Origin of the sequence: Streptococcus sp. HMSC078H03 (assembly GCF_001808655.1) — a bacterium.
GTDB lineage: Bacteria > Bacillota > Bacilli > Lactobacillales > Streptococcaceae > Streptococcus > Streptococcus salivarius_G.
Genome location: NZ_KV794116.1, coordinates 1 through 57,671 on the forward strand (window position 1 = coordinate 1; position 57,671 = coordinate 57,671).

The 57,671-nt window shown below is 40.8% G+C and carries 52 protein-coding genes, 1 pseudogene and 1 riboswitch; of the genes and pseudogenes, 42 read left to right on the forward strand and 11 right to left on the reverse strand.

Translation table 11 applies throughout. From position 1 onward, the window contains the following. The 20 genes and pseudogenes from HMPREF2607_RS08240 to HMPREF2607_RS08335 form a co-directional block, all read left to right on the forward strand. A pseudogene (locus HMPREF2607_RS08240) lies at positions 1–317 on the forward strand (hypothetical protein); the annotation flags it as partial. A gap of 163 nt (positions 318–480) precedes the next feature. Next, positions 481–2,829, forward strand: coding sequence for a cation-translocating P-type ATPase (locus HMPREF2607_RS08245; RefSeq protein WP_070476674.1), 2,349 nt, complete (start codon positions 481–483; stop codon positions 2,827–2,829). A gap of 93 nt (positions 2,830–2,922) precedes the next feature. Beyond that, positions 2,923–3,273 carry a PBECR3 domain-containing polyvalent protein gene (locus HMPREF2607_RS08250; RefSeq protein WP_014634923.1) on the forward strand — a complete coding sequence of 117 codons (351 nt, stop codon included), beginning with the start codon at positions 2,923–2,925 and terminating at the stop codon, positions 3,271–3,273. A gap of 577 nt (positions 3,274–3,850) precedes the next feature. Then, positions 3,851–4,129, forward strand: a complete 279-nt coding sequence (locus tag HMPREF2607_RS08255; protein WP_070476789.1) for a chorismate mutase — start codon at positions 3,851–3,853, stop codon at positions 4,127–4,129. Positions 4,130–4,206: 77 nt separating this feature from the next. After that, a complete protein-coding gene (gene trpE, locus HMPREF2607_RS08260; protein ID WP_045769080.1) occupies positions 4,207–5,562 on the forward strand; it encodes an anthranilate synthase component I in 1,356 nt (451 codons plus the stop codon). Then, a complete protein-coding gene (locus HMPREF2607_RS08265) occupies positions 5,559–6,125 on the forward strand; it encodes an aminodeoxychorismate/anthranilate synthase component II (protein WP_013991050.1) in 567 nt (188 codons plus the stop codon). Before trpE ends, HMPREF2607_RS08265 begins: the two co-directional genes overlap by 4 nt. Before the next feature lie 90 nt (positions 6,126–6,215). After that, entirely contained in the window at positions 6,216–7,220 is a 1,005-nt protein-coding gene (gene trpD / locus HMPREF2607_RS08270) for an anthranilate phosphoribosyltransferase (RefSeq protein ID WP_070476675.1), read from the forward strand. Next, positions 7,217–7,984, forward strand: coding sequence for an indole-3-glycerol phosphate synthase TrpC (trpC, locus tag HMPREF2607_RS08275; protein WP_070476678.1), 768 nt, complete (start codon positions 7,217–7,219; stop codon positions 7,982–7,984). The genes trpD and trpC overlap by 4 nt, the downstream gene beginning before the upstream one ends. Next, complete coding sequence (locus HMPREF2607_RS08280; RefSeq protein ID WP_064524243.1) at positions 7,971–8,552, forward strand: phosphoribosylanthranilate isomerase; 582 nt, start codon at positions 7,971–7,973, stop codon at positions 8,550–8,552. Before trpC ends, HMPREF2607_RS08280 begins: the two co-directional genes overlap by 14 nt. Next, a complete protein-coding gene (trpB, locus tag HMPREF2607_RS08285; protein ID WP_002891598.1) occupies positions 8,549–9,757 on the forward strand; it encodes a tryptophan synthase subunit beta in 1,209 nt (402 codons plus the stop codon). The genes HMPREF2607_RS08280 and trpB overlap by 4 nt, the downstream gene beginning before the upstream one ends. Before the next feature lie 3 nt (positions 9,758–9,760). Further along, entirely contained in the window at positions 9,761–10,543 is a 783-nt protein-coding gene (gene trpA / locus HMPREF2607_RS08290; RefSeq protein WP_004183217.1) for a tryptophan synthase subunit alpha, read from the forward strand. Positions 10,544–11,291: 748 nt separating this feature from the next. Further along, on the forward strand, positions 11,292–12,464 hold the full coding sequence (locus tag HMPREF2607_RS08295; protein WP_059749236.1) for an MFS transporter: 1,173 nt from the start codon (positions 11,292–11,294) through the stop codon (positions 12,462–12,464). Between the two features lie 167 nt (positions 12,465–12,631). Continuing rightward, a complete protein-coding gene (locus HMPREF2607_RS08300; RefSeq protein ID WP_004183215.1) occupies positions 12,632–13,063 on the forward strand; it encodes a CopY/TcrY family copper transport repressor in 432 nt (143 codons plus the stop codon). Between the two features lie 2 nt (positions 13,064–13,065). Beyond that, positions 13,066–15,294, forward strand: coding sequence for a heavy metal translocating P-type ATPase (locus tag HMPREF2607_RS08305; RefSeq protein ID WP_045769086.1), 2,229 nt, complete (start codon positions 13,066–13,068; stop codon positions 15,292–15,294). 73 nt (positions 15,295–15,367) lie between these two features. After that, complete coding sequence (gene copZ, locus HMPREF2607_RS08310; protein ID WP_002891592.1) at positions 15,368–15,571, forward strand: copper chaperone CopZ; 204 nt, start codon at positions 15,368–15,370, stop codon at positions 15,569–15,571. A 138-nt stretch (positions 15,572–15,709) separates the two neighbouring features. Further along, positions 15,710–16,756: a D-alanine--D-alanine ligase gene (locus HMPREF2607_RS08315; protein WP_045769087.1), complete on the forward strand. Its 1,047-nt coding sequence runs from the start codon at positions 15,710–15,712 to the stop codon at positions 16,754–16,756. 437 nt (positions 16,757–17,193) lie between these two features. Further along, complete coding sequence (locus HMPREF2607_RS08320; protein WP_003094028.1) at positions 17,194–17,874, forward strand: amino acid ABC transporter permease; 681 nt, start codon at positions 17,194–17,196, stop codon at positions 17,872–17,874. Continuing rightward, on the forward strand, positions 17,834–18,511 hold the full coding sequence (locus tag HMPREF2607_RS08325) for an amino acid ABC transporter permease (RefSeq protein ID WP_002891585.1): 678 nt from the start codon (positions 17,834–17,836) through the stop codon (positions 18,509–18,511). Before HMPREF2607_RS08320 ends, HMPREF2607_RS08325 begins: the two co-directional genes overlap by 41 nt. Before the next feature lies 1 nt (position 18,512). Continuing rightward, a complete protein-coding gene (locus HMPREF2607_RS08330; RefSeq protein ID WP_060971738.1) occupies positions 18,513–19,271 on the forward strand; it encodes an amino acid ABC transporter ATP-binding protein in 759 nt (252 codons plus the stop codon). A 43-nt stretch (positions 19,272–19,314) separates the two neighbouring features. Beyond that, positions 19,315–20,169: a cysteine ABC transporter substrate-binding protein gene (locus HMPREF2607_RS08335; RefSeq protein ID WP_002891583.1), complete on the forward strand. Its 855-nt coding sequence runs from the start codon at positions 19,315–19,317 to the stop codon at positions 20,167–20,169. 105 nt (positions 20,170–20,274) lie between these two features. Here HMPREF2607_RS08335 and HMPREF2607_RS08340 read toward each other — a convergent pair whose 3' ends face one another. From HMPREF2607_RS08340 to HMPREF2607_RS08350, 3 genes are read right to left on the reverse strand one after another with little or no spacing between them, the layout of a single operon-like run. Next, entirely contained in the window at positions 20,275–20,976 is a 702-nt protein-coding gene (locus HMPREF2607_RS08340; protein WP_037602765.1) for a hypothetical protein, read from the reverse strand. Further along, complete coding sequence (locus tag HMPREF2607_RS08345) at positions 20,945–21,673, reverse strand: hypothetical protein (protein WP_048790315.1); 729 nt, start codon at positions 21,671–21,673, stop codon at positions 20,945–20,947. The genes HMPREF2607_RS08340 and HMPREF2607_RS08345 overlap by 32 nt, the downstream gene beginning before the upstream one ends. Next, positions 21,642–22,337 carry a hypothetical protein gene (locus HMPREF2607_RS08350; RefSeq protein ID WP_225791462.1) on the reverse strand — a complete coding sequence of 232 codons (696 nt, stop codon included), beginning with the start codon at positions 22,335–22,337 and terminating at the stop codon, positions 21,642–21,644. The genes HMPREF2607_RS08345 and HMPREF2607_RS08350 overlap by 32 nt, the downstream gene beginning before the upstream one ends. 142 nt (positions 22,338–22,479) lie before the next feature. On the opposite strand from HMPREF2607_RS08350, the gene murF reads away from it, so the two are divergent. The 3 genes from murF to HMPREF2607_RS08365 all read left to right on the forward strand — a co-directional run bounded on the left by murF (position 22,480) and on the right by HMPREF2607_RS08365 (position 26,512). Beyond that, the gene (gene murF / locus HMPREF2607_RS08355; protein ID WP_021143734.1) at positions 22,480–23,853 is read left to right on the forward strand and encodes a UDP-N-acetylmuramoyl-tripeptide--D-alanyl-D-alanine ligase; all 1,374 of its coding nucleotides are present in this window, start codon (positions 22,480–22,482) and stop codon (positions 23,851–23,853) included. A gap of 88 nt (positions 23,854–23,941) precedes the next feature. Then, entirely contained in the window at positions 23,942–24,601 is a 660-nt protein-coding gene (locus tag HMPREF2607_RS08360; protein WP_021143735.1) for a YwaF family protein, read from the forward strand. A 366-nt stretch (positions 24,602–24,967) separates the two neighbouring features. Further along, positions 24,968–26,512 carry a peptide chain release factor 3 gene (locus HMPREF2607_RS08365; protein ID WP_002884210.1) on the forward strand — a complete coding sequence of 515 codons (1,545 nt, stop codon included), beginning with the start codon at positions 24,968–24,970 and terminating at the stop codon, positions 26,510–26,512. 529 nt (positions 26,513–27,041) lie between these two features. Here HMPREF2607_RS08365 and HMPREF2607_RS08370 read toward each other — a convergent pair. The 3 genes from HMPREF2607_RS08370 to thiT form a co-directional block, all read right to left on the reverse strand. Beyond that, complete coding sequence (locus tag HMPREF2607_RS08370) at positions 27,042–28,220, reverse strand: ryptide export MFS transporter (protein ID WP_048790316.1); 1,179 nt, start codon at positions 28,218–28,220, stop codon at positions 27,042–27,044. 112 nt (positions 28,221–28,332) lie between these two features. Beyond that, on the reverse strand, positions 28,333–29,196 hold the full coding sequence (locus tag HMPREF2607_RS08375) for a helix-turn-helix domain-containing protein (protein WP_070476680.1): 864 nt from the start codon (positions 29,194–29,196) through the stop codon (positions 28,333–28,335). Between the two features lie 167 nt (positions 29,197–29,363). After that, the gene (thiT, locus tag HMPREF2607_RS08380) at positions 29,364–29,939 is read right to left on the reverse strand and encodes an energy-coupled thiamine transporter ThiT (protein ID WP_002884661.1); all 576 of its coding nucleotides are present in this window, start codon (positions 29,937–29,939) and stop codon (positions 29,364–29,366) included. 81 nt (positions 29,940–30,020) lie between these two features. After that, positions 30,021–30,140, reverse strand: a riboswitch (TPP riboswitch). Between the two features lie 103 nt (positions 30,141–30,243). Between thiT and HMPREF2607_RS08385 the strand changes: the two genes are divergently transcribed. The 5 genes from HMPREF2607_RS08385 to HMPREF2607_RS08405 all read left to right on the forward strand — a co-directional run bounded on the left by HMPREF2607_RS08385 (position 30,244) and on the right by HMPREF2607_RS08405 (position 37,225). Then, a complete protein-coding gene (locus tag HMPREF2607_RS08385; protein WP_013991039.1) occupies positions 30,244–30,624 on the forward strand; it encodes a PH domain-containing protein in 381 nt (126 codons plus the stop codon). A 12-nt stretch (positions 30,625–30,636) separates the two neighbouring features. Beyond that, the gene (locus HMPREF2607_RS08390) at positions 30,637–31,542 is read left to right on the forward strand and encodes a magnesium transporter CorA family protein (RefSeq protein ID WP_070476682.1); all 906 of its coding nucleotides are present in this window, start codon (positions 30,637–30,639) and stop codon (positions 31,540–31,542) included. Between the two features lie 194 nt (positions 31,543–31,736). Then, a complete protein-coding gene (locus HMPREF2607_RS08395; RefSeq protein WP_037602793.1) occupies positions 31,737–33,326 on the forward strand; it encodes a degradosome RNA helicase CshA in 1,590 nt (529 codons plus the stop codon). Positions 33,327–33,662: 336 nt separating this feature from the next. Beyond that, positions 33,663–36,713 carry a MucBP domain-containing protein gene (locus HMPREF2607_RS08400; protein WP_070476684.1) on the forward strand — a complete coding sequence of 1,017 codons (3,051 nt, stop codon included), beginning with the start codon at positions 33,663–33,665 and terminating at the stop codon, positions 36,711–36,713. Positions 36,714–36,715: 2 nt separating this feature from the next. Continuing rightward, entirely contained in the window at positions 36,716–37,225 is a 510-nt protein-coding gene (locus HMPREF2607_RS08405) for a hypothetical protein (protein ID WP_070476686.1), read from the forward strand. A 377-nt stretch (positions 37,226–37,602) separates the two neighbouring features. Here HMPREF2607_RS08405 and HMPREF2607_RS08410 read toward each other — a convergent pair whose 3' ends face one another. From HMPREF2607_RS08410 to HMPREF2607_RS08420, 3 genes are read right to left on the reverse strand one after another with little or no spacing between them, the layout of a single operon-like run. Beyond that, positions 37,603–37,872, reverse strand: a complete 270-nt coding sequence (locus tag HMPREF2607_RS08410; protein WP_002891570.1) for a GIY-YIG nuclease family protein — start codon at positions 37,870–37,872, stop codon at positions 37,603–37,605. Between the two features lie 3 nt (positions 37,873–37,875). After that, positions 37,876–38,640 carry a tRNA1(Val) (adenine(37)-N6)-methyltransferase gene (locus HMPREF2607_RS08415; RefSeq protein ID WP_070476688.1) on the reverse strand — a complete coding sequence of 255 codons (765 nt, stop codon included), beginning with the start codon at positions 38,638–38,640 and terminating at the stop codon, positions 37,876–37,878. 49 nt (positions 38,641–38,689) lie between these two features. Beyond that, on the reverse strand, positions 38,690–39,637 hold the full coding sequence (locus tag HMPREF2607_RS08420) for a polysaccharide deacetylase family protein (RefSeq protein WP_070476791.1): 948 nt from the start codon (positions 39,635–39,637) through the stop codon (positions 38,690–38,692). Positions 39,638–39,765: 128 nt separating this feature from the next. On the opposite strand from HMPREF2607_RS08420, the gene HMPREF2607_RS08425 reads away from it, so the two are divergent. The 14 genes from HMPREF2607_RS08425 to HMPREF2607_RS08490 all read left to right on the forward strand — a co-directional run bounded on the left by HMPREF2607_RS08425 (position 39,766) and on the right by HMPREF2607_RS08490 (position 56,229). Beyond that, entirely contained in the window at positions 39,766–40,521 is a 756-nt protein-coding gene (locus HMPREF2607_RS08425; protein ID WP_070476690.1) for a lysophospholipid acyltransferase family protein, read from the forward strand. 107 nt (positions 40,522–40,628) lie between these two features. Beyond that, positions 40,629–41,324 (forward strand): helix-hairpin-helix domain-containing protein, encoded by a 696-nt coding sequence (locus HMPREF2607_RS08430; protein ID WP_070476691.1) that lies wholly within the window; start codon positions 40,629–40,631, stop codon positions 41,322–41,324. Next, on the forward strand, positions 41,314–43,554 hold the full coding sequence (locus HMPREF2607_RS08435) for a DNA internalization-related competence protein ComEC/Rec2 (protein ID WP_070476693.1): 2,241 nt from the start codon (positions 41,314–41,316) through the stop codon (positions 43,552–43,554). Before HMPREF2607_RS08430 ends, HMPREF2607_RS08435 begins: the two co-directional genes overlap by 11 nt. A gap of 85 nt (positions 43,555–43,639) precedes the next feature. Continuing rightward, positions 43,640–44,902, forward strand: coding sequence for a UDP-N-acetylglucosamine 1-carboxyvinyltransferase (locus tag HMPREF2607_RS08440; protein ID WP_014634896.1), 1,263 nt, complete (start codon positions 43,640–43,642; stop codon positions 44,900–44,902). A 65-nt stretch (positions 44,903–44,967) separates the two neighbouring features. After that, positions 44,968–45,513 carry a GNAT family N-acetyltransferase gene (locus HMPREF2607_RS08445; protein WP_048673823.1) on the forward strand — a complete coding sequence of 182 codons (546 nt, stop codon included), beginning with the start codon at positions 44,968–44,970 and terminating at the stop codon, positions 45,511–45,513. After that, positions 45,506–46,786 (forward strand): CBS-HotDog domain-containing transcription factor SpxR, encoded by a 1,281-nt coding sequence (gene spxR / locus HMPREF2607_RS08450; RefSeq protein WP_037598368.1) that lies wholly within the window; start codon positions 45,506–45,508, stop codon positions 46,784–46,786. The genes HMPREF2607_RS08445 and spxR overlap by 8 nt, the downstream gene beginning before the upstream one ends. A gap of 39 nt (positions 46,787–46,825) precedes the next feature. Next, positions 46,826–47,686 (forward strand): methionyl aminopeptidase, encoded by an 861-nt coding sequence (locus tag HMPREF2607_RS08455; RefSeq protein WP_004183173.1) that lies wholly within the window; start codon positions 46,826–46,828, stop codon positions 47,684–47,686. Position 47,687: 1 nt separating this feature from the next. Then, positions 47,688–48,647 carry a YihY/virulence factor BrkB family protein gene (locus tag HMPREF2607_RS08460; protein ID WP_048790326.1) on the forward strand — a complete coding sequence of 320 codons (960 nt, stop codon included), beginning with the start codon at positions 47,688–47,690 and terminating at the stop codon, positions 48,645–48,647. A 90-nt stretch (positions 48,648–48,737) separates the two neighbouring features. Beyond that, on the forward strand, positions 48,738–49,247 hold the full coding sequence (locus HMPREF2607_RS08465; RefSeq protein ID WP_048790327.1) for a QueT transporter family protein: 510 nt from the start codon (positions 48,738–48,740) through the stop codon (positions 49,245–49,247). Between the two features lie 50 nt (positions 49,248–49,297). Next, on the forward strand, positions 49,298–51,256 hold the full coding sequence (ligA, locus tag HMPREF2607_RS08470) for an NAD-dependent DNA ligase LigA (RefSeq protein ID WP_070476695.1): 1,959 nt from the start codon (positions 49,298–49,300) through the stop codon (positions 51,254–51,256). Positions 51,257–51,265: 9 nt separating this feature from the next. After that, positions 51,266–52,279 (forward strand): diacylglycerol kinase family lipid kinase, encoded by a 1,014-nt coding sequence (locus HMPREF2607_RS08475; protein WP_070476696.1) that lies wholly within the window; start codon positions 51,266–51,268, stop codon positions 52,277–52,279. 401 nt (positions 52,280–52,680) lie between these two features. Further along, entirely contained in the window at positions 52,681–53,424 is a 744-nt protein-coding gene (locus HMPREF2607_RS08480) for a hypothetical protein (protein WP_227862308.1), read from the forward strand. An 80-nt stretch (positions 53,425–53,504) separates the two neighbouring features. Next, positions 53,505–54,491, forward strand: coding sequence for a helix-turn-helix transcriptional regulator (locus tag HMPREF2607_RS08485; protein WP_021143752.1), 987 nt, complete (start codon positions 53,505–53,507; stop codon positions 54,489–54,491). Between the two features lie 109 nt (positions 54,492–54,600). Further along, a complete protein-coding gene (locus HMPREF2607_RS08490) occupies positions 54,601–56,229 on the forward strand; it encodes a hypothetical protein (protein ID WP_021143753.1) in 1,629 nt (542 codons plus the stop codon). A 40-nt stretch (positions 56,230–56,269) separates the two neighbouring features. Here the strand turns inward: HMPREF2607_RS08490 and HMPREF2607_RS08495 are convergent, their stop codons facing one another. After that, complete coding sequence (locus HMPREF2607_RS08495; protein ID WP_064520968.1) at positions 56,270–56,749, reverse strand: QueT transporter family protein; 480 nt, start codon at positions 56,747–56,749, stop codon at positions 56,270–56,272. 72 nt (positions 56,750–56,821) lie between these two features. Continuing rightward, complete coding sequence (locus tag HMPREF2607_RS08500) at positions 56,822–57,649, reverse strand: exodeoxyribonuclease III (protein WP_014634889.1); 828 nt, start codon at positions 57,647–57,649, stop codon at positions 56,822–56,824. Positions 57,650–57,671: the final 22 nt, after the last annotated feature.

The following is a 57,671-nucleotide window of genomic DNA, read 5'->3' on the forward strand; positions in this document are numbered from 1 at the left end:
CGGAAATAGAAGGTATTAGCTACGATGATGATGGGTCGTATTCTATAACTAGAGAAAAAGGAACTAAAACGTCTGTATTAGATCTTACAGGTGATACTCTATTTTTTCATTCCGAATCAAATGATAGGTATCTTCTTAATCGTAATTTTTCTGTCCAACATGCTTTTGACAAACATTATCACAAGATTAAATATAATCAACGAAAAGTCCAAAAAGAAATTAGAGAAACTGTTCAACCTGTGATTGATGCTCAATCAAAACCATTAATCAATCTTCAGTGGTTGTTTAATTTAATTTATCAAAGTAGGTTTAATTAGAGAATAAGATAGCATAGAAGTGTTTTGTAGGAACTCTTGCCTTTGCTATTTGAAAGTAGTTTAGGTTGAGTGAAATAGTTGGGAGAGTAGTTCGATATAATAGGTCTATTTCCTGGCTATCCATGACGGCTAACCTTTGAAAACACCTCATTTTTATGCTACTATGAAAGTTATGAAAAAACAGTTACAAGGCTTGACGCAGGTGGAGGTCAAGCGGCGGATAGATGCCGGTAAAACAAATCATTTTAAAGCAAAAACTGGCTCCAGCAACTGGGAGATTTTTAGGCGTAATGTCTTTAACTCCTTTAATATGCTCAATTTTGCTATTTTTGTGGCCTTGATTGCTGTTCAGGCTTGGTCGAATCTCTTTTTCTTCGGAATCATTGTGCTTAATGCCTTTACGGGGATGATGACAGAGTTGCGTGCCCGTCGCATGATTGATAAGCTCAATCTCATGAATAAGGATCAGATCCGTGTGGTGCGTGATGGCGAGGTTACTTCTATTAATCCTCAGGACATTGTCTTGGATGATATCATGCTCTTGTCTGCGGGTGAGCAGGTGCCTAGTGATGCCGTGGTTGTTGATGGGATGGCTGAGCTCAATGAGGCTATGCTGACGGGTGAGAGTGACCTTATTCTCAAGAAGGATGGGAAGGAGTTGCTCTCGGGTTCTTACCTTGTGAGTGGTCAGGTTTATGCTAAGGTTATTAACGTAGCCGAGGACAATTATGCCAATAAGCTCATGCTAGAGGCCAAGACGCATAAGCCAATCGTGTCACGTATCCTCTATAACATGGACAAGATTGCCAAGTTTACGGGCAAGATTGTGATACCGTTTGGGCTCGCTCTCTTTTTCGAGGCTTACTTGATTAAACAACTCTCTCTTCAAGAGTCGGTAGTTACCAGTTCGACAGCCCTTTTGGGAATGTTGCCTAAGGGGATTGCCCTTTTGACAATTACCTCTCTTTTAACGGCCGTTATTAAGCTTGGAATGAAACATATCCTGGTGCAAGAGATGTACTCTGTCGAAACCTTGGCGCGTGTCGATGTGCTTTGTTTAGATAAGACAGGGACAATTACGCAAGGAAAGATGACCGTTAAGGGTCTGAAACTACTGTCAGAGCGTTTCACTAAAGAGGAGTTGGAGCGCTTGCTTGCGGCTTACATGCAGCATAGCAAGGATAACAATGCAACGGCTCAGGCGATTCGGAATGCCTATGAAGGTCTGGAGCATCACTATCAGGTAGGGGATATTATTCCATTTTCAAGTGATCGTAAATGGGGTGCTATGAGCATTGATGGAATCGGAACTCTCTTTTTGGGAGCACCTGAGATGCTTCTTAAGGAAAATCCAAAAGCAGTCGATCAGGCTCAGGCTCGTGGTTCTCGTGTTTTGATTTTGGCATGGAGTCAGTCAGCGGTTGATACAGAGACTATGAGTTTGCCGAATGACGTTGAAGGCTTGACCTTGCTTGAAATTGCCGATCCTATTCGTGAGGATGCTGCAGAAACTTTGGAATACCTACGTTCAGAAGATGTGACGCTTAAGATTATTTCTGGTGACAATCCTGTGACGGTTTCTCATATTGCCCACCAGGCTGGTTTTGCGAATTATCAAAGCTATATTGACTGTTCTAAGGTCAGTGATGAGGAGTTGGAGGCTTTGGCTGAAGATACGGCAATCTTTGGCCGCGTATCTCCACATCAGAAGAAGTTGTTAATCCAAACGCTTAATGCTAATGGGCATACCACAGCTATGACTGGTGACGGTGTCAACGATATCTTGGCACTACGTGAAGCGGACTGTTCGATTGTTATGGCTGAAGGGGATCCCGCTACACGTCAGATTGCCAACTTGGTGCTTATGGATTCCGAGTTTAAGGATATTCCTGAAATTCTATTTGAGGGACGTCGTGTGGTTAATAATATTGCCCACATTGCACCTATTTTCCTCATCAAAACGGTTTATTCCTTCCTTTTGGGACTTATCTGTATTGCCAGTATTGTTTTTGGAAAGGCAGAGTACCTCTTGGTCTTCCCATTCATTCAGGTTCAGATGACTTTAGCGGGGCAATTTATTGAGGGTCTTCCACCATTTATTTTGACCTTCGAACGTAATATTCGACCTGTTGAGAAACATTTCCTCAGACGTTCGCTTCAGTTGTCTATTCCTAATGCCTTGATGCTGGTTATCAGTGTTCTTATTTTCCATCTATCTCAGGTCTATCTTGGCATGAGCAATACGGACATGCTGACGCTGTCTTACTATATGATGGGATCAACGGGTGTTCTTGCCGTTATTCGTGCTTGTATCCCGTTGAATAAGGGACGTGTGGCCTTGATTATTTACTCAGTCTTTGGTTTCTTAATCAGCTCTTATTATCTTCGAGATATGATTGAAATTTCGACACTTAATAGCTACACCTTACCAATCTATCTGGTAGCAATGGCTATCTGTACACCGCTTTTCTTCTGGATTAGCTACAAACAAGGAGCTTTCCAAAAAGCATAAGTCAAAACTCGAGCTTGGTAACAGGCTTGAGTTTTTTGATACCTCAACAGTAGGAAAGGCCTTAATGTGTATGAGGTATGGTACAATAGAGGCATGAAAACAGTAGGGCACTTGACGCCAAAAGTCATTAAAGCTTTTGATTTGGACTACAAGCCTGGTGAAGAAATCACGCTGTCTGCACAACGTAAGAAGCATATGGAAAAACATCGCCAGGAATTCAGTGATTTTGATGCCACCTATGAACGTATTCCAGAGATTATTGCTCATCCGGACTATATCGGTCGCCATCCTAATGGCCAGTCCTTGGAATATATAAAACGTATTGATGGTAATGTTCTGGTAGCGGTCAGATTATGTGATAAACTTAATGTCCGTACCATGTTTGTGATTAAAGATTCTAAGCTGAAAAATTATCTAAATGCTGGTAGAGCTAAGAAAATGTGATATAATATAGATAAGAAATAACAACGAGGGCGGAAGAGGCAGCCGCCGCACCTTCGGGTCTGAAAGAGATGCAGGACTGTCACCCTGCCGTTGTTTATCAAACCAAGAAGTCCCTTTTGGGGCTTTTTTATTTTGTAAAGTGTGGTGATAAGACTACCTCACTCTCTGAATTAGGTATAGACGAATCTTATAAGGGAGGAATTGTCAAAATTAACAGAAAATTCTTGACATCCCTCTAAAAAGGAGTACAATAGTTAGTAAATCAGAAAGTAACTGGTCTTAGATTTTCAGGGAGCCTGCGGTGATTGTGAGTAGGTAATCGAGATGAGCGAACATTGGGCTGATTGGATGATAATGAGAAGGTAATACATATTCTTCTCGGTTGGCACCCCTTACCGTGCAACTCCTTGTTAGAGGAGATAGAGATGATGGTCGTTTTTTTGGAGACCATTAACTGAGGTGGTACCGTGTTAAACTAGATTTAATGCCCTCACAGAGTTTTTCTCTGTGAGGTTTTTTGTTTACTTTTATCTTTAAAAAAGTGTTATTTCATTATTCAATGAAAGGTTGGGTATTTATGGATGCATTAAGCGATATTCGAATTGATATTGATAATATTGATAGACAGTTGCTTCGCCTACTGGCCCAACGTCAAATACTTGTGGAAAAGGCAGGACGGCTTAAGCCCAAGGGAGACAAGGTTGCTGTCCAGGATAGTGATCGTGTTGCTCAAGTGATAGCAAACCGTCGTAAGGAGGCACTAGAGCTTGGCTTATCACCAGATGTGGCTGAAAGTGTTTGGAGAAGCGTGATTACAGCATTTATTGCTTTGGAAGATAAAGTGAACAAAGAATAATATGGTGCCGATACATCCTATAGAGGATCTTGCATCAGTCTTCTTACTCTCGATAAACCAGTTTGAAAGGAAATATTATGAGAAAAATTTTACCAGCCGATACCTTAACACCAATCTTGGCTTATATGCGTGTTCAGGGGGAACACAAGGTTATCCTTGAATCTATTCCTCGTGAGAAGGAAAATGCGCGTTTTTCTATTGTTGCCTACAATCCGGTCTTTGAAGTAACCTTCAAGGATGGTGTTCTTTATGAAAATGGTAAGGCAATTGATCAGGATCCTTTCGAATACTTGGACCAAGTAACAGTCAAGGGCATCAAGTCTGACCTACCTTTCGCAGGTGGTGCCATCGGGTTTGCAGGCTATGACATGATCGGTCTCTATGAAAATATCGGTGAGATTCCAGAAGATACGATTGGAACACCTGATATGCATTTCTTCATTTATGAGTCTTATTTGATTTTTGACCACAAAAAAGAAAAGGTTTATGTGGTTGAGGACAATATCTACTCTGGTCGTGACAACGATGCGGTGCGTCAAGCTCTTGGTCAGGTGGTAACCAATCTCCAGACTCAGGCGCCAAACGAGTTTACACCTCAGGCCTTGCAAGCCTTGCAATTTTCAAATCATATCGAAAAAGAAGTCTTCATGGATATGGTGGCTAAGGCCAAGAAACTTATTCGTGAGGGAGATATGTTCCAATGTGTGCTTAGCCAACGCTTTTCAGCGGACTTTGAGGGAGATCCTTTGGATTACTACCGTAACTTGCGTGTGACCAACCCATCAAACTATCTTTATTTCTACGATTTTGGAGATTATCAGGTGATTGGTGCTAGCCCAGAGAGCTTGGTTTCAGTGAAAAATGGAGAGGTGGTAACCAATCCGATTGCTGGAACTCGCCCTCGTGGTGCCAATGAGGCTGAAGATGCTGCTTTGGCAGATGAACTCTCACATGATGTCAAAGAAACTGCGGAACACCGTATGTTGGTTGACTTGGGACGTAATGATATTGGTAAGATTGCTAAAAATGGTACGGTCAAGGTGACCAAGTATATGGAGGTTGAGTATTTCCGCTATGTGATGCACCTTACCAGTGTGGTTAAGGGGCAACTCTTGCCGGAATTGACAGCACTGGATGCGCTAAAATCAACCCTACCAGCTGGAACCGTATCAGGAGCACCTAAGATTCGTGCCATGCGCCGTATCTATGAGCTTGAGCAGGAAAAACGTGGTATTTATGCGGGAGCTATTGGTTATCTGTCTGCGACAGGAGATATGGACTTTGCCATTGCCATCCGTACTATGATTCTCAAAAATCAAAAAGCCTATGTTCAAGCAGGTGCAGGTGTTGTTTACGATAGTGTTCCTGAAAATGAATTTTACGAAACGATTAACAAGGCGAAAGCTATGACAAGAATAGGAGATGCCCAATGATTTTATTAGTTGATAACTATGACTCTTTTACCTATAATTTGGCACAATACCTAGGGACATTTACAGAGGTAAAGGTCTTGCGTAACGATGACGAGACCCTCTATGAAGAGGCGGAAAAAGCTGACGGTCTAGTTTTTTCACCAGGTCCAGGTTGGCCAGCTGATGCGGGTAAAATGGAAGCCTTGATTAAGGATTTCGCTGGTAAAAAACCGATGATGGGAATTTGCTTGGGGCATCAGGCTATTGCGGAAACTTTTGGTGGTAAACTTGGCTTGGCTAAAAATGTCATGCATGGAAAACAAAGTAACATCACTTTTGAAACGCCATCGCCTATTTTCAAGGATATCGACAATGATGTCCCAATCATGCGTTACCATTCCATCGTTGTTGACCAAATGCCAGAGGGCTTTGATGTGACAGCTATCACAACTGATGATCAAGAAATCATGGCTATTCAACATAAGGAGCTACCTATTTACGGTTTGCAATATCACCCAGAAAGCATCGGAAGTCCAGATGGGCTTAAGATGGTTGAAAATTTCGTAAAAATCGTTGCAGGCTAGGTGGACAGTCTTTGAACTAGATTTGTCTACGCTCAAAACCTCTCCTCGTGCATCAGATAACATTGAACAGTTTTTAAAAGGAAAACAGATATGAAAGAAATATTCCTACAAATCTCAAACCGCCAAGACTTGTCTCAAGATCAAGTCCAAGCAGTCTTTGACCGTATTCTCAAAAATGAAGTCTCAGAAAGCCAAATCGCTGCCTTCCTTATGGGGCTTAAGACTAAGGGGGAAACAGCAGATGAAATCACAGGTATCGTGCGTGCCCTCAAATCACATGCGACTGCCTTGCCTGAGACTTTCACGGATGCTATGTGTAACTGTGGAACTGGTGGGGACCAGTCTTATAGCTTTAACATTTCGACTACTGTTTGTTTTGTTCTAGCAGCAGGTGGTATTCGTATGGCCAAGGCTGGTAACCGTTCGATTTCCTCTAAATCTGGTTCAGCTGACGTGCTTGAAGCCCTTGGAATTAACGTTGCAGCATCACCAGAAACCCTATCTAAAGCACTTGACGAGGTTGGTTTGGCCTTTATCTTTGCCCAAACCATGCACCCAGCTATGCGTTTTATCGGTCCAGCTCGCCAAGCTCTTGGGATTCCAACGATTATGAACTTGGTTGGGCCACTGGCTAATCCGCTTGACCTTGAGACACAACTCATGGGGCTCTATCGTGTGGAATTACAAGAAATTGTTGCTAATGCTATTCAACAGTTGGGACGTAAACGTGCGGTTGTTATCACAGGTCCTGACAATATGGACGAAGCTGCCCTCTATGGCACCAACACCTACACCCTTTTGGAAGATGGTCACATCAGCCAGCACACTTTCACTTATGAAGATTTGGGTATGGAAAAGGTTGAGTTGTCTGATATCACAGGTGGCGATGCTAAGGAAAATGCAGAGATTCTCCTTAGTGTCTTGAAAAATGAAGCAAGTCCTTATCTTGAAACAACAGTGCTTAATGCAGGTCTTGGCTTCTTTGCCAATGGTAAGGTTGCGACCATTAAAGAGGGTGTTGAGCTTGCTCGTCAATTGATTGCGGATGGCTCAGCCCTAGAGAAACTTCGCCAACTCCAAGAGGTACAAGTATGAGTAAAGCCTTTCTCCCAACAATTTTAGAACAAAAAGAAAAAGAAGTGGCCCAGTTGGTCATGGAAGACTTGCAGCCCTTACGTAAGACCTATCGTCTTTATGATTTTCTCAAGTCAAATCAAAACAAGCTGCAAATTATTTCTGAAGTGAAAAAAGCTAGTCCAAGTATGGGTGATATTAACCTAGATGTGGATATTGTGGCTCAGGCCAAGACCTATGAGGAAAATGGCGCAGCCATGATTTCTGTTTTGACTGACGAAGTCTTCTTCAAGGGTGATATTTCCTATTTGAAAGAAATTTCGTCACAGGTGGCTATTCCAACCTTGGCTAAGGACTTCATTATTGATGAGAAACAGATTGTGCGTAGTCGTAATGCGGGTGCGACAGTCATTCTCTTGATTGTAGCCGCCTTGCCAGAGGCTCGCCTCAAGGAGCTCTACGATTTTGCGACAAGCCTTGGCTTGGAAGTCTTGGTTGAAACGCATAATCTGCCAGAATTGGAAGTTGCTCATCGTATTGGTGCTGAGATTATCGGCGTTAACAACCGTAATTTGGTCACTTTTGAGACAGATATTAACACCAGTCTTGAGTTATCAACGCATTTCAAGGACAAGCCTGTTTATATTTCTGAGTCGGCCATTTTTACAGGTCAGGATGCTGCCTTAGTTGCCCCATATTTTAATGGGATTCTGGTAGGAACTGCCCTTATGACGGCTGACAATGTGGCTGAAAAGGTCAAGGAGTTGCAAATTGACAAAGGTTAAAATTTGTGGACTATCGACACCAGAAGCGGTAGCAACTGCAGTTGAAGCAGGGGCTGACTACATTGGTTTTGTGTTCGCCAAGAGCAAGCGTCAAGTGAGTCTTGAACAAGCTCACGAGCTGGCTAAAGGGGTGACAGGCCAGACAAAAATCGTCGGTGTCTTTGTTTCACCCAGTCTTGAAGAACTGGAAGAAGCAATCGGTAAGGTTCCCTTAGATATCGTTCAGATTCATGGAACTTTTGATGAAGACCTTATTCCAAAGATTTCAGTACCAGTTATTCGAGCTATTCAGATTTCGGATAGCGATTCTCAAGTCAAGAGCCAGGCGGATTATCTCCTCTTTGATGCTCCCATTGCTGGTAGTGGCCAGACCTTTGACTGGCAACTCTTGGCTGATAAGCAGATTGAGCAGGACTATTTCATCGCTGGTGGCTTAACTGTGGACAATGTGGCAGAGGCCAAGGAAACTTTCCAGCCCTATGCCTTAGATGTGTCCTCAGGTGTCGAGACAGATGGTCACAAAGATTTAGATAAGATTAAAGCATTTATAGAAAGAGTGAAAGCATGACATATCAACAACCTGATGCAAAAGGATTTTACGGAAAATTCGGTGGTCAGTTCGTTCCAGAAACGCTGATGACGGCCGTTATTGAATTGGACAAGGCCTATCGTGAAGCCAAGGAAGACCCAAGTTTCCAAGCGGAATTGGATGATCTTCTCAAAAACTATGTGGGCCGTGAGACACCTCTTTACCACGCCAAACGTTTGACTGACCATATCGGTGGAGCGCAAATTTATCTTAAACGTGAGGACCTTAACCACACAGGTGCCCACAAGATTAACAATGCCCTTGGTCAAGTCTTGCTTGCCAAACGTATGGGCAAGAAGAAAATCATCGCTGAAACGGGTGCCGGTCAACACGGTGTTGCAACAGCGACAGCCGCAGCCCTTTTTGACATGGATTGTACAATCTATATGGGTGAGGAAGATGTTAAACGTCAGGCGCTTAACGTTTTCCGTATGGAATTGCTTGGTGCCAAGGTATTTAGCGTAACAGATGGTTCGCGCGTGCTTAAGGATGCTGTAAATGCAGCTCTTCGTGCTTGGGTTGCAGGTATCGAGGATACGCACTATATCATGGGATCTGCCCTTGGTCCTGCACCGTTCCCAGAAATTGTTCGTGACTTCCAATCTGTCATCGGTCGTGAAGCCAAACGCCAATATGCAGAGATTTCTGGCGGTAAATTGCCTGATGCTGTAATGGCTTGTATCGGTGGTGGTTCAAATGCTATCGGTATGTTTTACCCATTTGTTAATGATAAATCAGTAGCTATGTATGGTGCTGAGGCTTCTGGTTTGGGGCTTGATACTGAAAAACATGCCGCAACCTTTGCCAAAGGCCGTCCAGGTATCCTTCATGGAGCGCTTATGGATGTCCTCCAAGATGCTCACGGTCAAATCATGGAAGCCTTCTCTATCTCAGCTGGTCTGGACTACCCAGGGGTTGGTCCTGAGCACTGTTATTTCAACGAAATTGGACGTGCGACTTACGACTCTATCACAGATGAAGAAGCTCTTGAAGGTTTCAAACTTCTGTCACGTTTAGAAGGTATTATCCCAGCTCTTGAGTCTAGCCATGCCATTGCTCTTGCGCAAAAAGTGGCAGCTAAGATGTCGCCAGACCAAAGCCTCATCGTCTGCCTCTCAGGTCGTGGGGACAAGGACGTTATGCAGGTTAAAGAACGTTTCGAAGCTGAAGCAGAAGGGAAATAAACCATGACAAAAACATTAACAAAACACCTACAAGCTATCAAAGACAGTAAACGCGGTATTTTCGTACCTTACATCATGGCGGGTGACCACGCTAAAGGTCTAGACGGACTCTTTGAGACCATTGCTCTCTTGGAAAATAGTGGTGTCTCAGCTATTGAGGTGGGTATTCCATGGTCAGACCCTGTGGCCGATGGTCCCGTTATTGAACTAGCAGGACAACGTAGTTTGGCTAAAGATGTGACTTTGACAGCTATCATCAAGAAGCTTCAAGAACAAAAAACACAGGTACCTTTGGTTATCATGACCTACATCAACCCAGTTTATCAATATGGTATTGAAGCCTTTGTTAAGGATCTTGCAGATACATCTGTCAAGGGGCTCATTATTCCTGATTTGCCAGACGAACACGCTGACTTTATTACCCCATATTTGAAAGACAGTGATATTGCTCTCGTGCCTTTGGTAAGTTTGACTACAGGTATTGACCGTCAGAAACAGTTGATTGATGGTGCAGAAGGCTTTATCTACGCCGTTGCCATTAATGGCGTTACTGGTAAGACTGGTAATTACCGTGATGACCTTGATAAACACTTGGCTAACTTGACTGCTCATGCTGACATTCCAGTTCTCACAGGTTTCGGTGTGTCAACAGAGGAAGACATCAAACGTTTTAACGCTGTGTCAGACGGTGTTATCGTGGGATCAAAAATTGTCCGTGACCTCCACGACGGTAAGGAAAAAGAAGTTGCTGAATTTGTTACATTCGGTTCACACTTTGAAAAATAGAAGATGCTACTCTCCAGAAATGGGGAGTATTTTTTCATCAAAATCATTCTTTAGGGACATTTGATTTTCTTAGTTATCAAGCTTATAATATGGGTGGATTGTAGCGAATTAAATGTATCTCTTGTTTTTATTTTCGTCTTACTTATAGAAAGAAGGTAGACAAATGAAAGTATCATTGAGGGTAATACTAGGAATCTGTTTCTTAATAGGAGCCTTACTATTTTTCTATCGGGGAGAGAATCACTATGCACTGATTTTCCTTTTGGTTGGTGTCTTGTATCTCTACAAGGGCTTGAGTTGAGAGTTAAATCTCGTAATCAGCTTTTGTATATCTCGTATCGAATGAATAAGCCTTTTTAGTGACATAAATGTCACTATTTTTTTCTTTTCGAAAACTATAGACTGATTTTATAGCTTGTTTATAGCTAAAAAAAGAAAGGAAGAGAAGGCATCTCTGAACATGATTGATCATATTTTGTCATTCTTTGTATCAAATAAAAAAGCTCTAGCAATACTCTTTATGATAATTTGCTTGGCTATTATTTTCCCTAGCATGTTTACATTTTTGTATGGTGAAGGCAGAGGTTTTGGACGTAGCCTTGTTAACTCAATCTTATCTTAGTAAAGTGTGACACCTCTTAGGAGGTGTTTTTCTAATGAGGTGATCAAGTTGTCAGTGCCTATTGAAGGCTAGTATGTTCAGTGTTACAATAATGGCAATGAAAAAGAAAAGGTTTAGAAATCGTTAATGTTTACCAACAATTCCAGAATTATTTTCCTTAATAGGTTTTTATCGCTGATTATCGAGTACGGCTATGCGATAGCTCTGAGTATTATCTTCTCTAAAGTCTCGGTGGACTATGTCTTAGGGCTATGGATTGCCAAATTCTTAGGAGGGATTCTTGCCAATGTGGGACACCAATTTGTAGGAAAAATCACAAATAAAAAATATGTTTTGATTGGTATTGAATTGCTTAAGGCAGTCTGTCTGGCTTTGATCTATCTTGCCATGGGCAGTGTTTTTGTGTTTGCTTTGGTGGTTTTGACTGAAGTGCTGACGACTTACTTTAACAGTTTGTTGTCCTCAGCGGTGCCTGTGCTTGTTAAAAAAGCCAACTTGCAAAAATTTAACAGTACCTATACTATGATTGGTTCAGCCTCCTATTTCTTAGCACCTATGATAGTTGGTTTCTGGGGTAGCCTTGATTTAGGGAGCTTATTTTTGGTCTACAGTGTGCTAACGCTACTAGCAACCCTCTTATTGTTTAAGCTGGGGCCGATTATTTTTGACCGTGAAAATGAATCAGAAGAGGAGGTTTCTTCCAGTCAAGGTAGTCCTATTTTTGGAAGGCAGAGTGTCGTCCTTAAGATGGTTATGATGACTATACTCTTACAGTCAGTGGGTGTCTTATATGATGCTTATGAGGTTATCTTCTTGACCAAAGATGTCGGTATTTCTAGTCAGGCCTATTCTTTCTCTCTGTCCTTCTTGGCCATTGCCTTTCTAGCAACGAGTTCGATTCTATCTTTCAAAAGTCTCACTAAATACTCCCCTATGACCGTTTACTTGTTAGGCTCTCTTGTCTATTTGGGTTACGTTGTCGTCTTTCCATTCGTACCTAACCTATCGACTGTTTTGCTTAGCTATATCTTTTTAGCAGTTGGCCAAACGATATCTGGAATCTCGCAAAATGTTTACCTGCAGGAGAAGTTGAATCCCCTACAACTCAACAATCTTTATTTGAAAATCGAAGTCTTGAATCAGGTTTTGACAGGGATTGTTGTATTTGTCAGTGGTATGCTTATCAAGAGAGGTCTGCAGGTCACTACGATTTATTTGGGATACAGTCTTCCAGTCATTATACTTGTCTTGGGAATAATGCTTATGACTAAACTGTATCAGAAAAATCTAAAGGCATAATTTTTTGCCTAAGATAATGAAAGTTTTCCAAGGTCCTTGAAGTGATCTTGGAAATTTTTCAAAAAATAAATCTACAAATGTAGACAAAACTCTTGACACGTTTCTAGGATAGCGTTAAAATAAATCTACAAACGTAAACGAACAACGAAATTCAGAAAGGAGCTATCATGCTGACAATTTCATCTGCGGAATGGGAAGTCATGCGAGTGCTCTGGGCTAAGGGGCAAGCGACTTCTTCAGAGATTATAGCGATTCTAGCTAAGAAGCTAGACTGGTCGGCTTCGACAGTTAAGACCTTGCTTGGACGTTTGGCGGACAAGGGTTACCTAACCAGTCAGCGTCAAGGACGAGGGTTTATCTATCAAGCTAGCTTGGGTGAAGATGAAGCGAATTTTCAAGCTTTAGAGGCTGTTTTTGACAAGATTTGCTTGACCAAACACAGCGATTTGTTGGGGCAACTTATCGAGAAGACACCCATGACGCAAGCTGATGTGGATAAGTTACAGGCCTTGCTTCTAGCAAAAGAACCTGTGGATCAGGTGGTGTGTGACTGTGTGCCTGGCCAATGCGCCTGTGGGCATCATATGGAGGTGATATAGGAATGGCAAAAGAAACCTTTGTGGTTAATGGGATGACCTGTGCATCCTGTGTAGCCAATGTTGAAAATGCTGTTAATAAGTTGGATGGTGTGGACAAGGCTGTGGTCAACCTAACCACCGAAAAAATGTCTGTGGATTATGCTGGGGATAAGGTTAGTCCAGAAGCTATTGAAAAAGCTGTGGCTGACGCTGGTTATGAGGCTGAAGTCTACAATCCAGAGACAGCTAAAAGTCAGGAAGAACGTGAAGAAGACAAGATTCACAAGGTGCGTGAGCGTCTCATTTGGTCATCAGTCTTCACCATTCCTCTCTTTTATCTAGCTATGGGGCCAATGGTCGGTCTACCTGTGCCAAACTTCTTGTCTCCTCATCATGCAGCCTTGACTTATGCCTTGGTGCTGCTAGTTTTGACAGTTCCAGTCATGTGGTTGGGTCGTTCCTTCTATAGTAATGGTTTTCGTACCTTGGCTAAGGGTCATCCTAACATGGATGCCTTGGTAGCCTTGGCAACGTCGGCAGCCTTTCTTTATAGTCTCTATGGTACTTACCACATTTCATTGGGGCATGCCCATCACGCCCACCAACTTTATTTTGAGTCAGTGGCTGTTATCTTGACCCTGATTACTCTAGGTAAGTACTTTGAAACCCTCTCTAAGGGTCGAACTTCAGAAGCTATCAAGAAACTCATGCACTTGTCAGCCAAGGAAGCAACTGTCCTTCGTGATGGTAAGGAAGTCAAGCTTCCTGTGGATAAGGTTGTTCTTGGTGACCATATTGTGGTCAAACCTGGGGAAAAGATAGCCGTGGATGGTCGAGTGATTTCTGGTAGCTCTGCTATTGATGAGAGTATGCTTACAGGTGAGTCACTTCCTATTGAAAAATCAGCTGGTAAACCAGTATTTGCAGGTTCTATTAATGGTCAGGGTAGTCTGATTTATGAGGCGGAAAAGATTGGTAAGGACACCTTGCTTTCCCAAATCATCAAATTGGTTGAGGATGCTCAACAAACTAAGGCACCGATTGCCAAGATTGCCGATCAGGTGTCAGCGGTCTTTGTTCCCGTTGTCATGGCTATCGCCCTTGTTTCAGGCCTCTTCTGGTACTTTGTCATGGGACAAACCTTTACATTTGCCATGACCGTAGCAGTCAGCGTCTTGGTTATTGCTTGTCCATGTGCATTGGGACTTGCGACACCGACAGCAATCATGGTTGGTACAGGCCTTGGTGCCGAGCATGGTATTCTCTACAAGCGTGGAGATGTGCTCGAGTTAGCCCATAAGGCTGACGTCCTCGTTTTTGACAAGACAGGAACCATTACTCAGGGGAAACCTCAGCTCGTTTCTAGCTATACTTATGGAGATAGCGGAGTAGCCTTGCAGCTTTTGGCATCCTTGGAAGCCAAGTCTGAACACCCTTTGGGTCAAGCCATCCTTGTGGCAGCAGAAAATGCTAACTTGGACTTGTTGGAGATGGACAATTTCTCAAGTTTGACTGGACGAGGACTAACTGCCAGCTATGCAGGAAAAACTTATCTAGCTGGGAATCAAACCCTAATGACAGAGGAAAAAGTCGACTTGACTTCAGCACAAGCTGATTTCCAAAGCTTGACAGCCGATGGTCAGACTCCTATTTTTCTGGCTGAAGATGGTAAGTTAATCGGACTCTTTGGTGTAGCTGATCAGGTTAAAGCAGATAGTGCTGATATGGTGGCAGCCCTTCATCAAATGGGCAAGGAAGTCATCATGTTGACTGGTGATAATGACCAAACTGCTCAAGCCATCGCTCAAAAGGTTGGTATCAAGCGTGTTATCAGTCAAGTGCTTCCTCAAGAGAAATCTAGGGTGATTAGCGACCTTCAGGCAGAAGGAAAATCAGTCATCATGGTTGGTGATGGTATCAATGATGCCCCAGCCCTTGCGACTGCAGATATCGGTATTGCCATGGGTTCTGGGACAGATATTGCCATGGAAAGTGCCGATATGGTCCTTATGAAACCAAATCTCATGGATGTGGTTAAGGCTCTTAAAATTAGTCAGGCAACTATCACGACGATTAAAGAGAACCTCTTTTGGGCCTTTATCTACAATATCTTGTCTATCCCAGTGGCCATGGGTGTCCTCCACCTCTTTGGTGGCCCACTCCTTGACCCAATGATAGCAGGACTGGCCATGAGCTTTAGCTCTGTCTCAGTTGTTCTCAATGCTCTACGCCTCAAACGTCGCAAAGTCTAAGCGTCAGTTTCATATAACTCCCGCCACTTAAGCTGTGTATCAAAAAACAATAAAAGAAAAGGAAGAAAGAAAAATGACAAAAACATATAACATCACAGGAATGAAATGCCAAGGCTGTGTCAACACCGTTACCGAAAAACTCTCTGCTGTCAAAGGCGTAGACAAGGTTCAAGTTGACCTCGAAAACAAACAAGTCACTATCGAAGGTAAACCATGGAAGTGGTCTCTCAAACGTGCCCTCAAAGGCACTAAGTTTGAACTTGGTGACGAAATTTAAGACAGGAATGAAACAGCTCTTAGGCTGTTTTTTTCTACCCATAATCTTTTTGAAAATCCCTCTCTTTTGTGATATGATTAAGGTAATTATGTTCTCAAAATTGAGACTAGAAAATCAAGAAAAGAAAACGGTATACCTATGTCTAAACAAACCCTTATCCTTCTCTACGGTGGACGTTCAGCAGAACGTGAAGTGTCTGTGCTCTCAGCTGAGAGTGTTATGCGTGCGGTGGATTACAGCGCATTTGAGGTTAAAACCTACTTTATCACTCAGTCTGGTGATTTTATCAAAACACAAGAATTTACAGAAACACCAGGTGATGACGAGAAGCTCATGACTAATGACACAGTAGTGGCTAGTCAGGCTATCAAACCAAGCGATATTTATGAAGCAGGCGCTGTGGTATTCCCTGTACTTCACGGTCCTATGGGTGAGGATGGTTCTATCCAAGGTTTCCTCGAAACCCTCAAGTTACCATACGTTGGTACTAATGTATTGTCATCAAGTGTGGCTATGGACAAGATTATGACCAAGCATATTCTTGAAGTTGCTGGTGTGCCTCAGGTTGCCTACACAGTCTTCATCGAGGGTGAAGATTTGGAAGCAGCAGTAGCAGAGACGCTTGAAAAATTGACCTTCCCAGTTTTCGTCAAACCTGCTAACATGGGGTCATCTGTTGGGATTTCTAAAGCTGAAAATGAAGCAGAGCTTCGTTCAGCGATTGATTTGGCTCTCAAATATGATAGTCGTATCTTGATTGAGCAAGGTGTGGTTGCCCGAGAAATCGAGGTTGGTATCCTTGGCAATACAAATGTCAAAACGACTGATCCAGGTGAAGTAGTCAAAGATGTGGCTTTTTATGACTATCAAGCCAAGTACATCGACAATAAGATTACCATGGACATCCCAGCTCACGTGCCTGCAGAAGTCATGACGCAAATGCGTGCCTATGCGGCCAAGGCCTTCCGTGCCCTCGGTGGTTGTGGTCTTGCCCGCTGTGATTTCTTCCTGACAGAGGATGGAGCCATCTACCTTAACGAGCTCAACACTATGCCAGGTTTCACTCAATGGTCTATGTACCCACTTCTTTGGGAAAATATGGGACTTTCTTACTCAGACCTTATCAAGGAATTGGTAACCTTGGGACAAGAAATGTTTGATAAACGTGAAAGCCATTTGATTTAAGAAATATGATTTAGAACACAGACATCTTAGTCTCGGAGAAATCTCTGAGACTGAGGTGTTTTTTTCTTTACAGAAATCTAGATTTTATTTATATCTTTTCTTTATCACCTCGATAAAAAATACATATTATCCAAATAATCTAACAGGTGGTAGAATAAATCTAACGTTTCAAATGAAATAAAGCAATTCGTTCGTGTTTGATGAAGATTTGCGTGTCGCGATGATTATCAGAGGCGAGTGAAGGTCAAAGGGCTAGAAGTAGATGGCAGTGAGTGCTCACGAAATTTTACACGCCTTTTGTATCTTGTAGAATTGAACACAGGCTAAATTCCTAGAGCAAAAGATAGACTTCCTAGTGTGCCAGCACACGTCGTCAGTTTCCTATTTGTCTTACGGAATTTTCTACGCCCTTTGTATCTTAAATGAGGAGGTAAGTTTTGGACTGGTCCATTGTTCAACAGTATTTGCCCTTTTATCAGAAGGCATTCTTTTTAACCTTACATATTGCCGTTCTGGGGATTTTTGGTTCCTTCCTTTTGGGCTTGGTGGTGAGTGTTATTCGTCATTATCGAGTGCCGGTTTTGAGTCAGCTTTCGACGGCTTATATTGAGCTATCTCGTAATACGCCGCTCTTAATTCAGCTCTTCTTTCTCTACTTTGGCTTGCCTCGTATAGGTTTGGTTCTATCCTCAGAGGCTTGTGCTGTGGTAGGTTTGATTTTCTTGGGTGGTTCCTATATGGCGGAGTCCTTCCGAAGTGGTCTAGAGGCTGTTAGTCAGACCCAACATGAAGTGGGCTTGTCTATTGGTTTGACGCCGTTCCAAGTCTTTCGCTATGTGGTCCTTCCTCAGGCAGTAGCTGTGGCGTTGCCGTCATTTAGTGCTAACGTTATTTTCCTTATCAAGGAAACGTCAGTATTCTCAGCGGTAGCCTTGGCGGATTTGATGTATGTGGCTAAGGATTTGATTGGTCTTTACTACGAAACCGATGTGGCTCTAGGCATGTTGGTGGTGGCTTATCTCTTGATGTTGCTGCCGATTTCTCTAGTCTTTAGTTGGATTGAAAGGAGGTTACGCTATGCAGGATTCGGGCTTTCAGGTTCTTCTTCAGGGGAATAATTTCCTACGTATCTTACAAGGTTTAGGCGTAACTATTGGGATTTCCATCGTTTCGGTGCTTCTGTCCCTTTTATTAGGAACCCTTTTTGGAATTGTCATGACTTCTAAATCTAAGATTGTACGTTTTTTGTCACGTATTTATCTGGAATTTATTCGTATCATGCCCCAGTTAGTCTTGCTCTTCATTGTTTATTTTGGTCTGGCTAGGAATTTTAACATCAATATCTCAGGCGAGCTATCGGCTATTATCGTCTTTACCCTATGGGGAACGGCTGAGATGGGTGATTTGGTGCGTGGGTCAATCACGTCACTACCTAGACACCAGTTTGAGAGCGGAAGGGCCCTTGGCTTGACCAATGGCCAACTCTATACCTATGTGATTATCCCACAAGTCTTGCGTCGCTTGTTGCCTCAGGCTATTAACCTGGTGACACGTATGATTAAGACCACATCCTTGGTGGTTTTGATTGGCGTAGTAGAGGTGACCAAGGTTGGTCAGCAGATTATTGATAGTAACCGCCTGACTATTCCAACAGCTTCTTTCTGGATTTATGGCACGATTTTGATTCTTTATTTTGCCATTTGTTACCCAGTATCTAAGCTGTCTACTTATCTTGAAAATCGTTGGAGGAATTAAGATGACAGAAAGCATTTTACAAATCAAGGATTTGAAAAAGTCCTTTGGGGACAATCAGATTCTCAAAGGCATCTCCTTGGATGTTAAACAAGGTGAAGTCGTTGTTATCCTGGGTTCCTCAGGTTGTGGGAAATCGACCTTGCTACGTTGTATCAATGGCTTGGAGACTATTCAAGGAGGGGATATTCTCCTGGATGGCAAGTCTATCACTAGTAGCAAGAAGGATTTTCACTTGATTCGTCAGAAAATCGGAATGGTCTTTCAAAGTTATGACCTCTTCCCGCATTTGGACATCCTGCAAAATCTGATTTTGGGACCGGTCAAAGCTCAAGGGCGTAACAAGGAAGAGGTTATTGCGGAGGCTGAGAAACTTTTGGACCGTGTGGGACTTTTGGACAAGAAGCATAGCTTTGCGCGACAACTGTCGGGTGGTCAAAAGCAACGTGTAGCCATTGTCCGTTCACTGCTCATGCATCCTGAAGTTATTCTCTTCGACGAAGTGACGGCGTCGCTTGACCCTGAGATGGTTCGTGAAGTTTTGGAATTGATCAATGACCTCGCTCAAGAAGGGCGTACCATGTTGATTGTAACCCATGAGCTTCAGTTTGCGCGTGCCATCGCTGACCGTATTATCTTTATGGATAAGGGTGTCATCGCTGAGGAAGGTACTGCTGAAGAATTCTTCAATCATCCAAAGACACAGCGAGCTCAAGAGTTTCTCAATGTCTTTGACTTCAGCCAGTTTGGTGCCTATTTGTAACCCATTGTTTTTAATAAAAAATATAATATTTTAGGAGATATTTATGAAATTAACAAAGAAAATTTTTGCCCTATTAGCCCTCGTCTTTGCCTTGGTGGCAGTGACTGCTTGCTCAAGTAACAGTAGCTCTGGTAAATCAACAGCCAAAGCACGTACTATTGAAGAAATTAAGAAGAGTGGTGAACTCCGTATCGCCGTTTTTGCGGACAAGAAACCTTTCGGTTATGTAGATAACAAGGGTGCTTACCAAGGTTACGATATTGAACTTGGTAACCGTTTGGCTAAAGACTTGGGTGTTAAACCTAAATACGTCTCAGTAGATGCGGCCAACCGTGCAGAATTCTTGATTTCAAACAAGGTAGATATTACGCTTGCCAACTTCACAGTAACTGATGAACGTAAGAAACAAGTGGACTTCGCTCTTCCTTATATGAAAGTCTCAATCGGTGTGGTATCACCTAAAGATAAGGTCATTAAGGACGTTAAAGAGCTTGAAGGTAAGACTTTGATTGTTACTAAGGGGACAACTGCTGAAACTTACTTTGAAAAGAACTACCCAAATATCAAATTGCAAAAGTATGACCAATATAGCGACGCTTACCAAGCCCTCCTTGATGGTCGTGGCGATGCCTTCTCAACAGATAATACAGAAGTTCTTGCTTGGGCTCTAGAAAATAAAGGTTACGAAGTTGGAATCACATCGCTTGGTAACCCAGATACTATTGCCCCAGCCGTTCAAAAAGGTAACAAAGAACTCCTTGACTTTATCAATAAAGACATTAAGAAACTTGGCGAAGAGAATTTCTTCCACAAAGATTATGAAAAAACACTTCACCCAACTTACGGTGATGCAGCTAAAGCTGATGACCTCGTGGTTGAAGGTGGCGAAGTGAAATAAGGCTAATTCCTCTCTAAGGGGAAATCTTGCTTAACAAGAATAAAACAAGTAAAACCACCTCGTGGCTATCTAGCTCAGCTAGAAGCAGGAGTGGTTTTTCTTGTTTTAGGGTGATTTTTTTCTCACCTTTTTACTTTTTATGTTTCTCCACCCAATGACAATAATTGACAAGAAAGCGGTTCCCACCATTCCCCAAAAAAGAAAAGAGTCAATATAATCAAAAAAAGTTTTGCGTTCACCATAGACCGAGGTAGAGCCATCTTTCCAAGTAATGGTTTTGTCCCTATCATCAATCCTTTTGTAGGACTCATCATTATAAGTCAAATAATGATCCTTCCGTACATACATATTCAAATAGTTATAGCCGTGCTTTGTGGGAAGGTCTGAAAACAGACTTTCCTTGGCGTAAACTTCAATGTAGATGGTTCCATCTTTAAGACCTTTAATTTTCTGAGTTCGAGCATTTTTGATAAGGAGTTTTCCATCTTGTACAATCTCCCAATCGTACTTACGACTTCTTCCTCCTTCGTTATAGGAAATAGCAAGCTTGTGGTTTTCAGACTGCCATAGCCCGTAGATACTATTTTCACTGATACCATCATAAAAGAATCTAATATAGATGTTGACTATAGGTATCATGATTAGAAAACAAATACTCAAAATCTTGACTAAACGGTTTTTGAATTTACCCCAACGTGCTCGCCATCCAGTTTTGTACTTTTGTGTTCTTCGATATTCATTTTGTGAATGGTCACTTATATTAATTTTCTGTCGGTCAGCGTATTTTCTCTTTAGTTGATGCCTCATTTAGCCTATTTTTCCTTTTTAGATTTCTTTTTATTCTCCAATCGACAAAAATGACATACAAAAACATAGAACCAATAATTCCAAATACGATATGAGGTTTCAGACGATCAAACAAGGTTATTCGTTGACCATAAAGGGATTTTGAACCATCTTTCCAGGTAATGCTCTTGTTTTCATCATCAATCCGTTTGTAGGATTCGCCATCATAGGTCAAGTAATTGTCTTTACGGACATACATATTCAAATAGTTGTAGCCGTTCTTAGTGGGGAGGTTTGAAAGCAGGCGCTCCTCGGCATAAACTTCAATGTAGAGGGTACCGTCATTAAAGCGTTTAATCTCATCAATGCGTGCATTTTTGATGAGGACATTTCCATCCTGAACAATCTCCCAATTGCGCTTACCTGACTTGTAACCTCCTTCGTAGGATATGGCAAGCTGATGGCTTTCAGATTGCCAAAGACCATAGATACTGTCTTTATATACGTTATGATCAAAGAAAATAACATAGATAATGAATATAGGTAAGATGATTAGGAAACCTATCCCCAAAATGTTAGCTAAACGGTCTGTAAATTTATCCCAGCGTGCTCGCCATCCCGTTTTACATTTTTGTTCTTTTCGATATGCTTTTCGTGACTGATACTTTCGATTGAGTTTCTTTCGGTCAGCGTATTTTCTGTTTGTTTGGTGTCTCATTGAGTTTTTCTCTCCTCTTTTGCCGAGCCTCTATAATGATAAGAAATGAGCAAATCCCCATAAGTATCAAATAGAAGGCTTCAAAAACCTCATCTATAGTGGTTTTCCGTTCACCATAAGGGCTGGTAGAACCATCTTTCCAAGTAATAGTCTTGTTTCCAGAATTGATACGCTTGTAGGACTCACCGTCATAGGTAAGATAATTATTTTTGCGAAGATAGAAATCCATATAGCTGAAGCCGTCCTTGGTGGGGAGGTCTGTCAGGTAGCCTTCCACAGTGTAGAGCTCCATGTGAAGAGTCCCGTCATTAAGCCGCTTGACCGGGCGAGTTCTAGCAGCATAGATAATATACTTACCATCCTGTACGACTTGCCAGTCGATATTTCCTCGCTTGCGAATATGCTTATAGGAAATCGCTAACTTATGATGATCAGATTGCCAGAGACCATAAATGTTATCTTTGTTGACGGTATAATGATCGTAATAATAAAAACCACCATACAGCAGTGCAAGCAGCACTAAGATAATCAATTCAGATGTTGGCTCTAGTGGGATGATCTTTCTCCAATCAAACCGCCATCCTTTAGGTTCTTCAATACTTTGGCAGTCGCTATTTATATTTTCCTCTCCTTTAGAGAGGTTGATTAATTTTTTCTTTGTCATACCTAATCCTTTCATCAACCATTGTAACAAATTCATCTCCCAAGCAAAAGCTAGCCTGATTTGTGATATAATTGGGAGTGATTGCGGGCAAGAAAATCTTATTTCTTGCCAGACTTGTAAAAATAAAACAGAGGATTTTAAGATGAAACTGACACTCCATGAAATTGCCAAGGTTGTTGGCGCTAAAAATGATGTCACAGCCTATGAAGATGTTGCCATTAACCAGATTGAGTTTGATAGCCGTAAGATTACAGCGGGCGACCTCTTTTTGCCGCTCAAAGGTGCGCGTGATGGACATGATTTTATCCAAACAGCCTTTGACAATGGTGCTCTAGCGACATTCACAGAAAAAGAATTATCGGCTGATCAAGCTCACATTCTAGTCGATGATGCTCTTGAAGCCTTCCAAAAACTAGCTGCCTACTATCTTGAAAAGACCGGTGTTGACGTTATTGCGGTGACTGGTTCTAACGGTAAGACAACGACCAAGGACATGATTCATGATATCTTGGCCACAACCTATCGTACTTACAAAACCCAAGGTAATTACAACAATGAGATTGGTCTTCCTTATACAGCCCTCCACATGCCTGATGATACGGAGAAAATCGTCCTTGAGATGGGGCAAGACCACATGGGAGACATTCACCTCTTGTCAACCTTGGCGAAGCCAAAAACAGCTGTTGTTACCTTAATCGGAGAGGCTCACTTGGAATTCTTCGGTAGTCGTGACAAGATTGCTCAAGGTAAAATGCAAATGCAAGACGGTATGCCTGATGCTAGTCTCTTGCTTGTACCTAGTGATCCTATCGTCGATCCATTCTTGCCAAGCAATCTTGAAGTTGTACGCTTTGGGGATGGTGCGGAGCTTACGGTCTCTGAGTTAACAGAATTCAAGGATCACCTCACCTTCTCAACGAATTTCCTAGACGGACAAGTTACCTTGCCAGTTACTGGAAAATATAATGCCACAAATGCCATGGTTGCTGCCTATGTCGCAAAACACTTGGGTGTAACTGAGGAAAATATCCTCTCAGCTCTTGCTAACTTGCAGCTTACAAAGAACCGTACTGAATGGAAAAAAGCAGCTAACGGTGCCGACATCCTTTCAGATGTCTACAATGCCAATCCAACAGCCATGAAGCTCATTTTGGAGACCTTCTCAGCCATTCCTAAGAATGAAGGAGGTAAGAAAATCGCTGTCTTAGCCGATATGAAAGAACTCGGTGAACAGTCCGTGCAACTTCACACACAGATGATTCTAAGCCTGACACCAGATGCTATTGATACGGTGATTTTCTACGGTGAGGATATTGCAGAATTGTCGCAACTTGCTAGCCAAATGTTTCCACTTGGTCATGTTTATTATTTCAAGAAAACAGCTGACGAAGACCAATTTGACGCTATGGTCAAACAAATCAAAGAAAGCCTAGGCGAGCACGATCAAATCTTGCTCAAGGGCTCTAACTCTATGAACCTAGCTAAGGTCGTGGAAGAATTACAAGCTAAGAATTAAGTTCTCTAACCTGCTCTCCAAGCAGGTTTTTGCTTTACCCTGAAATTTGATATAATAGCAGGCATAGTAATTTCAGCAGGAGAAGAGAATGAAGAATTTTTTGACAACCACCCAAACTCATCCACCTCAGATACCTTTGCCCTATTATTTGCTCATGCTTTTGGCGATGCTACTTCTGAGTTACTTGAGTTGGCGTTGGTATAAGAATAAGATATGGCGTTGGACCTTTCTCACTATCCAAGCCATTCAACTCTTTGCCCTCTATACTTGGTACCTCTGGCAGGGCTTTCCACTTTACATTAGTCTGCCCCTTTACCATTGCCGCATGGCCATGTTTGCTGTTCTCCTCCTGAAAAATAGTAGAATAAAGAGCTATTTCGCTATTATGGGAGTCATCGGGACCTACTGTGCATTGATTTATCCAGTATTTGATCCCTATGAGTTTCCACATATCACAGGCTTTTCTTTCCTAATTGGCCACTATGCCCTACTGGTCAATAGCCTCAATGTCATCTTTAATAGTTATAAAACTCATCCCATCAGCAAGCGGCTGATTGTGGTGGCTACCTTATTACTAAATCTAGCTTTGGTAATAGTTAATCAGACCATCGGTGGAAACTATGGCATGCTTAAACACACACCATTTATTATGGGAACTCCCTTACTTGTCAAATACCTTGCTGTTTCAGGAGCTCTGATTATTCTCATGATCATCATGAAAAAAGGTCTGGAGCATTTTGAAGAGTAATATTAAATAAATTAAGAAACACGCTATCAGAAAGTTGATAGCGTGCTTTGTCAATTTATTTGTTTTATTCTAGTTTTATTCTAACACAAAACGCTTTCAGAATTGCTTTCACACTGTAATTTGGATATAATAAAAGAGCTGTGCCTGCGAGAATTATCGCAAGCCTCGACAACAAATGTAGCTTTCAAAAGACAGAAATTTTCTGAAAGAAGAGCTACAACGATCTTGCTTTTCGTTCTGGTAAAAAACCTATTGCCATTAGTAGCTCTGGGACATGGGATTTTTGAGATTTACAAAGAAGCTGCTGACATCCATACCACTAAGGAAAAGTAACAAAAAGATAATTTTTAAAGAAGAAAGAAAACTATGAGCATTCAAGACGAAATCAAAAAACGCCGTACTTTTGCCATCATCTCTCACCCCGATGCCGGTAAAACAACAATCACTGAACAATTGCTTTACTTTGGGGGTGAAATCCGTGAAGCTGGTACCGTAAAAGGTAAGAAAACCGGAAATTTTGCCAAATCAGACTGGATGGATATTGAGAAACAACGTGGTATCTCAGTAACCTCATCTGTGATGCAGTTTGACTATGCGGGTAAACGTGTCAATATCCTTGATACCCCAGGGCACGAGGACTTCTCAGAAGATACCTACCGTACCCTTATGGCGGTTGATGCTGCCGTCATGGTTGTTGACTCAGCCAAAGGTATCGAGGCCCAAACCAAAAAACTTTTCGAAGTTGTCAAACACCGTGGGATTCCTGTCTTCACCTTCATGAACAAATTGGACCGTGATGGACGTGAGCCACTTGACCTCTTGGAAGAGTTGGAAGAAGTGCTTGGTATTGCCAGTTACCCAATGAACTGGCCTATCGGTATGGGTAAAGCTTTCGAAGGACTTTACGACCTTTATAACGAACGCTTGGAGCTTTACAAAGGTGATGAGCGCTTTGCCAAGATTGAAGATGGGGATACTCTTTTTGCCAACAACCCATTCTATGAGCAAGCTAAAGAAGATATTGAACTCTTGACAGAAGCGGGTAATGAATTCTCAGAAGAAGCTATTTTAGCTGGTGAATTGACACCGGTCTTCTTCGGTTCTGCCCTTACTAACTTTGGGGTTCAAACCTTCCTCGATACCTTCCTCAAATTTGCACCAGAACCACATGGTCACAAGACAGTGGATGGTGACGAGATTGATCCTCTCAACAAGGATTTCTCTGGTTTTGTTTTCAAAATCCAAGCCAATATGGACCCACGTCACCGTGACCGTATTGCCTTTGTTCGTATCGTTTCTGGTGAATTTGAGCGTGGTATGAGTGTTAATCTAACCCGCACAGGTAAAGGAGCTAAGCTCTCTAACGTCACTCAGTTCATGGCCGAATCTCGTGAAAATGTCGAAAATGCCGTTGCTGGAGATATTATCGGGGTTTACGATACAGGAACTTACCAAGTTGGTGATACCCTTACTGTAGGTAAAAACAAATTTGAATTTGAGCCACTACCAACCTTTACGCCTGAGTTGTTCATGAAAGTTTCTGCTAAAAACGTCATGAAACAGAAGTCCTTCCACAAAGGAATCGAACAATTGGTGCAAGAAGGAGCCATCCAGCTCTACACCAACTACCAAACAGGCGAATACATGCTTGGTGCCGTTGGTCAACTTCAGTTTGAAGTCTTCAAACACCGTATGGAAAATGAATACAATGCCGAAGTCGTTATGACACCAATGGGTAAAAAGACTGTGCGTTGGATTCAACCTGAGGACCTCGATGAACGCATGTCATCAAGCCGAAATATCTTGGCCAAAGACCGCTTTGACCAACCAGTCTTCCTCTTTGAAAATGACTTTGCCCTCCGTTGGTTTGCGGATAAATATCCTGATGTAACATTGGAAGAGAAGATGTAATGTACTAAGATTGCTTGGCTATTTCATAGCCTAAGCAATCTACGCCACGTCCTATGGGACAGTGGCTAAGTCCCTTACTAACTCGAAAACGGAAAATAATCGTTTCCGTTTTCTCATGTCGTAATGCTATGTATAGTTTATGTAAATCGTTCATCTTTTGACGCTAGCCACTATCTTGTGTCTAGCTAGCCGTCTCACTAACTACGTCAGACGAATAATATCGATTCGTCTGACTTCGTGTCGTAACATCTTAATGATGTTATTTATGAAGTGTTCTATGTGACCGTGGCTAAGTCCCTTACTAACTCGAAAACGGAAAAGTATCGTTTCCTTTTTCTCATGTCATAATACTATGTATAGTTTAAGTAAATCGTTCATCTTTTGACGCTAGCCCCTATCTTGTAGCTAACTAGCCGTCTCACTAACTACGTCACGTCTCTAAAACAACACAAAAAAATATAGGACTATCTAATCAGATAGTCCTATTTTTTTTATAAACCTAATAGTTATCAAGTATACCTATGATTAATTACTTTAGATAATTACGATTATGATAAATCAAGCCAGCTTCTAAAAGTATGCAAATTGTTGATAGCCAGAAACTTGTTGTAATTCCAAATTTTTCAGTAATAGAACTCATCAGAAAGACGAAAACTGAAAAAGCAAGGGTTGAAATGACTTCAAATACAGAATAAACATGTACTAACTGATTTTCATCGACAGTTTCCTGAAGAAAGACACTTTCAGGTACTTCTTTTAACTGAGAAAAGAAGCCGATTAAACTTGAGAAAATAAAAAATGTTTGTGTGTTTGAGAAAAAGAGGATACTGGCTGTGATGGTCGCCATTGCTAAGAGTGAAAAGAGAATACTTTTCCACTTATGCGCTAAAAAATTTTCGGATAGTTTGTAGACAATTATTCCACCTAAAATGATACCAAGGGAATAGGCTGTATTTGAGTAGCCCCAGTAACTTTCAGTTTGTTTTAACACCTCGGTTACAAAAACAAGGATTACAGACGATACCCAGATTGTATTTGAGAAGTCCTCTAATAAATTTGCTTGAACAAATAACTTTAATTTAGGATTTTTTGCAACTAACTTCCATCCTTTTACTAGAGTATCAAGATTTGTCTCCGCTTCTAACTGCTCAATTTTGGCCTGAGGAAGAGAGAGCATCACAAAAGTGGAAAGGAGATAAAGGAGTAAGACTATCAACAGTGTGGGAAAAAGACCAAGCGAAGTATATAAGAGACCGCCCAGTCCCCAACCAATCAATTGTACTCCCTCACCACTCATTGATAAGGCAGCATTTGCCTTTCCCAAATTTGTGGCATATCTAGGAATCATGGCATAAGATACGGGTGACGCAAAGCCATCTAAGATAGAAATAGCGACAACAAAGATATACAATCCTAGGGCTGGAACAAATTGAGCCTTAATGAGCATTACAAGGAGTATTGCTAATAAAAAAGTCTTTCCACATTGAGTGAAAGAAAGCACTCTATTTAGGGATATTTTTTTAATCACCAATGGCACTAGAAGGCTTGCCACGAAAGCTGACAATCCGATTAGAATCGGAACCATTGAGGTTGCAATAACGGATTTTGTAATGACGTAGATATTTGCAATGAGGGATACCCTGAGAAAAATGTCAGCTAAGTTAGCAAATAACTGAGAGATAAGTAATTTCAGAAAGGATTTAGACATATCGTTTCTCCATATTGGTTACCAAATCTGGAAATGAAATTGGATTCACACATATTTTTAAATAATTTTACAAGAATAATAATCTTATTTAATAATTTCCCATATATGCTTGCTAACTATTTTCCTCTATCAATTTTTTCAAATGTGCTTCATAAGTCTTTGCAATATGCTCGCTCCCTGCCAATTTCATGGCACCAATACATTTCTTCATTTCGATAATGGACTGATTATTTCCTTCTTTTTTATATTGATAATAATTTTGTGCATATTGAAAAACCAATCGTTCATAAATTTCAGTCTCGATAAAAAAGCATTGGTTTAATTGTTTTTCAAAATACAGTGCATCAATGAGTTCTTCTCTTTCTATGCATGTAATATAAACATTTAATGACATGGTTGATATCATGCGTCGATTATTAGGAATCTCTTTGTAAAAATCAGACCTTCTAGACATCTCCTTTGCCAAAACCATAAGAGTCTCATGGTTCAACACATCTAAGGTATTTGCAAAAATCAATAATTCATAATAACCCCAGTACTCAACACTAAATAGATAATCGGTTAAATCGGTTAGGTCTTGCTGTGTATAATAGCTTTCTCCCGATAAATCCTGCAAGCGAATTTTTAATAAAATAGTATTAATGTGATGAAACTTCTCTCGTTTAGGTTCTGATTCTAATTGAGAATTAAGTAACTTCTTTAATCCATCGATATCATGAGTTGATACAAAAAGTCGAATCTTTGCTAATAGTTCATTCAGTTCATCACGATGAAAATCATGGACAGCATACATGAATTCGTCAATAGGCATGTTAATCTCGTCCAATATCAACATAAACTTTGTAATGGTTAAGTCTGTCTGTCCTTTTTCAAAACGAGACAGTTGAGATGTAGAGATACCAGCTTTTGCGACATCTTTTAATCGTATCCCTCTTGATTCGCGAAATTTTTTAAAAATTTCTCCAAATTTTTGCATGGGAAACCTCCAGTTTGCATATATGGGAACATATATTTTTTTGTATCTTAACATAAAAAACAGTAAAACAAAAGTGAGGTTATTACTGTGAATAGGCGATAATTGCTATTTTTTATAAAAACAAGAAAACCATAGGACTGTCAATTAAGACTGTCCTATGGTTTCTTTTATTTTTCCGTATTTAGTAACCTGCCTAGGAATCGTTGTAGGGCGAAGAAAACGATGAGGCTGGCCAATGTTTCTCCAAGGAAGGATGAGCTATTGACAATAAATGAATAGAGATAAGGGCTTTGTCCTTTAGGGGCATAGCTTCCCCAAAAGATGACACCGGCTATAAAGTGAATGAGGTAACGAGCGAAGCTACCAAGAAGAATCCCCTCAGTAATCACCATCAGAGACTTGACTTTATTGCCTTGTTTAATGGCTTTATCAAGGGCTGGTTTGACCACACCACTGATACCAATCAGACTAAAGGCGACAAAGTACTCCAGAAACCCTTGTGTCAAGGTCAGCCAACCACCGGCTGCCTGTCCTGTCACCACTTGAAGTAGCCCCCAGATAAGTCCGCCCATAGCACCAGCTTTTAAGCCCCAGCGAAAACTGAGGAGAAAGATAGGTACCATCTTAAAGGAAAGGGAAATCCAAGGGCCTAGTGACATGGGCTGAGTAACTAAGTCCAGAATATAAGCAATGGTTGCAAAAAGGGCAACCTCAATCATTGGTCGAATATTTGTTTTCGACATAAAAAAACCTCCTATACCAATCGTCTTGATTGGCTGTTTTTTGCCACATCAAAACGATGTCATAGAAGTTCCTCTATTTCAATCTATTTTGAGACACATCCCTACGCAGGTCCTAACCTGATCAGGTGGTAAGAGTTTAGGCAGGTCTTGAAGAAAAAATCAAGCTAGCCATTCTCAGCAATTGCTCCTCTTGTGACTCTTTAATTGTACTACTAGAAACCCATTTCTGCAAGTGTCTGAAATCCTAAAATTGTGGTATAGTTAAAGCAAGGATTATCTTTACAATAAAAAAGGAGAAACAACTATGGGACTTTTTTCAGGACTGCTTGGCAACGCATCTAAAAAAGATAATGATAAGGTTGAGCGCCAATTGGAAGGTATCTTAATTCCAGGTGAACAGGTGGAGTTAGCCTATGTTTTGGTTCGTGACTTGATTGTCTTTACAGAGAAGCGCTTGATTTTAGTCGATAAGCAAGGTGTTACCGGGAAGAAGACTTCCTACAAGTCTATCCCTTATCACTCGATTTCTCGTTTTACTGTAGAAAGTTCGGGTCACTTTGACCTAGATGCTGAGCTTAAGATTTGGATTTCATCAGCACTGGAGCCCGCAGAGGTCCTGCAATTTAAGAGTGATAATAACGTCTTTGAAATTCAACAAGCTTTGGCAGCAGCAGTGCTAAAGTAATGAGGAAGAAAAATGTTTATTGAAAAAGAACTGGGTTATAAGCGTCACTGGATTAATATTGACTCAGATATTATTTCTGAGCAATCCTACCTTTATACCAAGTATGATATTGACCAGGAAACCATAGAGTATGCCTTGGATAAAAATGAACGAGCTCACATGGACTACAACCGTGAGAATGGAACAATCACTTTTATCTATAATGTTCTGGCTCTTGAGAAGGACAAGGAATACTATGAAACCATTCCTCTGACCTTTATTGTACAAGATACGCGTTTGGTGACCATTAGTAACGAGGATAATGCTTATGTGATCAGCAAAATGGAAGACTATGTGGATAACCATGAGGATTTGTCCATTTATAAATTGCTCTTTGCAGGACTTGAGATGATTTCAAATGCCTACTATCCCGTCATTGAACGTTTGGATCAGCAAAAAGATGAGGTTAGTCGACGTCTAAGGAAGACTACGACAAGTAAGAATCTTTACGACCTTTCAGATTTGGAAACAGGCATGGTTTATTTGGTGGCTGCCGCTACACAAAACCGTCTTCTTTTGGAGCACATCAAGGGGCACGCCATTTATCGTCGTCTCAACGAGGTCGAAAAAGAACAGTTTGATGATGCTATGATTGAAGCTAGACAGTTAGTAGCCATGACGGACCTCATTTCTAAGGTCTTACAGCAATTATCAGGTTCTTATAATAATATCCTAAACAATAATCTGAACAACAACTTGAGTAATTTGACCATTATTGAGGTACTCTTGGGAGTGCTCGCCGTCATTACCGGTTTCTTTGGGATGAATGTTCCTTTACCGTTTATGACGGTTAGTCCAGCCTGGATTTTCATCATTATCGGTAGTGTGATTCTTTGTTTGGTCTTGGCCCGCTACCTTCGTTGGTTGGTCCATAAATAATAATTAGTGAGTGAAACCGTCTTCTCAAATTGAAGGCTGTTTTAAAACGTTATTTTCTGTCTTTTTATTTCTAAATATGATAGACTAGATGAGTTGTTAAAATAAACGACTATTAAATACAGGTAGTTAATCTACTACACAACCAAGTCTCATAAGGTGGCTTCGCACCGCCTTCAAATAGAAAGAAGAATACTTTGAAATTTACAGATTTAAACCTATCAGAAGACATCCAATCAGCTGTTGTAGCTGCCGGTTTTGAAAAACCATCACCTATCCAAGAGTTGACAATTCCACTCGCTCTTGAAGGTAAGGATGTTATCGGTCAGGCCCAAACTGGTACTGGTAAAACAGCTGCCTTTGGTTTGCCTACCCTAGATAAAATTCGTACAGAAGAAAATACAATCCAAGCCCTTGTTATTGCCCCAACACGTGAGTTGGCAGTGCAATCTCAAGAAGAGCTTTTCCGTTTTGGTCGTGACAAAGGCGTTAAAGTTCGCTCAGTCTACGGTGGTTCTAGCATTGAAAAACAAATCAAGGCCCTCCGTTCAGGTGCCCACATCGTTGTAGGGACACCAGGTCGTCTCCTTGACCTTATCAAACGTAAGGCTCTTAAACTCAATAACATCGAGACTTTGATTTTGGATGAAGCGGATGAAATGCTTAACATGGGCTTCCTTGAAGACATTGAAGCTATCATTAGCCGAGTGCCAGAAGAACGTCAAACTCTCCTTTTCTCAGCAACTATGCCTGATGCCATCAAACGAATTGGTGTGCAGTTCATGAAAGACCCTGAGCATGTGAAGATCAAGGCTAAAGAATTGACCAATGTTAACGTTGACCAATACTTTATCCGGGTGAAGGAACAAGAGAAGTTTGATACCATGACTCGCCTTATGGACGTTGACCAACCAGAATTGTCAATTGTCTTTGGTCGTACCAAACGTCGTGTGGATGAGTTGACACGTGGTTTGAAACTTCGTGGTTTCCGTGCAGAAGGTATCCACGGTGACCTTGATCAAAACAAACGTCTTCGTGTTATCCGTGACTTCAAGAACGACCAAATCGATATCTTGGTTGCGACAGACGTTGCAGCGCGTGGTCTTGACATTTCAGGTGTCACTCACGTCTACAACTACGATATTCCACAAGATCCAGAAAGCTACGTTCACCGTATTGGACGTACAGGACGTGCAGGCCAATCAGGTCAATCTATTACTTTCGTAGCACCAAACGAAATGGGTTACTTGGGAATCATCGAAAATTTGACCAAGAAACGCATGAAAGGCCTTAAGCCACCAACAGCTCAAGAAGCCTTCCAGGCTAAGAAGAAAGTTGCCCTTAAGAAAATCGAACGTGACTTTGCGGATGAAGCTATCCGTTCTAACTTTGACAAGTTCAAGGGCGATGCGGTTAAATTGGCTCAAGAATTCACACCTGAAGAATTGGCCCTTTACATCTTGAGCTTGACCGTTCAAGATCCAGAGACAATGCCAGAAGTGGAAATTGCGCGTGAAAAACCATTGCCATTCAAACCATCAGGTGGTGGCTTTGGCGGTAAAGGAGGCAAAGGTGGCCGTGGCAACCGCGGTCGCGATAACAACCGTCGTGGTGGATACCGTGGCGACCGTAACCGCGATGACCGAGACGGCGGCGGACGTCGTGACTTCAAACGCAAGTCTAAGAAGAATAGCCGTGACTTCGAAAACCATGGCAACAAACGCCCACACCGTACCTCAAGCGAAAAGAAAAATGGCTTTGTTATCCGTAACAAGGGTGATAAATAAGCAATGAAAACGCTCTATGAAAATAGAGTGTTTTCCTATACCTTGAATATACAATATAAGTACATAATAAATTGCACTTATTCTTGCAATTTATCGAATCAAAAACAGCACAATTTTAAGTAGAACAAAAGATGTTGTTTATTTGACAATATTTTCCTTAATTGAAGTATATTTTAGTGTAATTTCTATTTTTAGCGAAAGTTTTATCTCATCAAATCATTGATTTCGATTGACTTTATAGGACATCTTTTAAATTTATTCGAATAGGTTTTATCTCTTGACAAGGATTAAATTTTTCGATAATACTAATATTCAATAAAATTAAAAGGAGATGTTGTGAAATTATTTGTTAAATATGGGATATTTCTTTTTGCTTCTGTTATAGCTTTGAACTCCTATAATATTAAAGCTGATGAAAGTTCAACAACAAGTACAGATACTAATGTAAGTGATACTACGGAAACAGCTACACATGAGATAATTATAGGAAATAATGCGAATGCACTTTCAAGTTTGAAGCAAGACGAAAAGAATGGAAATACCGAACCGACTATTACTAATGTTGAAATTTCTGGAGGTGTAGACCCATCAGTTACAGGCACTGATTTCTTTAAGGATGTTGAAATCAATCTTGAAGGAAATAACTTAACTGATGATAACTTTTTAACAGAAGAGGGACTTCATTGGTCAGACAAGACATATACAGAAATTATACAGGGAAAAGAAAATGGTATCATAAATGATCCTGAGAGGTTTGGGGCTTCTAATACACCCTCTACACCTGTTATAGCTTATAGCACGAATGTAGGAGATAGCGGTCGTATCAATTATATAGGTAAGACTTTATCAGGGATAGAGTTAGACTTGCTGTGGACTGTTCTAGAAAGTGATAAAGATGAATGGGCCTCTAACTCTGGATACAATGATAATCGTCCTAAAGGACTTGGATTTGCTGGAGAGCAGTCAATCTTGGGTGCAACAGGAAATTCAATTGTTATCTTATATAATAATGCGAGCAATCTTGCTCTCCATTATCAAATTGTCAAGCATGGAACGAAAATAGAACAGCCTGTGGTAGTAAGTTTCATATCAACAGATATTGATGCAGCCCAAGGGGTACAGACCAATCTTGCAAATTTGGTTGAAATTATTCCAACGGAGTCTAATCTTGTAAAAAAAGATGGCATTATTTATGATACAACACCGGGTGTAGTAGGCCTTAATGGGTCTAAGGATTTGCCGAAGGGTGGCTATTTAGGTGCAGGTTTTATTTCAAATTTTGATTATACCTTTTATTCGCCAGCACCAGAAAGAGTAAATGATTCTTATTCCTATCCGATGGCTGTTCGATATGACATTTTTGGAAGCAGTTTACAAGCAAATATCAAATCTCGCATTTCTAGGTCCATTATAGTTCAGTATGTAGACAATCATGGCAAAGAACTGAAGAAGACAGAATTTTATAAAGGCTTTGATGATGAATCTTATAAGGTTGATTCTATAAGTATTAAAGACTATCGCTTAATTGATGTAAAGAAATTCTCAGAAAGCTGGGGTAGGACAAGGATTCAGTTTGCTTATCAGAAAGAATTTCCAGTTACTTTAAAATTCCAAGATGAAAATGGCAAAGTCTTATCTGAGAGTGTGAAATATATTGCACTTGATGGCCAAAAGGTGACACATACACCAAAAGAAATTAGTGGCTATAGAACGCCAGAAAGATTTGAAGTTTTGGTTAACCAACCACTTACAAAGGTTTTTACTTATAAGAAAATTCAACAACCTATACATCAAGTTCTGATAAATAAGAATAAAGGTAAAGAATCTCAGTCACAGCTCGCTTTAGTTGGTCATCCTTTGGTGCCACCAAATAGTGCTAGCCAATCATATGATACTAATACTAGAGTGCAATACCATTCTTCAAAAAGCTATGTTCCAACGCCGACTTTTTCTCATTACGGCAATCATTTAGGAATAGAACAATACAATAGCCCAGGTTTACCAATTCCAAAAACTATACCTAAGAGTCAAGAAAAGAGTCAAGAAAAACCATCAAAAAATGAGAAGGAGAAAGATCCATTCTTAGTCAATACCAATATGACAATGGATCAAAAAAAGGATTTTCTTACCTATATTAAGTCGGTTGGTGATGAAGCTCGGAAAAAATATGGTAACGATCATGATAAAATAAATCATACAATTGCAAATGCCATCGCTCGAGTTTCTTACGAAAAAGATAAGTTACAATCAATGACAAATGACTTTGGCGAAGCATCGAAATTTTTAACTCCTCACGTTTATGATTTATTACGAAAAACACATATGAAGAAATCTTACACAATAGATTTTCCGCATCTGGCTGCTCCTATTGCTACTTCTTATAGAAGTGGATTTTTTAAAGAGATGGTTAAATTATTTGCAGGGCTTTCCCCGTATAATAAGTCTGGTTTATCTTCTGAAGAGATTCTCTTCCAAAATAATTCCTTAGTGGGGGACTTGCTAACGACTATCGATAAAAAGGATTTTCTCACGGATATTGATGCTTATATCTTGAGATATCATAGTGAGTTTAAAGATATGGATCTTGATCAAGCCATTGAAAAATATTACAGTACAGATAACTTGGAACAAAAACGCCAAGAATATTATTATCAGGCCTTAGAAGAGCAGTCGAAAAATACACCTACAGATAGATATATGAGTCTCTTATTAATTGGAAGCGTTGCAAGTTTATCTGGTCTAGCATTGATTGTATTAAAAGAACTAAAAGACATTAAAGCTTTTGTAGAAAGGTTGTTTAAAAACCCGCTTGGAACTTTTCGAACAGACATTTGGGAGCCATTAAAGTCTCAAGCTATTACCTTTATCAAACAACCGCTAAAATTCTTCGAGAAAAACCTTACTGCTCCTATTAGAAGAAATTTGGTTAGATTAAGCAATAATACCATACAAACCGTTTCTAAAATTAACAAAAACTTCATCAAACCAGTAGCTAATTTTACTATTAATAAAATCGCAAAACCAGTATATAATAGTATTAGGACTGTTGCTAAGCCAATTGTACAGGTTGTTAATAATACCGTGGTTAAACCTATTGGTAAGGTTGTTTATAACAATATAATTAAGCCAGTCTATAATCGTATCGTTAAACCAGTATCTGGGTTTGTCAATAGGAACATTATAAAACCAGTTTATAATAAGATAGTTAAACCTGTTTACAACCGTGTTGTGAAACCAATTGTTAGACCAATTTATCAAAAAGTTGTTAGACCAATTGCAAAAGCAACAAAACGTTATATTGTAAGACCTGTCGTAAATACTGTGAAACGTTTAGTTGTTAATCCAGTCAAGAGATTGTTTGGTCGTAGAAGAGGAAAGAGAAGATGACAATGAAAAAAAGCAATATTTTAGGGATTTTTGTAGGACTATTTTTAGGGCTGGTTACAATTTTAGGAATGAGCCTATTTAGTTTTTTTAATTTAAAATACCACTCTGTTTATTATGCTCAGCATATTCCTCATAAGGAGGGGACAGAGCCGGACATTGTTATGCTGATGGAGAATAATGGCTGGATTTATACACCGGAAATAGATGGTATTAGCTATGATGAGGACGGGACGTACGCTATAACTAGAGAAAAAGGAACAGAATCGTCTGTATTAGGTTTTTCAGATGGTACTCTAGTCTTTTACCCGGACTCAGGTGAAAGTTATATTTTTAATCGTAATTTTACTCTCCAACATGCTTTTGATGACCATTATCACAATATTAAGTATAATCAACGAAAAGTCCTAAAAGAAATTAGAGAGACCGTTCAACCTGTGATTGATGCTCAACCAAAACCATTAATCAATCTTCAGTGGTTGTTTAATTTAATTTATCAAAGTAGGTTTAATTAGAGAATAAGATAGCATAGAAGCATTTTGTAAGATTATTTATACCTAAAGATGAGTTTATCTATATTGTGGCATTTACTGTGGATATAATTCAGGACACCTTGCAGGGTGTCTTTTTTTTTACTAAATTTGGAGTAATACTACTGATTTTAAAGCTATTTAGAGCATGTAGAATTATTCATGTGCGTGAGTTGTACTACTATGAGAGTATTTTCCAAATGGAAGTGATCTAACATTGGTTGATAATCAGATCATTCAGCTTTGGGAGAACAAACTTAATAATAAGGCACGAAAATATCATAACTGGAGAACATCTTATGAAGTCTTATAAGAGGAAAGTATGCACTTAATTTGATAATTCAAGACCAAAAAACACACGGTTATTTTTCCGTGTGTTCTTTGATATAGGCCAGTTTTTTCTCTCGGCTTTTTTTCTTAAAGAGTGCTTCGGCGCTCATGGCTTCAGGCTTGCTGGCGAAGACTTCTGAGTAGAGGAGTTTAACTGGTAGGCGAGCTCTGGTATACTTAGCACCTTTGCCTGAGTTATGGGTTTTGAGGCGGCGTTCGACGTCTGTGGTGTAGCCTGTATAGAGGGTGCCATCGGCACACTCAACCACATACATGTAAGCCTTGCTATCCTTTTCTGTCATCGTTTAGGACTCACCCTCAGTCTTTTTTCCAAAGTAAATCTCATAAATTTCGTCGGTATAGTCACCATTTTCCTTGTGCACAAAGAGAGGTGGAAGGATTTTCAAGCCATCTGTCGAGCCGTCTTTAATGGCTTCAATCAGGAGCATATTTGCCTCACGTCCCATCTTAGGGTATATAAACTGGATGCGTTTAGGCGCTAGATTGTACTGGCGCATGGTGTCAATGATATCCAAAAAGCGGTCAGGGCGATGTACCATAGCAATGCGTCCATTAGATTTGAGGGCATGACGAGCGATCTGGAAAATTTCTTCTAAATTGGTCGTAATTTCGTGGCGTGCCAAGAGGTAGTGCTCTGACAGATTTTTCTTAGACGTTTCTGTTGCCTTAAAGTAGGGAGGGTTACAGAGGATAAGGTCCACCTGAGATCGTGGGGCATGGTCAAGCAAATTTTTTAGGTCGTCATTGACAACAGTCACTTGATTCTCTAGTTGATTAAGAGTTACGGAACGCTTGGCCATATCAGCCAAGCGTTCTTGCAACTCAACTAAGGTAATCGGTGCCTCAGTGCGTGTGCTGGCAAAGAGGCCAACGGCACCATTTCCCGAACAGAGGTCGACGATTAATCCCTTCTTTGGAATTTTTGGAAACCGAGAGAGGAGGACGCTATCAATAGAGTAGCTGAAGACCTCCTTATTTTGAATGATTTTCACATCTGTGGAGAAGAGTTGGTCAATGCGTTCTCCGTCTTTTAAAATTGGATTTGTCATAGTTTTTATTGTAACAAAAAACAGCTCCCAAAGGAACTGTTGCGAGTGATTACTCTAGGACACCGAAGGTATATCCTTGATTTTTGAAATATTCGATAATTTGTGGAAGGGTCTGAACAGTCAGCTCCTTACCAGCTGTATCGTGCATTAGTACAACTTTAACAGTAGTTTCAGGGAAATATTTCTGTGAACCGTCCATATAAGCCATCATGCTTTCAGATGTGGTTGGACGAACAGAGAGTGGTTCTGCATCTCCACAGAGCATGTTCCAGTCAATCCACTGGATATCTTCCTTGGCTAGAGCATGGTCAGTACTTTCTAGACCTTGCCATGACATATGACCACCAGGATAACGGAAAATTCTTGTCTTGAAGTCCTTGCCTAAGATAGCTTGGAAATTAGCCATGGTTTGGTTAACCTCAGAAACAATTTGACTTTGATTTGGAACGCGCCCAGGATAAAGCAGATTGAAATTATGGCTAAGACTGTGGTTGGCAATGGCATGTCCTTCAGTAATTTGGCGTTTGAGGATGTCCCCATTTTCAGGGGTGATGGTATAGCCGATGTGGAAGAAGGTTGCGTGAACGCCATACTCTTTCAGGATATCCATGACTTGTGGTGTCAAAGTGGGATCAATCCCATCATCAAAGGTTAAAAAGACTACCTTACCCTTAACATCATCTGATTTTCCTCGGATAGTGTTATTAACGGCAGTGACATCATAGGCGTAGTCAGACGCCTCAATGCTGTGGTTGCTTCCTTTTTTGAGTTGTGTTTTATCCTCTTTTTTAGCTTCTTTTTTAGCTTCTTTTGAAGAGCTACTTGAACCCTTAGACACTTGTTCGTTTTTTGGTGTCTTAACCATACGATTAACCTTAGAGTTTTGGTGCTGGAATAGGACAAAGCCTAGGATAGCCAGAACAGCCAAGTTTGTAATAATAAGGCAAAGATTAAGTGCCTTTCGATTTTTCCCTATAATCTCAAAACTTTTTTTCATAGTTACATTATAGCTCAAACTATTAGAAAGTGCCACACCATTTTCAATAGTTTACATAGAAATTCGATGAAAAAAGCGCTCCTTTTTTTGGTATAATAGAAAAAACTTGTAGAAAAAGAGGTAAAAACGTGTTTTACGCTTATTTACGTGGGCTTGTTGTCTTCCTTCTATGGATTATCAATGGGAATGCCCATTACCACAATTGCGATAAATTATTGAACAAGGACGAAAACTATATCTTGGTTGCTCCGCACCGAACTTGGTGGGACCCTGTTTATATGGCTTTTTCAGCTCGTCCTAAGCAGTTTATTTTCATGGCTAAGAAAGAACTCTTCAAGAGTCGTATCTTTGGTTGGTGGATCCGTATGTGCGGAGCCTTCCCAATTGACCGTGAAAATCCTGGTCAAGAAGCTATCAAGTACCCTGTTAACATGCTTAAGAAGAGTAACCGTAGTTTGATTATGTTCCCAAGTGGTAGCCGCCATTCATCTGATGTTAAGGGTGGGGTTGCGGTTATCGCTAAGATGGCCAAGGTTAAGATTATGCCAGTTGTCTATCAAGGACCTCGTGAGCTCAAGGGGCTCTTGACGGGTGAACGTGTGGATATGAACTATGGTAATCCTATTGATATTTCAGATTTGAAGCGTTTGAATGATGAAAATATTCAAGAGGTTGCTCGTCGTATCCAGTCTGAATTTGATCGTCTAGATGAAGAAGCTTTGAGCTATCAAACAGGCAAAAAACCAAACCCATTGACATATATTTACCGTGTACCTCTCGCTCTTGTGGCTATCATTGCAGTGCTTTTGACCATGGCTTTCTCATATGTAGCTAGCTTTGTTTGGAACCCTGAAAAACACCGTGCCAAAGAAACGCAGAAATAAGCAAATAACTCTGTCAGACATAGATCTGATGGAGTTTTTTACTTTTTGATATATTTTTTTAATTTTTTACGAATAAGAAAGAAAATATATCAATTAAGGAGAATAGCGTGAAGGAAAAGATTCTAGCCTATGTCAAAGATAATCGTCTGTTTGTGAGTGTCATCGCTGTACTGATGGTGATTTTTTGCTTCTTTCTATGGATGACTTGTGGTGCCGGCAACAGCATGGAGGCGGAGACGTCTTATACAGATGTGACAGCTTTGTCAACCTCCTCCTCCAAACAAAGTTCACAGTCTCTTTCTGAGGCGTCTTCCCAGTCAAAGACTGAAGGAAGTGAAAAGGAGAAGTCAAAAGTAACGGTAGATGTTAAGGGGGCTGTGGCTAATCCGGGTGTTTATACTTTAAAAGCAAGCGCTAGGGTGACTGATGCCATCAAAGCTGCTGGGGGAATGACTGAGGATGCGGATGCTAAGAGTGTCAATTTAGCCGCAAGCTTGTCAGACGAAGAGGTTATCTATGTGGCAACTAAGGATGAAAACCTTTCTGTCCTTGGTCAATCAGGAACTAGTCAGGTGTCTGACAAAGGAGGGCAAACTAATGCTAAGGATGGGAAAATTAATTTAAATACAGCGACTGCAGAGGAATTGCAAACCATTTCTGGAATTGGAGCTAAGCGAGCAGAGGATATCATCGCCTATCGCGAAAGTCATGGCGGCTTTCAGTCCGTAGATGACCTGAAAAATGTTTCAGGAATTGGTGATAAAACGTTAGATAAAATCAGAGAGTCCATCTATGTGGCTTAAAAAAGCGCCAATCAGTCTTTTTTCCTTGGCTCTTTTAATAGCTGCCCTTTATTTTACGATTTTTGTCACTAATGTTTATGCTATTGGGACTTTTGTCTTTCTGATGGTCTGTTTTTTGAAGCATCATTGGAAGAATAAGACAGCCCTAAAGTTGGTGGGACTTGTAGGTAGTTTCTTTTTGGTCTACTTTTTATTCTTGCATCATAGAGCTAGCATACAAGATAAACAAGCTCCTGCTGAAATCAATCAGGTGACTCTGGTTGCTGATACGCTATCGGTTAATGGTGAGCAATTATCAGCTATCGGTAAGGCCAAGGGACAAAACTATCAGGTCTTTTACCGCCTCAAATCTGAGAAGGAGCAGCATTTTTTCAAGACTACTAGTCAAACGCTAGTATTAAAAGGGAAAATTACGTTAACCCCAGCAACTGGTCAACGTAATTTTCAAGGGTTTAATTATCAGTCTTATCTAGCCAGTAAAGGTATTTATCGAATCGCTCAGATTGAGCGCTTGGATCATGTGGTGTCTCAAAAAAACACATCTCCCCTAGCTTTTTTCCATCAACTGAGGAGGAGGGCTTTGGTTCATATTCAGACGCATTTTCCTAATCCTATGAGACACTATATGACAGGTCTGCTCTTTGGGTATTTGGACAAGGAGTTTGATGAGCAAAGTCAGCTTTACACAAGCTTAGGTATTATTCATCTATTCGCACTTTCGGGGATGCAAGTGGGCTTTTTTCTGGGATGGTTTCGCTACGGACTCCTACGCTTGGGCCTTCCTAAAGATTATCTATTTATTATCTTGCTGCCTTTTTCCTTATGCTATGGCTTAATGACAGGTTGGACAGCTTCTGTCCTACGTTCCTTGATTCAAAGTTTGTTGGCTGAGTTTGGTATTAAAAAACTGGACAATATGGGAATAACCTTGCTTCTAATGTTTCTCTTTTTACCTCATTTTCTTTTGACAGTGGGAGGTGTTTTAAGTTGTTCCTATGCCTTTTTGTTGTGTTTGTTTGATTTTGAGGAGATGTCATCTCTTAAAAAGTCAATCTGTACGAGCTTGGTATTGAGTCTTGGGATTTTGCCCTTTCTAACTTACTATTATGGGACCTTTCAACCGGTGAGTTTAATTCTGACAGCGATGTTTTCGATAGTCTTTGATAGCTTTCTCTTACCTGTCTTGACGGTCTTCTTTGTCCTTTCAGGGTTGGTAATCTTTTCTCAAATCAACCCACTTTTTGAATGGATGGAGACCTTTTTGACTTGGATACAATCCTGGATAGGCCAGCCTTTGATTCTAGGGAAACCTAGTTTGTTTCAGTTTGGCTTGATGATAGCTGTATTGGTTCTGCTCTTTGATTTTTGGAAAAAGCCTCAGTTTAGGATTTGCCTTTTGATGATTTTTGGTCTTTTGATGGTCTGGGTCAAACATCCTTTAACCAATGAGGTGACTATGGTTGACGTTGGTCAGGGAGATAGTATTTTTCTGAGGAGTATGAAAGGCGATACCATCCTGATTGATGTGGGTGGCAAGGTGACTTTCGGCCTAAAGGAAAAATGGCAAGAGGCTAGTCAGACGAGCAATGCGGAGAAAACCTTGATTCCCTACCTACAGGCTAGGGGAGTGTCTCAAATTGACCATCTGGTCCTGACTCATACGGATACAGACCATATTGGTGATTTGGAAGAAGTAGCCAAGCGGTTTAAGATTAAGGAAATCTGTGTCAGTCAAGGAGCTTTGACTAAGCCTAGTTTTGTGAAACGACTTAGGACTTTAAAACGCCCAGTTCGTACTCTAAAGGCTGGAGACAACTTACCTATGATGGGAAGCAATCTACAGGTTCTTTATCCCAATAAAATTGGTGATGGTGGTAACAATGATTCGATAGTTCTTTACGGAAAGCTATTAGGAAGCAGTTTTCTGTTTACCGGTGATTTGGAAAAAGAAGGAGAGGAGGAACTGATGGCTAGCTATCCAACTTTAAGGGCAAGCGTCCTCAAAGCTGGACACCACGGTTCAAAAGGTTCTTCGTCTGAAGCTTTTTTGGACCAGCTGCACCCCTCCCTTGCACTTGTTTCAGCTGGTGAGAACAATCGTTATAAACATCCAAATGATGAAACAATAGAACGTTTTAAGCAACGCCACATTAAAATTTTACGAACAGATAAAGACGGAGCCATCCGTTTTAAAGGCTGGTTTAAATGGTCAAGTGAAACTGTCCGATAATTGTTAGAGTTCTTAATTTGTCATGCACCTCAATCTATGGTAGAATGTAAAAGCTAATATTCCAGTATAAGAAAGATTGAACAGTATGCGTAAAATTATCATCAATGGTGGTAAGAAACTTCAGGGAGAAGTTACAGTATCAGGTGCTAAAAATTCAGTTGTTGCATTGATTCCAGCCATCATTTTATCTGATGGAGTGGTTACTCTTGACGGGGTCCCAGCAATTAGCGACGTCGATAACCTAATTGAAATTATAGAAGTAATGGGTGGTTCTGTTAAGCGTGATGGCGAAACACTCGAAATTGATCCACGAGGCGTTAAGGATATGCCAATGCCATTTGGTAAGATTAACAGTCTTCGTGCTTCTTACTATTTCTACGGTAGCTTGCTTGGACGTTACGGTCAAGCAACAGTAGGTTTGCCTGGTGGTTGTGATTTGGGACCACGTCCTATTGACCTTCACCTTAAGGCTTTTGAAGCGATGGGTGCTAGCATTTCCTATGAAGACGAATCTATGCGTATTGCGACTGATGCTAGTCAGCGCATTAAGGGTGCTCATATCTACATGGATACGGTCAGTGTTGGAGCGACGATTAATACCATGTTGGCAGCAGCTAAGGCTGACGGTCGTACGGTCATTGAGAATGCGGCGCGTGAACCTGAGATTATTGATGTAGCAACTCTTCTTAACAATATGGGCGCACGTGTTCGTGGCGCTGGTACAGAAGTCATCACGATTGAAGGTGTAGAGAGCTTGCATGGCACTCGTCATCAGGTTATTCCAGACCGTATTGAAGCGGGTTCCTACATTGCCATGGCCGCGGCTATCGGTAAGGGAATTAAGGTTAAAAATGTTCTTTATGAACACCTTGAAAGTTTTATCGCTAAACTTGAAGCAATGGGTGTTCGTATGACAGTTGAAGAAGATGCCATCTTTGTTGAAGAGCAAGGTGATTTAAAACCTGTTGACATTAAGACGTCGCCTTATCCAGGTTTTGCGACGGATTTACAACAACCGATGACACCTTTGTTACTGAAAGCAAGTGGTCGAGGAAAAATTATTGATACGATTTATGAGAAGCGTGTGAACCACGTTCCTGAATTGGTTCGTATGGGTGCTGATATTCAGGTACTCGGTGGACAAATTGTTTACAATGGTCCAACGCAACTTTCAGGTGCGCCAGTAAAAGCCAGTGATTTGCGTGCAGGTGCTGCGCTTGTTACAGCAGGTCTTATGGCAGAAGGTCAAACTGAAATTACCAATATTGAGTTTATCCTTCGTGGGTATTCAAATATCATTGAGAAACTTTCTGACCTTGGTGCAGATATTCGTTTGATTGAAGATTAAGTCTAAGGTTCAACCCCTAGTGGTTGAGCCTTTTTCCATTTCTAAAACTGTGTTATAATACTATCATGGATATTTGGACTAGTCTGGGTGCTTTTGCCTTCTTTGAGTCGGAGCGCCTTTCTTTTAGACCACTCATCTTTTTGGATCGTTTTGATTTACACGAAATTGTATCAAATCCTAAGAATCTACAATTTTTCTTTCCTGCCACTCAAACACAGCATGAAACAGATTGCCTTTTGGTTCATTACTTCATGAAGGAGCCTCTAGGTGTATGGGCTATTGTAGATAAAGAGTTAGAAAAGATGATTGGTGTCGTTCGTTTTGAAAAGATAGATGTCCAGAAACGGACTGCAGAGCTTGGCTATTTTTTGAATGCCTCATACTGGGGTAGAGGCTTAATGACAGAGGCAGTTACTTGTCTGTCAAATTTGGCTTTGACAGCTATGGGAATGGATCGTATTATTCTTATTGCCCACTTGGAAAATAAGGCATCGATTCGTGTAGCGGAGAAGTCTGGCTTTAAACTTGTGTCCCGCTTTAAGGGAGCAGACCGATACACCCGTACCATGCGTGATTATCTCCGCTTTGAGAAGGAGGAGAACTGTGAGTAAACATCAAGAAATTCTAGATTATCTAGAGGCCTTACCTATCGGTAAGCGTGTTAGTGTGCGTAGTATTTCGAATCACTTACAGGTTTCTGATGGAACTGCCTATCGAGCAATTAAAGAAGCTGAAAATCGAGGGTTGGTTGAGACACGTCCTCGGAGTGGGACAGTTCGAATTGAAAAGAAAGTCCAGGTTCGCCTTGATAAGCTGACCTTTGCGGAGATTGCGGAGATTACAGAGTCTGAGGTTATCTCCGGTCATGAAGGTCTGGAACGTGTCTTCAGTAAATTCTATATCGGAGCCATGACTATTGAGAATATCACTCGTTATCTAACCAAAGGAGATCTTCTTATTGTTGGGGACCGTGAGGATATTCAATTGCTTGCCCTAGAACACAATAATGCTATTCTAGTGACGGGGGGCTTTCGGGTTTCCGATAGGGTTAAAGAGCTTTCACGTTTGAAGCAATTTCCAGTCATGGTAACAACTTACGATACTTTTACCGTGGCAACCATGATTAACCAGGCACTTTCGAATGTCCGTATCAAAACAGACATCAAGACTGTAGCTCAAGTTTATACCAGACGAGAAGACTACAACTACATGACTCCAGAAATGACAGTCAGGGATTTTCAGAATTTGGTGAAACGGACGAACTTGGTGCGTTTTCCTATTCTGTCTGAGGCTGACAAGGTGATTGGGATTGTGACCATGCGAGATGTGTCTAATCAGCAACCGACGACCATGCTCAAGGCAATAATGACCAAGCCGACGGTGACACGACTTGAGACTAGTCTGGCAACTGTGGCCCAAAAGATGATTTTTGAGGACTTTGATATCATTCCTGTTGTGGATGAAGAAAAACACTATCTAGGTGTTATCACCCGTCGTCAGGTTTTGGAAGAACTTCAGGACAATAATCGTGGCAACTTGCACACCTTTAGCGATCAAATGATAGCTAACCTAAACCAGGACAAGCATGCTTTCAGCTTTGAGGTCGAGCCCACTATGATTGACAATTCTGGAAACCTCACTCAGGGTGTTCTTGCAGAGATGGTTAAAGAGGTTGTCTATCGTATCATGGAAAAGCAGGAACAAAATGGTCTTGTGATTGAAGAGATGATGTTTTACTTTCTTCAGGCAGCTCAGATCGATGACAAGGTGACGATTACACCAAGTATTATCGCTGAAACCAGACGTAGAGCCCATCTGGACCTTATGGTTACTCACGGAAATCATACCGTCTGCAAATCAGTCGTTGTGGTTAAGAAAACTTAGTAACTAAAAATAAAAGATATAAAGAAAACGGAGAAAACAATGATTACATTAAAATCAGCACGTGAAATTGAAGCAATGGATAGGGCAGGGGATTTTCTTGCTAGTATTCACATTGGTCTACGTGACCTCTTGAAACCAGGAGTAGACATGTGGGAAGTGGAAGAGTATGTGCGTCGTCGTTGTAAAGAAGAGAATGTCCTTCCCCTTCAGATTGGGGTTGAGGGAAGCATTATGGATTACCCTTATGCGACATGCTGTGGCCTTAATGACGAAGTGGCACATGCCTTTCCACGTCACTATATTTTGAAAGATGGTGACCTCTTGAAGGTTGATATGGTCTTGTCAGAACCTATCGATAAGTCAGTCCTTGATGTGTCAAAATTGGATTTTGACAATGTTGCTCAGGTTAAAAAATACACGGAATCATATTCTGGCGGTTTGGCTGACTCATGTTGGGCTTATGCGATTGGAACGCCATCTGACGAAGTTAAAAAACTTATGGAAGTAACACGTGAGGCTATGTACCTTGGCATTGAACAAGCGGTAGTCGGTAACCGTATCGGTGATATCGGTGCAGCTATCCAAGAATACGCTGAAAGTCGTGGTTACGGTGTTGTTCGTGATTTGGTTGGACACGGAGTTGGACCAACAATGCACGAAGAACCAATGGTGCCAAACTATGGGGTGGCTGGACGAGGTCTCCGTCTTAAAGAAGGAATGGTTTTGACTATCGAGCCAATGATTAACACTGGTACTTGGGAAATCGATACTGACCTTGAAACGGGTTGGGCTCACAAAACTCTTGACGGTGGACTTTCTTGTCAATATGAGCACCAATTTGTTATCACTAAGGATGGTCCAGTAATTTTGACTTCTCAAGGCGAAGAAAGAACTTACTAATATGAAACGACAAGGCTTAATGTCCCGTCTATTGGATAAACTCCAATGGCGCCCTTTGCAGGTTTATCTTAGGCATTATCGTAGTGCAGAGATAGATATTTCAACTATCGCAGTGGCTTACTACCTCATTTTGACGGTTTTTCCGCTTATTGTCATTGCGGCAAATGTCTTTCCCTATCTGAATATTGATACGACTGATCTCTTGAAGTTTATGAATGAGCACCTTCCTAAGCAGTTTTATGCACCTGCAGCCAACGTTGTTCAGGATATCTTCTCGACACCTTCTGGACAGTTGTTGGGAGTTGCCTCTTTGACGGGATTCTGGACAATGATTAAGTCCTTGTCTTCGCTTCAAAAGGCGATTAACAAGGTATATGGTGCTTCAGAACACCGTGATGTCTTTATTAGTCATATTGTTGGTGGTTTCATGAGTCTGGTCATCTTGTTCCTGCTCACCTTTGCACTAATGCTGTCTACGATTATTCAGTCGGTCCTTAGAGTTATTACACAGACCTATCCTATTGGTTCCAAGATGACTCAGTTTATTTTAAATAGTATCCAGCCTCTGAGTATTGCAGTTGTCTTCCTGGGAATGATGGTGCTTTATTTTGTGCTTCCGAATGTGAAGATTCGAAAAATCCGCTTTGTTATGCCAGGGACTATCTTTACGACTTTGGTGATTGGCTATTTAAGCAACTTGTTTGGAACTTATGTGATTCGTACCTTGAGTCGATTAGTTGATATCAAGTTATTTGGATCCATTATGATTTTCGTCTTCATGCTTTGGTTCATCTTCTTGGCCAGGATTTTGATTTTGGGGGCCGTCTTTAATGCGACCTATCAAGAGCTTAGACAAGGTGAACTGAAAAGTAGAAGAGGAGATGTGATTACTATTATTCAGAGCTTTTCTGGAGATGGTAGTGACAGCAAAAAACACAAAAAAGATGAGGATGATTCCTAGATGATAAAGAGAGCTTGGTGAGATCCAGGCTCTTTTGACGGGAATATTATCCTTTGTAGATAATAAAAAGATAATGATTATGGAGGAAAAATGAAAAAACAAACTGTTCGTGATTTAACACATATTGCTATTGTGGCAGCTCTTTATGTAGTCTTGACTGTTGTGCCACCTTTTAACTTAATTTCGTATGGTCCCTACCAGTTCCGAATTGCAGAAATGTTCAATCTTTTAGGATTTTATAATCGCAAGTATATCATTGCCGTGACTTTGGGCTGTGTGATTGCTAATTTCTTTAGCTTTAACATGATTGATGTGGTTGTCGGAAGTCTCTCGACACTGGTCTTTGTCGGTTCAGGTGTTTATTTCTTCGACCGATTTAAGAACCAAGATATTTTAGGTGGACTTTTTGACAAGGCTCATGTTTACTTTGCCTTTTACTTCTCATTCTTCATGGTGACAATTGCGGCTGAGTTGACCTTGGTTACTCAGGCACCATTTTGGGCAACTTGGTTCACTGTTGCTATAGGAGAATTGGCTTCTCTCTTAGTTGGTGCAATTCTCATTAAGAAATTGGCCAAAGTTATTGATTTTGTTTCCTAAATTAACGTCTGTAAAGGCGTTTTTTTCTGCTTTTATGTTAAAATGTTCCTATGGAAAAACGAATGAAAGAGCTGGTTGTTAAACTTAACCAGTATGCAAAAGAGTATTATACGGAAGATAATCCATCAGTGTCAGATGCCGAGTATGATAAGCTTTATCGTGAGCTTGTAGCTTTGGAGGCTGAACATCCAGAACTTGTTCAAGCAGATAGTCCAACACATCGTGTGGGAGGGCTGGTACTTGATGGTTTTGAAAAATATCAACATGAGTATCCGCTTTATAGTTTGCAGGATGCTTTTTCACGAGAAGAGCTAGATGCCTTTGATAAGAGGGTTAAGGACGAATTTCCTAATGCTGATTATATGGCTGAACTCAAAATCGATGGGCTTTCTATCTCGTTGACCTATGTGGATGGTATTCTTCAGGTAGGTGCGACACGTGGTGATGGTTCTGTAGGTGAGAATATCACTGAAAATGTCAAGCGTATCTCAGATATTCCTTTGAAGTTGGACCAACCTCTTAATATTACGGTGCGTGGGGAGTGTTACCTGCCACGGGCTGAGTTTGAACGCATCAACATCCAACGCCAGGAAAATGGTGAGGCCGAATTTGCCAATCCACGTAATGCTGCAGCAGGAACTCTTCGTCAATTAGATACCAAAGTGGTTGCAGAGCGTCGTTTGGCGACTTTCCTTTATCAGGAAGCTAGTCCAACGGAGCGTCTAACACAAAATGATGTCTTAAATGAAGTGGCAGAACTCGGTTTCTCTGTTAATCCACGACGTATTGTCACATCATCGATGGATGAGATTTGGGACTTTATTCAAGCTGTTGTAGAAGATCGTGATCACTTGGCCTATGACATTGATGGTGTTGTCATCAAAGTCAATAGTTTGGCTATGCAAGAAGAACTCGGTTTTACAGTTAAGGCGCCACGTTGGGCCATTGCTTATAAATTTCCGGCTGAGGAAAAGGAAGCAGAGCTTCTCTCAGTGGACTGGCAGGTAGGTCGTACGGGTGTAGTAACGCCGACTGCTAATTTGACTCCAGTGCAATTAGCGGGGACAACGGTTAGTCGGGCCACCCTTCATAATGTAGATTACATTGCCGAAAAAGACATTCGTATCGGTGATACCGTAATTGTCTACAAAGCTGGTGATATTATCCCTGCTGTACTTCGTGTAGTAGAGAGTAAGCGTACGACACAGGAGCCGATGGAAGTACCGACTCAATGTCCATCTTGTGGCAGTGGTCTTTTACATTTTGAAGATGAAGTTGCCCTACGTTGTATCAATCCTTCTTGCCCTGCTCAGATCAAGGAAGGCCTGATTCATTTTGCCTCTCGAGATGCCATGAACATCGCAGGTATGGGACCTTCAGTGGTTGAAAAGCTCTTTAAAGCTGAATTGGTTAAAGATGTGGCTGATATCTATGGCTTGAACAGTCAGGATTTCCTTCAATTGGAAGGTTTCAAGGAAAAGTCGGCTGAAAAACTTTACGCAGCCATTCAAGCATCAAAAGAAAATTCTGCAGAGAAATTGCTCTATGGCTTGGGTATTCGTCATGTTGGCGCCAAAGTTAGTAAGCAGTTGCTAGAAGCTTTTGGAAGTATACAAGAGTTAGCCAGTGCAGATGTCGAGGCTATTGCTGCTGTAGATGGTTTAGGAGAGGTTATTGCCAAGTCCATCCAGCGCTATTTTGCTAAGGAGGAGGCTCAAGTTCTTATGAAAGAACTGGAATCCTATGGCGTTAATTTGTCCTATCTTGGACAAAAGGTGGCAGATGATGCTATCTTATCTGGTAAGACAGTTGTTTTGACAGGAAAATTGGAGCATCTTAAACGTAGTGAAGCAAAGGCAAAACTAGAAGCTCTGGGTGCTAAGGTGACAGGTTCTGTCTCTAAGAAAACAGATTTAGTAGTTGCTGGTAGTGATGCCGGAAGTAAGTTGGAAAAAGCACAAAGCCTAGGAATTGAAGTAAAAGATGAGGCTTGGTTGCTGGATTTATAGGAGTTCAATATGAAACAAAAACGTGCCCGCTTAATTTATAATCCAACATCTGGACAAGAAATTATGAAAAAAAATGTTGCCGAGGTCTTGGATATTCTGGAAGGTGCTGGCTTTGAAGCGTCAGCCTTTCAAACAACACCAGATGAGAACTCAGCAAAAAATGAGGCCACTCGTGCGGCCAAAGCAGGCTTTGACTTAGTTATTGCTGCTGGTGGCGATGGTACAATCAATGAGGTTGTTTCTGGGGTTGCCCCGCTTAAAAAACGCCCACAAATGGCGGTTATTCCAACGGGAACGACAAATGACTTTGCACGCGCCTTGAAGATTCCAAGAGGAAATCCTGTTGAAGCAGCCAAGGTTATCGCTAAAAATCAGACCCTTCAGATGGATATTGGCCGTGCCTATGATGACAAATACTTCATCAATATTGCGGCTGCTGGTTCCTTTACGGAACTAACCTATAGTGTACCTAGTCGCTTAAAGACAGTACTTGGTTATTTGGCCTACCTTGTTAAGGGGGCAGAGTTGTTGCCACAGGTAAAGAAGGTTCCTGTTCGTGTTACGCATGACGAGGGTGTCTTTGAAGGTGGTCTTTCCATGATTTTCGTTGCCTTGACCAATTCAGTTGGTGGCTTTGAAACGATTGCCCCAGATGCTAAACTGGATGATGGTAAATTTACTCTAATCATGGTTAAGACAGCTAACCTCTTTGAATTGGTTGACCTCATTCGTCAAATTCTCCAAGGTGGTAAACACATCTATGACAAGAGAATTTCCTATATCAAAACGAGCTCGCTGTATATTGAGCCTTTAAGTGATGATCGTATGATGATTAACCTCGATGGCGAATACGGTGGTGATGCACCAATTCATCTCCAAAATCTGAAGAATCATATTGAATTTTATGCAAATATTGATGAGATTTCTGATGATGCCATCACTCTTCCAGATACAGATGAATTAGCTCTTGAAGCCATCGCACAAAAATTCAGTACAGAAGCTGAAAAAATTGAGAATGACTAATGTTAAACCTTTAAGCAACCTAAGATAGGTTGCTTTTTTAGTATATTTGTAGAAAATAACGCTTTCATTTGTTACAATAGAAAAAACTGGGAAATTGTTATATAGAATATTTAGAGGAGTAGAGGTTTAATAAAGAGAACGAAGATTATTTAAGTGATGATCATCTAAAGAATGGTGATCAGGCTTTCGAGTCGGCTTTTAGTAATAAAGGACCAGAGTTTGAATCTGCTTTTCAGGAGGAAAAAGCTGAGAAGCGACATTTCTTTTTGACTCTTGCTCTACCACTGATACTCTTAAGTGTGAGCTGGGGCTCAGTCTTGTTATCTTGGAAGTATAAGCCGATAATTGTGTATCGGGCTGTAATTGTGGCATGTTTTGTCCTTGCTATCATTCTCTTTAGAATGGGACAGAAGCTAGGTAGATTTCTCTTCACCGCAATCGTGGTTGGCTTGATTGTGCTATCCTTCTTTGCCACTTTAGGTGGTTCTGTCTATCGAGGGGCTATGAAAAAATACAGGTTGATTCAGCAGGTATCTCAGTCAGATCTTGATGAGGATAAACCTGATAGCGATGATCTCAAAGACTACGAAGATGAGTCTGCGATTTATAACTGGACGGAAGAAGATTTTGAAAATCTGAAACCCAAGGCTGATACCTTACGTTCGATTATTAAAAGTCATGGTAAGGGCAATTATGTCGAGATGGAGTCTAGTGGTCTCAAGGTGAGATATGACCGTGGAGATGGCAATGAGTATAGTGATCTCTCTTTTGTGAAGGATGAAAAGGGACGCTTTGTCTATGATGGTGGAACAGCGACTTATCCACTTGATGGCGTCACTGAGGTTGATAACTATAGCAGTAATTGGACGGAAGAGCAGATAAATAGCTTACGTACTAAAGACCAAGACTATCTGGGTCCAGCAACATCCTTGTTTGAGGTAGTGAGGGAACATTCTCAGGCAAAAAGGTCCTGGAGAAGTATCAACGTCCATTCATCAGGAATCATACATAAGTCAGTTGATCTTGATTACACTGATCAGAATAGTCCTATTGAGAAAGCACAATTGTTAAGACTATCTTTTGAGTATAACGAAAAGAAAAAGGACTATTATTTGAGCTATAATTCTGTGGCTCGTTGCTACTAGGGATGACTATCTATGATAATGAATAACTAAACAGCAATTTTTTAGTAATAAGGGGTTTGATTATAAAGGGGGATTTTATAATGACAGCATCAAAAACCAAACGTCTCTTGTATTTTATGTCCGAATTAGAAAAGGGAAATGACATTTCAAAAACGGACTACCTAGCTCGCTTTGGCATAAGTGAGCGTACACTTAAAGAGGACGTGAGTGAACTCAAGGAAAATTTGACTGAGTTACGTCCAAATATGAAGGTTAAGTATTCCAGAAAATACGGTTCCTATCATGCCCAGTATGAACAGGGCTATGGTAACCTTAAATACAATCAGGCAGTTATCCTATCTAAGATTCTTTTAGAGAGTCGTGCCCTTCGAAAGGATGAAGTAGCAGAAATTATCAACATCTTTGTTGAGAGGGCTGTAGACGACAAGGAGCGCAGACGTATCAAGCGATTGACTGAGCTAGAACTAGATAGTTATCAAGAACTTAAGATTTATCAGGATCAAGATAAGTCACTCTTACCAGCTATTTCAGCCATTTTCGATGCCATTGTGGACCAACGTCCTTTGTCTTTTAGTTACCGTAAGCCAGGAGAAAAAGTGGAGGAATATAAGGTTTTTCCAATTTCAGTCATTTTTGATAACCATTATTTCTACTGTATTTCATACAAACTGGATGATAACTTTACTTGTGATTATCAGTTCTCTGAAATCCGTTATTTCCGTGTTGATCGTTTTCAAACCATTCACAAATCTGAAAATGATTTGGCTTTCACGTTAAGTCCAGAACAAGAAGCCCGTCTTATTACAGATGAGCAGGTGCGTTATCAGGCTTTCTCAATGCTTTCTGGTAATGAGTGGGCTCGAATTACCTTTGAGTATAAAGGACTTTACCGTGATGTCTTGGAATCCGATATTCCAAAACTTAAACTGCTAGAGGAAAGCGCTAGTGATGGTGTTGATCAGGTTCGTTATGAGATTGAAACCTTTAGTTTATTAGGCTTTCAAAAGTATATTCAACGCTTTGATGGAGATTTTGTTTTCCTTAAGATTGAAGCAATGGATAATTAATGAAAAAGGCATTCGATTATCCGAATGTCTTTTTAAATCTGACAAAAATAGTATAATTGTGTTAAAATAGGAATACGGAAGCGTTATCATTTTCATAAGGAGGGAAAATATGAAAGAAAAGAAAAAAGAAATGCAAAAACAAGTCTTAACTCTTCTAGGAATCTTGATTTTTGCCTTTGTCAATGTGTTTATCTTTGATAATAAGATGGGCGCTGGTTTTTCTGCCTTCTCAACTATCACCCTGATGAGTATTGGACTCTTGTCTAAGCGCACCAGTCTGCGAGTTTTGGCTATTATTTCCTATCTCATCAATGTGGTAGCAGCCGTTTTTGGCTTCAACTATGTTGGTTTTCTAACAGCAGTTCAGGCCATTGAACTTATCTTCGTTATTTGGTATCTTTACCCACGTGACACGTTTTTGAGACGAGATACAACTGATAAATACACTTACCGCTATCGTTGGATTCATTTGCTTTTGACGGTTTTAATCTCAATTGGAGGTTATATCGTTTTTGCAGTTGTTTCTAGTATTTGGGATGGTTCCTTCCTAGAATACGGTGGGAACACAGCTCTCATCTTTGCTATGCAATATTTGCTCTTTTTGAGCATTACCAAGTCGAGACAAGATGAACCGACCAAGGTTGCCCATTTGTTTCAAAAGGAACGCCGTACTAAGGAAATGAAAGCGGCAATAGAGGCCGAACGCCAAGCCAAAGAAAGAGCACTTGCACAAGCCTTCGAAGTACCTTTGAAGGCACCAAGTCAAACAGCTGCAAAATTTGGTAACAACATGGTCAAATTTGCATCTGTCTGGCTATTGGTAATGGACATGTCCATCTTGGCTTACTTCTTCCGTCCAAATGATGTTGGTTTCGGGTTTGGCGCCTTCTTTGTACTCTTGACTATTGTCTTGTCCTTGATTTTCAAATCTGAGGAAGACAAGGAGGATGTTTTCTCTATCATCTATCATAAGGTTCGTCCTATCCAACCTATTTTCTTCATTTTGCTTTTGATTGCCCATGCGCATAAGTTTAGCTATGGTGCTGCTTACGCTCTATTGTTCTCAGCTGCCTATTTCTTCTGGGCTATCAATAAGATTAATATGAAGACTCTCTTGACCTTTACAGTCATCATTTATTTCTTCCCAGTCTTTGGTTACCTTTCTAACCCTTACCGTCTAGGTGCTGAAAACCTTAAGATGGTAGGTGAACTGGTGACAGATCGTGATAAGTCTAATACCTTCTATCTTGGTCATTATTGGTCACTTTTAGGCTTGCAAAGCGATGGTGAGTATGAAGGAGTCCCTGCTTCTTGGCAGGCTGCTAAGTTCGCTGATATTCAGACATTCTCTGATGACAGTGATATCACTTCAGGTGTCTTCCAAGTGAATAGTCACAATGACTATGATTATGATTTACATTTAACAAATAACAAGGGCACCATTGAAGTCACAACTGGCTCTGGAAAAGATAAGAAAGAATACCAGTTCACTGACTTTGCCAGAACCTATTATCGATATGAAAAATTGAAAAAAACAGATAACCAAAAGCGTTATAAAGATTTTTACAAGATAGGTACTGTTTCGACTAAGTTGGGAACCTATAATCTTTACCTCGAAATGAATCAAGATTGGGTTGATGAGTATCAGAAAGATCCTACTAATGTTGACTACCGTTTGCTTATTTCTGGTGATAAACTGACACCAAGAGAAGCTTACAAGAAAGCATATCATTACTAAAAAAATATCTCTGCACATTGCAGAGATATTTTTGTTTTTGTTAGTCTTTATATCCACGTTTAGCTAGCTCTCGTACCAGGACTGCTCCCAAAATCGCAGGCACTAATTGTCCTAAGAGGAGATTAATAACGAGAGCAAAATAAGGAAGTTTGAGCAAGGCACTAAGCCAGATTGGTACCACTAAGGCAGGAACGAGTAGGATTGGAAGGATGATGAACCAGCTAGATAACTTAGCTTTACGGATGAGGTAGATGCTACCAGTTGTTAAAAAGCTAGCACAGAAACCACCAACCACGTCAATCAATCCCAATCCGCCAAAAGAGTTACCAATAGCATTGGCTATGCTGATAGGGAATACCAAAAATGGAAAGATATAAGTTAATCCATATAAAGCAGTGGCCAGACGCATCTGAACCGCACCAAAGGAAACGGCTTGTGAAGCAAAGAGAATAGCGATATAAAGGGCCATCATTATAGCTGACAGAACAAGTTTTTGAGTGGTATTAAGTTTGGTTTTCATAATTTCTCCTTAATTGGACATAGTAAAAGAGTAGCAGGTCTACTCTTTTTGTGATTTATGTCTAGAGATACTTTATAAATCAATCTCTAAGACAATAGGTGTGTGGTCTTGGCGATCCCCAGAGTCAATCATGTCTGACTTTGTAACCTTATCGGCAATACGATTTGAAGTCAACCAGTAGTCGATTCTCCAGCCTGTATTGTTGATTTTAGATGTTTTGCTACGTTGAGCCCACCAAGTGTAGGCTCCTGTAACGTCGCCATTGAGGTGACGGTAGGTATCTGTGAATCCTTTGGCAAGGAGGTTAGTGAAGCCAGCACGTTCTTCATCTGTAAAACCAGGTGAACGACGATTACTTGAAGGGTTAGCCAAGTCGATTTCCTTGTGGGCAACATTATAGTCACCAGTCGCAAGAACGGGTTTCTGAGCGTCCAATTCAGCTAGGTAATCCGCATATTTTTCATCCCATATTTGACGTTCAAGTAGACGTTTGAGGCCATCACCAGCATTTGGTGTGTAGACCTGTGTCACAAAGAAATTGCCAAATTCGAGAGTTATGATACGCCCTTCACAGTCCATGGTTGAAGGTGCTCCGATTTCAGGATAGGTAATGACTGGATTCAGTTCTTTTTTATACAAGAACATGGTTCCAGCATAACCTTTACGGGCAGGTTCAACAGATGAACGCCAAGTATTGTCATAGTCAGGGAAGTAGTCTTCCAAGATTTGCAAATGCTTTTTAGTCGGACCTTTGGCAGACAGTTTTGTCTCTTGAATAGCAATGATATCTGCATTTTCGGCGACTAAAGTGTCGATAACAGCACGTGATAATTGAGCGCGTGCAGAATCACTAGTAAGAGCGGCGTTTAGGGAATCAATATTCCAAGAAATTAATTTCATGTGTACAGTTTCCTTTTTTGAA

Excerpts from the sequence above, each read along its gene's own strand:
- thiT (WP_002884661.1), bottom strand. The coding sequence starts at position 29,939 with ATGTCGAAAACAAATATTCGACCAATGATTGAGGTTGCCCTTTTTGCA.
- ligA (WP_070476695.1), top strand. The coding sequence starts at position 49,298 with ATGGAAAAACGAATGAAAGAGCTGGTTGTTAAACTTAACCAGTATGCA.
- HMPREF2607_RS08465 (WP_048790327.1), top strand. The coding sequence starts at position 48,738 with ATGAAAAAACAAACTGTTCGTGATTTAACACATATTGCTATTGTGGCA.
- HMPREF2607_RS08365 (WP_002884210.1), top strand. The coding sequence starts at position 24,968 with ATGAGCATTCAAGACGAAATCAAAAAACGCCGTACTTTTGCCATCATC.
- murF (WP_021143734.1), top strand. The coding sequence starts at position 22,480 with ATGAAACTGACACTCCATGAAATTGCCAAGGTTGTTGGCGCTAAAAAT.
- HMPREF2607_RS08435 (WP_070476693.1), top strand. The coding sequence starts at position 41,314 with ATGTGGCTTAAAAAAGCGCCAATCAGTCTTTTTTCCTTGGCTCTTTTA.
- HMPREF2607_RS08325 (WP_002891585.1), top strand. The coding sequence starts at position 17,834 with ATGCAGGATTCGGGCTTTCAGGTTCTTCTTCAGGGGAATAATTTCCTA.
- HMPREF2607_RS08305 (WP_045769086.1), top strand. The coding sequence starts at position 13,066 with ATGGCAAAAGAAACCTTTGTGGTTAATGGGATGACCTGTGCATCCTGT.
- HMPREF2607_RS08265 (WP_013991050.1), top strand. The coding sequence starts at position 5,559 with ATGATTTTATTAGTTGATAACTATGACTCTTTTACCTATAATTTGGCA.
- trpC (WP_070476678.1), top strand. The coding sequence starts at position 7,217 with ATGAGTAAAGCCTTTCTCCCAACAATTTTAGAACAAAAAGAAAAAGAA.
- HMPREF2607_RS08330 (WP_060971738.1), top strand. The coding sequence starts at position 18,513 with ATGACAGAAAGCATTTTACAAATCAAGGATTTGAAAAAGTCCTTTGGG.
- HMPREF2607_RS08480 (WP_227862308.1), top strand. The coding sequence starts at position 52,681 with ATGGGACAGAAGCTAGGTAGATTTCTCTTCACCGCAATCGTGGTTGGC.
- HMPREF2607_RS08390 (WP_070476682.1), top strand. The coding sequence starts at position 30,637 with ATGTTTATTGAAAAAGAACTGGGTTATAAGCGTCACTGGATTAATATT.
- HMPREF2607_RS08440 (WP_014634896.1), top strand. The coding sequence starts at position 43,640 with ATGCGTAAAATTATCATCAATGGTGGTAAGAAACTTCAGGGAGAAGTT.
- HMPREF2607_RS08475 (WP_070476696.1), top strand. The coding sequence starts at position 51,266 with ATGAAACAAAAACGTGCCCGCTTAATTTATAATCCAACATCTGGACAA.
- copZ (WP_002891592.1), top strand. The coding sequence starts at position 15,368 with ATGACAAAAACATATAACATCACAGGAATGAAATGCCAAGGCTGTGTC.
- HMPREF2607_RS08300 (WP_004183215.1), top strand. The coding sequence starts at position 12,632 with ATGCTGACAATTTCATCTGCGGAATGGGAAGTCATGCGAGTGCTCTGG.
- HMPREF2607_RS08315 (WP_045769087.1), top strand. The coding sequence starts at position 15,710 with ATGTCTAAACAAACCCTTATCCTTCTCTACGGTGGACGTTCAGCAGAA.
- HMPREF2607_RS08250 (WP_014634923.1), top strand. The coding sequence starts at position 2,923 with ATGAAAACAGTAGGGCACTTGACGCCAAAAGTCATTAAAGCTTTTGAT.
- trpD (WP_070476675.1), top strand. The coding sequence starts at position 6,216 with ATGAAAGAAATATTCCTACAAATCTCAAACCGCCAAGACTTGTCTCAA.
- HMPREF2607_RS08405 (WP_070476686.1), top strand. The coding sequence starts at position 36,716 with ATGAAAAAAAGCAATATTTTAGGGATTTTTGTAGGACTATTTTTAGGG.
- HMPREF2607_RS08420 (WP_070476791.1), bottom strand. The coding sequence starts at position 39,637 with ATGAAAAAAAGTTTTGAGATTATAGGGAAAAATCGAAAGGCACTTAAT.
- HMPREF2607_RS08340 (WP_037602765.1), bottom strand. The coding sequence starts at position 20,976 with ATGAGGCATCAACTAAAGAGAAAATACGCTGACCGACAGAAAATTAAT.
- HMPREF2607_RS08370 (WP_048790316.1), bottom strand. The coding sequence starts at position 28,220 with ATGTCTAAATCCTTTCTGAAATTACTTATCTCTCAGTTATTTGCTAAC.
- HMPREF2607_RS08375 (WP_070476680.1), bottom strand. The coding sequence starts at position 29,196 with ATGCAAAAATTTGGAGAAATTTTTAAAAAATTTCGCGAATCAAGAGGG.
- HMPREF2607_RS08360 (WP_021143735.1), top strand. The coding sequence starts at position 23,942 with ATGAAGAATTTTTTGACAACCACCCAAACTCATCCACCTCAGATACCT.
- HMPREF2607_RS08245 (WP_070476674.1), top strand. The coding sequence starts at position 481 with ATGAAAGTTATGAAAAAACAGTTACAAGGCTTGACGCAGGTGGAGGTC.
- HMPREF2607_RS08385 (WP_013991039.1), top strand. The coding sequence starts at position 30,244 with ATGGGACTTTTTTCAGGACTGCTTGGCAACGCATCTAAAAAAGATAAT.
- HMPREF2607_RS08295 (WP_059749236.1), top strand. The coding sequence starts at position 11,292 with ATGTTTACCAACAATTCCAGAATTATTTTCCTTAATAGGTTTTTATCG.
- HMPREF2607_RS08410 (WP_002891570.1), bottom strand. The coding sequence starts at position 37,872 with ATGACAGAAAAGGATAGCAAGGCTTACATGTATGTGGTTGAGTGTGCC.
- HMPREF2607_RS08490 (WP_021143753.1), top strand. The coding sequence starts at position 54,601 with ATGAAAGAAAAGAAAAAAGAAATGCAAAAACAAGTCTTAACTCTTCTA.
- HMPREF2607_RS08455 (WP_004183173.1), top strand. The coding sequence starts at position 46,826 with ATGATTACATTAAAATCAGCACGTGAAATTGAAGCAATGGATAGGGCA.
- trpE (WP_045769080.1), top strand. The coding sequence starts at position 4,207 with ATGAGAAAAATTTTACCAGCCGATACCTTAACACCAATCTTGGCTTAT.
- HMPREF2607_RS08345 (WP_048790315.1), bottom strand. The coding sequence starts at position 21,673 with ATGAGACACCAAACAAACAGAAAATACGCTGACCGAAAGAAACTCAAT.
- HMPREF2607_RS08485 (WP_021143752.1), top strand. The coding sequence starts at position 53,505 with ATGACAGCATCAAAAACCAAACGTCTCTTGTATTTTATGTCCGAATTA.
- HMPREF2607_RS08335 (WP_002891583.1), top strand. The coding sequence starts at position 19,315 with ATGAAATTAACAAAGAAAATTTTTGCCCTATTAGCCCTCGTCTTTGCC.
- HMPREF2607_RS08350 (WP_225791462.1), bottom strand. The coding sequence starts at position 22,337 with ATGACAAAGAAAAAATTAATCAACCTCTCTAAAGGAGAGGAAAATATA.
- HMPREF2607_RS08495 (WP_064520968.1), bottom strand. The coding sequence starts at position 56,749 with ATGAAAACCAAACTTAATACCACTCAAAAACTTGTTCTGTCAGCTATA.
- HMPREF2607_RS08445 (WP_048673823.1), top strand. The coding sequence starts at position 44,968 with ATGGATATTTGGACTAGTCTGGGTGCTTTTGCCTTCTTTGAGTCGGAG.
- HMPREF2607_RS08460 (WP_048790326.1), top strand. The coding sequence starts at position 47,688 with ATGAAACGACAAGGCTTAATGTCCCGTCTATTGGATAAACTCCAATGG.
- trpB (WP_002891598.1), top strand. The coding sequence starts at position 8,549 with ATGACATATCAACAACCTGATGCAAAAGGATTTTACGGAAAATTCGGT.
- trpA (WP_004183217.1), top strand. The coding sequence starts at position 9,761 with ATGACAAAAACATTAACAAAACACCTACAAGCTATCAAAGACAGTAAA.
- HMPREF2607_RS08415 (WP_070476688.1), bottom strand. The coding sequence starts at position 38,640 with ATGACAAATCCAATTTTAAAAGACGGAGAACGCATTGACCAACTCTTC.
- HMPREF2607_RS08500 (WP_014634889.1), bottom strand. The coding sequence starts at position 57,649 with ATGAAATTAATTTCTTGGAATATTGATTCCCTAAACGCCGCTCTTACT.
- HMPREF2607_RS08255 (WP_070476789.1), top strand. The coding sequence starts at position 3,851 with ATGGATGCATTAAGCGATATTCGAATTGATATTGATAATATTGATAGA.